This is a genomic window from Herbiconiux flava (assembly GCF_013409865.1).
Lineage (GTDB): Bacteria > Actinomycetota > Actinomycetes > Actinomycetales > Microbacteriaceae > Herbiconiux > Herbiconiux flava.
The window spans coordinates 57,672-111,785 of sequence record NZ_JACCBM010000001.1; the positions used below are offsets into that span (position 1 = coordinate 57,672).

The 54,114-nt window shown below is 67.3% G+C and carries 62 protein-coding genes (2 of these 62 running past the window's edge); 28 read left to right on the forward strand and 34 right to left on the reverse strand.

Translation table 11 applies throughout. The annotated features are described in order from the left end of the window. Together BJ984_RS00270 and BJ984_RS00275 are read left to right on the forward strand one after the other, a co-directional pair. On the forward strand, positions 1 to 554 hold the 3' end of the coding sequence (locus BJ984_RS00270) for a phytoene desaturase family protein (RefSeq protein WP_179546329.1). Its footprint begins 889 nt before the window's first position; the window shows 554 of its 1,443 coding nt (coding positions 890–1,443); the start codon falls outside the window, past its left edge; the stop codon is at positions 552 to 554. A gap of 90 nt (positions 555 to 644) precedes the next feature. After that, positions 645 to 2,654 (forward strand): right-handed parallel beta-helix repeat-containing protein, encoded by a 2,010-nt coding sequence (locus BJ984_RS00275; RefSeq protein ID WP_179546330.1) that lies wholly within the window; start codon positions 645 to 647, stop codon positions 2,652 to 2,654. A gap of 6 nt (positions 2,655 to 2,660) precedes the next feature. On the opposite strand, the gene BJ984_RS00280 is transcribed toward BJ984_RS00275, so the two are convergent. The 9 genes from BJ984_RS00280 to BJ984_RS00320 form a co-directional block, all read right to left on the reverse strand. Next, complete coding sequence (locus tag BJ984_RS00280) at positions 2,661 to 3,557, reverse strand: glycosyltransferase family 2 protein (protein ID WP_179546331.1); 897 nt, start codon at positions 3,555 to 3,557, stop codon at positions 2,661 to 2,663. Beyond that, positions 3,554 to 4,519, reverse strand: a complete 966-nt coding sequence (locus tag BJ984_RS00285; RefSeq protein ID WP_179546332.1) for a glycosyltransferase family protein — start codon at positions 4,517 to 4,519, stop codon at positions 3,554 to 3,556. Before BJ984_RS00285 ends, BJ984_RS00280 begins: the two co-directional genes overlap by 4 nt. A gap of 23 nt (positions 4,520 to 4,542) precedes the next feature. Next, positions 4,543 to 5,883 carry a nucleotide sugar dehydrogenase gene (locus BJ984_RS00290; protein WP_179546333.1) on the reverse strand — a complete coding sequence of 447 codons (1,341 nt, stop codon included), beginning with the start codon at positions 5,881 to 5,883 and terminating at the stop codon, positions 4,543 to 4,545. A 90-nt stretch (positions 5,884 to 5,973) separates the two neighbouring features. Then, the gene (locus BJ984_RS00295) at positions 5,974 to 7,398 is read right to left on the reverse strand and encodes a hypothetical protein (protein ID WP_179546334.1); all 1,425 of its coding nucleotides are present in this window, start codon (positions 7,396 to 7,398) and stop codon (positions 5,974 to 5,976) included. Between the two features lie 51 nt (positions 7,399 to 7,449). After that, positions 7,450 to 8,877 (reverse strand): hypothetical protein, encoded by a 1,428-nt coding sequence (locus tag BJ984_RS00300; RefSeq protein WP_179546335.1) that lies wholly within the window; start codon positions 8,875 to 8,877, stop codon positions 7,450 to 7,452. A 76-nt stretch (positions 8,878 to 8,953) separates the two neighbouring features. Beyond that, positions 8,954 to 10,051 carry an HTTM domain-containing protein gene (locus BJ984_RS00305; RefSeq protein WP_179546336.1) on the reverse strand — a complete coding sequence of 366 codons (1,098 nt, stop codon included), beginning with the start codon at positions 10,049 to 10,051 and terminating at the stop codon, positions 8,954 to 8,956. After that, positions 10,048 to 10,572: a hypothetical protein gene (locus tag BJ984_RS00310; RefSeq protein ID WP_179546337.1), complete on the reverse strand. Its 525-nt coding sequence runs from the start codon at positions 10,570 to 10,572 to the stop codon at positions 10,048 to 10,050. Before BJ984_RS00310 ends, BJ984_RS00305 begins: the two co-directional genes overlap by 4 nt. A 76-nt stretch (positions 10,573 to 10,648) precedes the next feature. Continuing rightward, entirely contained in the window at positions 10,649 to 12,700 is a 2,052-nt protein-coding gene (locus tag BJ984_RS00315) for an acyltransferase family protein (RefSeq protein WP_179546338.1), read from the reverse strand. A 24-nt stretch (positions 12,701 to 12,724) separates the two neighbouring features. Next, positions 12,725 to 13,861 carry a polysaccharide pyruvyl transferase family protein gene (locus BJ984_RS00320; protein ID WP_179546339.1) on the reverse strand — a complete coding sequence of 379 codons (1,137 nt, stop codon included), beginning with the start codon at positions 13,859 to 13,861 and terminating at the stop codon, positions 12,725 to 12,727. A 252-nt stretch (positions 13,862 to 14,113) separates the two neighbouring features. On the opposite strand from BJ984_RS00320, the gene BJ984_RS00325 reads away from it, so the two are divergent. From BJ984_RS00325 to BJ984_RS00335, 3 genes are read left to right on the forward strand one after another with little or no spacing between them, the layout of a single operon-like run. After that, on the forward strand, positions 14,114 to 15,430 hold the full coding sequence (locus tag BJ984_RS00325; RefSeq protein ID WP_179546340.1) for a flippase: 1,317 nt from the start codon (positions 14,114 to 14,116) through the stop codon (positions 15,428 to 15,430). A 22-nt stretch (positions 15,431 to 15,452) separates the two neighbouring features. Continuing rightward, complete coding sequence (locus BJ984_RS19005; protein ID WP_179546341.1) at positions 15,453 to 16,505, forward strand: nitroreductase family protein; 1,053 nt, start codon at positions 15,453 to 15,455, stop codon at positions 16,503 to 16,505. Then, positions 16,502 to 17,401: a glycosyltransferase family 2 protein gene (locus BJ984_RS00335; protein WP_179546342.1), complete on the forward strand. Its 900-nt coding sequence runs from the start codon at positions 16,502 to 16,504 to the stop codon at positions 17,399 to 17,401. The genes BJ984_RS19005 and BJ984_RS00335 overlap by 4 nt, the downstream gene beginning before the upstream one ends. Position 17,402: 1 nt before the next feature. On the opposite strand, the gene BJ984_RS00340 is transcribed toward BJ984_RS00335, so the two are convergent. The 3 genes from BJ984_RS00340 to BJ984_RS00350 form a co-directional block, all read right to left on the reverse strand. Continuing rightward, complete coding sequence (locus BJ984_RS00340) at positions 17,403 to 18,881, reverse strand: sugar transferase (protein WP_179546343.1); 1,479 nt, start codon at positions 18,879 to 18,881, stop codon at positions 17,403 to 17,405. Between the two features lie 82 nt (positions 18,882 to 18,963). Then, on the reverse strand, positions 18,964 to 19,962 hold the full coding sequence (locus BJ984_RS00345; protein ID WP_179546344.1) for a hypothetical protein: 999 nt from the start codon (positions 19,960 to 19,962) through the stop codon (positions 18,964 to 18,966). After that, the gene (locus tag BJ984_RS00350) at positions 19,959 to 21,413 is read right to left on the reverse strand and encodes a tyrosine-protein kinase domain-containing protein (RefSeq protein WP_179546345.1); all 1,455 of its coding nucleotides are present in this window, start codon (positions 21,411 to 21,413) and stop codon (positions 19,959 to 19,961) included. Before BJ984_RS00350 ends, BJ984_RS00345 begins: the two co-directional genes overlap by 4 nt. A gap of 123 nt (positions 21,414 to 21,536) precedes the next feature. Between BJ984_RS00350 and BJ984_RS00355 the strand changes: the two genes are divergently transcribed. Continuing rightward, entirely contained in the window at positions 21,537 to 22,646 is a 1,110-nt protein-coding gene (locus BJ984_RS00355) for a hypothetical protein (RefSeq protein WP_179546346.1), read from the forward strand. Positions 22,647 to 22,691: 45 nt separating this feature from the next. On the opposite strand, the gene BJ984_RS00360 is transcribed toward BJ984_RS00355, so the two are convergent. Then, positions 22,692 to 23,246 carry a hypothetical protein gene (locus tag BJ984_RS00360; RefSeq protein ID WP_179546347.1) on the reverse strand — a complete coding sequence of 185 codons (555 nt, stop codon included), beginning with the start codon at positions 23,244 to 23,246 and terminating at the stop codon, positions 22,692 to 22,694. Between the two features lie 188 nt (positions 23,247 to 23,434). On the opposite strand from BJ984_RS00360, the gene lepB reads away from it, so the two are divergent. From lepB to tatC, 3 genes are all read left to right on the forward strand, one after another. Then, positions 23,435 to 24,160, forward strand: a complete 726-nt coding sequence (lepB, locus tag BJ984_RS00365) for a signal peptidase I (RefSeq protein ID WP_271206330.1) — start codon at positions 23,435 to 23,437, stop codon at positions 24,158 to 24,160. 44 nt (positions 24,161 to 24,204) lie between these two features. After that, complete coding sequence (tatA, locus tag BJ984_RS00370) at positions 24,205 to 24,525, forward strand: twin-arginine translocase TatA/TatE family subunit (protein WP_179546348.1); 321 nt, start codon at positions 24,205 to 24,207, stop codon at positions 24,523 to 24,525. Positions 24,526 to 24,623: 98 nt separating this feature from the next. Continuing rightward, positions 24,624 to 25,385, forward strand: coding sequence for a twin-arginine translocase subunit TatC (gene tatC / locus BJ984_RS00375; RefSeq protein ID WP_179546349.1), 762 nt, complete (start codon positions 24,624 to 24,626; stop codon positions 25,383 to 25,385). A gap of 15 nt (positions 25,386 to 25,400) precedes the next feature. Here the strand turns inward: tatC and BJ984_RS00380 are convergent, their stop codons facing one another. Beyond that, positions 25,401 to 25,943 (reverse strand): hypothetical protein, encoded by a 543-nt coding sequence (locus BJ984_RS00380; RefSeq protein ID WP_179546350.1) that lies wholly within the window; start codon positions 25,941 to 25,943, stop codon positions 25,401 to 25,403. A gap of 465 nt (positions 25,944 to 26,408) precedes the next feature. Between BJ984_RS00380 and BJ984_RS00385 the strand changes: the two genes are divergently transcribed. The 3 genes from BJ984_RS00385 to BJ984_RS00395 all read left to right on the forward strand — a co-directional run bounded on the left by BJ984_RS00385 (position 26,409) and on the right by BJ984_RS00395 (position 28,837). Continuing rightward, the gene (locus BJ984_RS00385) at positions 26,409 to 26,858 is read left to right on the forward strand and encodes an Ig-like domain-containing protein (RefSeq protein WP_179546351.1); all 450 of its coding nucleotides are present in this window, start codon (positions 26,409 to 26,411) and stop codon (positions 26,856 to 26,858) included. Between the two features lie 75 nt (positions 26,859 to 26,933). After that, on the forward strand, positions 26,934 to 27,431 hold the full coding sequence (locus BJ984_RS00390) for a hypothetical protein (RefSeq protein ID WP_179546352.1): 498 nt from the start codon (positions 26,934 to 26,936) through the stop codon (positions 27,429 to 27,431). A gap of 8 nt (positions 27,432 to 27,439) precedes the next feature. Beyond that, positions 27,440 to 28,837 carry a cell wall-binding repeat-containing protein gene (locus BJ984_RS00395; RefSeq protein WP_179546353.1) on the forward strand — a complete coding sequence of 466 codons (1,398 nt, stop codon included), beginning with the start codon at positions 27,440 to 27,442 and terminating at the stop codon, positions 28,835 to 28,837. A 36-nt stretch (positions 28,838 to 28,873) separates the two neighbouring features. Here BJ984_RS00395 and BJ984_RS00400 read toward each other — a convergent pair whose 3' ends face one another. Then, positions 28,874 to 29,428, reverse strand: a complete 555-nt coding sequence (locus BJ984_RS00400; RefSeq protein WP_179546354.1) for a hypothetical protein — start codon at positions 29,426 to 29,428, stop codon at positions 28,874 to 28,876. A gap of 180 nt (positions 29,429 to 29,608) precedes the next feature. Next, on the reverse strand, positions 29,609 to 29,995 hold the full coding sequence (locus BJ984_RS00405; protein WP_179546355.1) for a hypothetical protein: 387 nt from the start codon (positions 29,993 to 29,995) through the stop codon (positions 29,609 to 29,611). Positions 29,996 to 30,201: 206 nt separating this feature from the next. Here BJ984_RS00405 and BJ984_RS00410 point away from each other — a divergent pair, with 206 nt between their 5' ends. Beyond that, positions 30,202 to 30,384, forward strand: a complete 183-nt coding sequence (locus tag BJ984_RS00410; protein ID WP_179546356.1) for a helix-turn-helix domain-containing protein — start codon at positions 30,202 to 30,204, stop codon at positions 30,382 to 30,384. A gap of 486 nt (positions 30,385 to 30,870) precedes the next feature. On the opposite strand, the gene BJ984_RS00415 is transcribed toward BJ984_RS00410, so the two are convergent. Together BJ984_RS00415 and BJ984_RS00420 are read right to left on the reverse strand one after the other, a co-directional pair. Beyond that, positions 30,871 to 31,068 (reverse strand): hypothetical protein, encoded by a 198-nt coding sequence (locus BJ984_RS00415; RefSeq protein ID WP_179546357.1) that lies wholly within the window; start codon positions 31,066 to 31,068, stop codon positions 30,871 to 30,873. Between the two features lie 999 nt (positions 31,069 to 32,067). Further along, positions 32,068 to 32,232 (reverse strand): hypothetical protein, encoded by a 165-nt coding sequence (locus tag BJ984_RS00420; RefSeq protein WP_179546358.1) that lies wholly within the window; start codon positions 32,230 to 32,232, stop codon positions 32,068 to 32,070. A gap of 515 nt (positions 32,233 to 32,747) precedes the next feature. Between BJ984_RS00420 and BJ984_RS00425 the strand changes: the two genes are divergently transcribed. Genes BJ984_RS00425 through BJ984_RS00435 form a run of 3 tightly spaced genes read left to right on the forward strand, consistent with a single transcriptional unit; the run spans position 32,748 to position 33,470 of the window. Beyond that, positions 32,748 to 32,960 (forward strand): hypothetical protein, encoded by a 213-nt coding sequence (locus tag BJ984_RS00425; RefSeq protein ID WP_179546359.1) that lies wholly within the window; start codon positions 32,748 to 32,750, stop codon positions 32,958 to 32,960. A 40-nt stretch (positions 32,961 to 33,000) separates the two neighbouring features. Then, a complete protein-coding gene (locus tag BJ984_RS00430; RefSeq protein ID WP_179546360.1) occupies positions 33,001 to 33,231 on the forward strand; it encodes a hypothetical protein in 231 nt (76 codons plus the stop codon). Then, positions 33,228 to 33,470, forward strand: a complete 243-nt coding sequence (locus tag BJ984_RS00435; protein WP_179546361.1) for a hypothetical protein — start codon at positions 33,228 to 33,230, stop codon at positions 33,468 to 33,470. Before BJ984_RS00430 ends, BJ984_RS00435 begins: the two co-directional genes overlap by 4 nt. Before the next feature lie 1,237 nt (positions 33,471 to 34,707). Here BJ984_RS00435 and BJ984_RS00440 read toward each other — a convergent pair. The 3 genes from BJ984_RS00440 to BJ984_RS00450 all read right to left on the reverse strand — a co-directional run bounded on the left by BJ984_RS00440 (position 34,708) and on the right by BJ984_RS00450 (position 38,261). After that, positions 34,708 to 36,018 (reverse strand): HNH endonuclease signature motif containing protein, encoded by a 1,311-nt coding sequence (locus BJ984_RS00440; RefSeq protein ID WP_179546362.1) that lies wholly within the window; start codon positions 36,016 to 36,018, stop codon positions 34,708 to 34,710. A 255-nt stretch (positions 36,019 to 36,273) separates the two neighbouring features. Beyond that, entirely contained in the window at positions 36,274 to 37,479 is a 1,206-nt protein-coding gene (locus BJ984_RS00445; RefSeq protein WP_179546363.1) for an LCP family protein, read from the reverse strand. 29 nt (positions 37,480 to 37,508) lie between these two features. Further along, entirely contained in the window at positions 37,509 to 38,261 is a 753-nt protein-coding gene (locus BJ984_RS00450) for a hypothetical protein (RefSeq protein WP_179546364.1), read from the reverse strand. Between the two features lie 435 nt (positions 38,262 to 38,696). On the opposite strand from BJ984_RS00450, the gene BJ984_RS00455 reads away from it, so the two are divergent. From BJ984_RS00455 to BJ984_RS00465, 3 genes are all read left to right on the forward strand, one after another. After that, positions 38,697 to 38,885, forward strand: coding sequence for a hypothetical protein (locus BJ984_RS00455; RefSeq protein WP_179546365.1), 189 nt, complete (start codon positions 38,697 to 38,699; stop codon positions 38,883 to 38,885). Between the two features lie 143 nt (positions 38,886 to 39,028). After that, on the forward strand, positions 39,029 to 39,412 hold the full coding sequence (locus BJ984_RS00460; RefSeq protein ID WP_179546366.1) for a hypothetical protein: 384 nt from the start codon (positions 39,029 to 39,031) through the stop codon (positions 39,410 to 39,412). Continuing rightward, the gene (locus BJ984_RS00465) at positions 39,409 to 39,828 is read left to right on the forward strand and encodes a hypothetical protein (protein WP_179546367.1); all 420 of its coding nucleotides are present in this window, start codon (positions 39,409 to 39,411) and stop codon (positions 39,826 to 39,828) included. The genes BJ984_RS00460 and BJ984_RS00465 overlap by 4 nt, the downstream gene beginning before the upstream one ends. Before the next feature lie 9 nt (positions 39,829 to 39,837). Here the strand turns inward: BJ984_RS00465 and BJ984_RS00470 are convergent, their stop codons facing one another. From BJ984_RS00470 to BJ984_RS00480, 3 genes are all read right to left on the reverse strand, one after another. Next, positions 39,838 to 40,557 (reverse strand): HAD-IA family hydrolase, encoded by a 720-nt coding sequence (locus BJ984_RS00470; RefSeq protein WP_179546368.1) that lies wholly within the window; start codon positions 40,555 to 40,557, stop codon positions 39,838 to 39,840. A 62-nt stretch (positions 40,558 to 40,619) separates the two neighbouring features. Continuing rightward, a complete protein-coding gene (locus BJ984_RS00475; RefSeq protein ID WP_179546369.1) occupies positions 40,620 to 42,254 on the reverse strand; it encodes a RecQ family ATP-dependent DNA helicase in 1,635 nt (544 codons plus the stop codon). A gap of 332 nt (positions 42,255 to 42,586) precedes the next feature. Continuing rightward, the gene (locus BJ984_RS00480) at positions 42,587 to 43,108 is read right to left on the reverse strand and encodes a hypothetical protein (RefSeq protein ID WP_179546370.1); all 522 of its coding nucleotides are present in this window, start codon (positions 43,106 to 43,108) and stop codon (positions 42,587 to 42,589) included. A gap of 185 nt (positions 43,109 to 43,293) precedes the next feature. Between BJ984_RS00480 and BJ984_RS00485 the strand changes: the two genes are divergently transcribed. Continuing rightward, on the forward strand, positions 43,294 to 43,617 hold the full coding sequence (locus BJ984_RS00485; RefSeq protein WP_179546371.1) for a hypothetical protein: 324 nt from the start codon (positions 43,294 to 43,296) through the stop codon (positions 43,615 to 43,617). Further along, a complete protein-coding gene (locus tag BJ984_RS00490; protein WP_179546372.1) occupies positions 43,614 to 43,913 on the forward strand; it encodes a PqqD family protein in 300 nt (99 codons plus the stop codon). The genes BJ984_RS00485 and BJ984_RS00490 overlap by 4 nt, the downstream gene beginning before the upstream one ends. On the opposite strand, the gene BJ984_RS00495 is transcribed toward BJ984_RS00490, so the two are convergent. The 3 genes from BJ984_RS00495 to BJ984_RS00505 all read right to left on the reverse strand — a co-directional run bounded on the left by BJ984_RS00495 (position 43,885) and on the right by BJ984_RS00505 (position 46,459). Then, positions 43,885 to 44,763 (reverse strand): helix-turn-helix domain-containing protein, encoded by an 879-nt coding sequence (locus tag BJ984_RS00495; protein WP_179546373.1) that lies wholly within the window; start codon positions 44,761 to 44,763, stop codon positions 43,885 to 43,887. The two genes, BJ984_RS00490 and BJ984_RS00495, sit on opposite strands and share 29 nt — an antisense overlap. 87 nt (positions 44,764 to 44,850) lie before the next feature. Further along, on the reverse strand, positions 44,851 to 45,843 hold the full coding sequence (locus BJ984_RS00500; protein WP_179546374.1) for a TlpA family protein disulfide reductase: 993 nt from the start codon (positions 45,841 to 45,843) through the stop codon (positions 44,851 to 44,853). 100 nt (positions 45,844 to 45,943) lie between these two features. Next, positions 45,944 to 46,459 carry a hypothetical protein gene (locus tag BJ984_RS00505; protein WP_179546276.1) on the reverse strand — a complete coding sequence of 172 codons (516 nt, stop codon included), beginning with the start codon at positions 46,457 to 46,459 and terminating at the stop codon, positions 45,944 to 45,946. A gap of 189 nt (positions 46,460 to 46,648) precedes the next feature. Between BJ984_RS00505 and BJ984_RS00510 the strand changes: the two genes are divergently transcribed. After that, a complete protein-coding gene (locus tag BJ984_RS00510) occupies positions 46,649 to 46,834 on the forward strand; it encodes a hypothetical protein (RefSeq protein ID WP_179546375.1) in 186 nt (61 codons plus the stop codon). Between the two features lie 55 nt (positions 46,835 to 46,889). Here the strand turns inward: BJ984_RS00510 and BJ984_RS00515 are convergent, their stop codons facing one another. Then, positions 46,890 to 47,267 carry a hypothetical protein gene (locus tag BJ984_RS00515; protein WP_179546376.1) on the reverse strand — a complete coding sequence of 126 codons (378 nt, stop codon included), beginning with the start codon at positions 47,265 to 47,267 and terminating at the stop codon, positions 46,890 to 46,892. A 57-nt stretch (positions 47,268 to 47,324) separates the two neighbouring features. Here BJ984_RS00515 and BJ984_RS00520 point away from each other — a divergent pair, with 57 nt between their 5' ends. Next, complete coding sequence (locus BJ984_RS00520; RefSeq protein ID WP_179546377.1) at positions 47,325 to 47,630, forward strand: DUF7882 family protein; 306 nt, start codon at positions 47,325 to 47,327, stop codon at positions 47,628 to 47,630. Between the two features lie 62 nt (positions 47,631 to 47,692). Here BJ984_RS00520 and BJ984_RS00525 read toward each other — a convergent pair whose 3' ends face one another. The 3 genes from BJ984_RS00525 to BJ984_RS00535 are packed head-to-tail and all read right to left on the reverse strand — an operon-like array spanning position 47,693 to position 48,428. Next, a complete protein-coding gene (locus tag BJ984_RS00525; RefSeq protein ID WP_173182696.1) occupies positions 47,693 to 47,962 on the reverse strand; it encodes a GlsB/YeaQ/YmgE family stress response membrane protein in 270 nt (89 codons plus the stop codon). Beyond that, positions 47,959 to 48,138 (reverse strand): hypothetical protein, encoded by a 180-nt coding sequence (locus BJ984_RS00530; protein ID WP_173182695.1) that lies wholly within the window; start codon positions 48,136 to 48,138, stop codon positions 47,959 to 47,961. The genes BJ984_RS00525 and BJ984_RS00530 overlap by 4 nt, the downstream gene beginning before the upstream one ends. Further along, positions 48,138 to 48,428, reverse strand: coding sequence for a hypothetical protein (locus BJ984_RS00535; protein ID WP_179546378.1), 291 nt, complete (start codon positions 48,426 to 48,428; stop codon positions 48,138 to 48,140). Before BJ984_RS00535 ends, BJ984_RS00530 begins: the two co-directional genes overlap by 1 nt. 127 nt (positions 48,429 to 48,555) lie before the next feature. Here BJ984_RS00535 and BJ984_RS00540 point away from each other — a divergent pair, with 127 nt between their 5' ends. Next, positions 48,556 to 49,392 carry an alpha/beta fold hydrolase gene (locus BJ984_RS00540; RefSeq protein WP_179546379.1) on the forward strand — a complete coding sequence of 279 codons (837 nt, stop codon included), beginning with the start codon at positions 48,556 to 48,558 and terminating at the stop codon, positions 49,390 to 49,392. Positions 49,393 to 49,560: 168 nt separating this feature from the next. Next, on the forward strand, positions 49,561 to 50,595 hold the full coding sequence (locus BJ984_RS00545; protein WP_179546380.1) for an NAD-dependent epimerase/dehydratase family protein: 1,035 nt from the start codon (positions 49,561 to 49,563) through the stop codon (positions 50,593 to 50,595). A gap of 16 nt (positions 50,596 to 50,611) precedes the next feature. On the opposite strand, the gene BJ984_RS00550 is transcribed toward BJ984_RS00545, so the two are convergent. The 3 genes from BJ984_RS00550 to glgX all read right to left on the reverse strand — a co-directional run bounded on the left by BJ984_RS00550 (position 50,612) and on the right by glgX (position 53,256). Next, a complete protein-coding gene (locus BJ984_RS00550; protein WP_179546381.1) occupies positions 50,612 to 50,800 on the reverse strand; it encodes a hypothetical protein in 189 nt (62 codons plus the stop codon). 62 nt (positions 50,801 to 50,862) lie between these two features. After that, entirely contained in the window at positions 50,863 to 51,132 is a 270-nt protein-coding gene (locus BJ984_RS00555; protein WP_179546382.1) for a DUF3072 domain-containing protein, read from the reverse strand. 36 nt (positions 51,133 to 51,168) lie between these two features. Beyond that, positions 51,169 to 53,256 (reverse strand): glycogen debranching protein GlgX, encoded by a 2,088-nt coding sequence (gene glgX, locus BJ984_RS00560; protein ID WP_179546383.1) that lies wholly within the window; start codon positions 53,254 to 53,256, stop codon positions 51,169 to 51,171. 100 nt (positions 53,257 to 53,356) lie between these two features. On the opposite strand from glgX, the gene BJ984_RS00565 reads away from it, so the two are divergent. The 3 genes in view from BJ984_RS00565 to BJ984_RS18845 are tightly spaced (at most 36 nt apart) and all read left to right on the forward strand, a layout consistent with a single transcriptional unit that may run on beyond the window. After that, positions 53,357 to 53,839, forward strand: coding sequence for a pyridoxamine 5'-phosphate oxidase family protein (locus BJ984_RS00565; protein ID WP_179546384.1), 483 nt, complete (start codon positions 53,357 to 53,359; stop codon positions 53,837 to 53,839). A 36-nt stretch (positions 53,840 to 53,875) separates the two neighbouring features. Further along, positions 53,876 to 54,043 (forward strand): hypothetical protein, encoded by a 168-nt coding sequence (locus BJ984_RS00570; RefSeq protein ID WP_179546277.1) that lies wholly within the window; start codon positions 53,876 to 53,878, stop codon positions 54,041 to 54,043. Then, a protein-coding gene (locus BJ984_RS18845) for a hypothetical protein (protein ID WP_271206331.1) crosses the window boundary here: on the forward strand, positions 54,040 to 54,114 show its 5' portion. 48 nt of this gene lie beyond the right edge of the window; the window shows 75 of its 123 coding nt (coding positions 1–75); its start codon is at positions 54,040 to 54,042; its stop codon lies off the right edge, out of view. The genes BJ984_RS00570 and BJ984_RS18845 overlap by 4 nt, the downstream gene beginning before the upstream one ends.

A 54,114-nucleotide genomic window follows, 5' to 3' on the forward strand; every position in this document is an offset into this window, starting at 1 on the left:
CTTGGGCTAACCCTGAAGCGCGTCGGACGGGGACACTCCATCTGGGCGGCACTCGAGCGGAACTCGCCCGCGCCGAGGCCGCGGTGGCGCGCGGAGAGCACGCGACGGCCCCCTACGTCCTGGTCTCCCAGCCAACAGTTCTCGACCCGAGCCGCGCACCGGCCGGCAAGCACGTGCTCTGGGCCTATATCCACGTGCCCCGCGGGTCGACCCTCGACCCGACCGCGGTGGTCACCGACGCCGTGGAGCGGTACGCCCCGGGTTTCCGGGACGTCATCGAGGCTTCGTCCGCCATGTCGGCGGCGGAGGTGGAACGCTACGATCCGAACTTCGTGGGAGGGGACATCTCGTCGGGGGCCCTGTCCATCCGGCAGATGCTGGCCCGCCCGGTGGTCTCGGCCCGACCATGGCGGACTCCCGCGCGGGGCGTCTACCTCGCCTCGTCGTCGACGCCCCCTGCTACCGGAGTCCACGGTCTCTGCGGCTATTACGCGGCCCGCACCGCCCTTCGAGACATGTTCTCTCTGCCTGTGCCGTCGCTGAGGATCGACTGACCCGCCAAACCGAATAATTCTCGACCATCGCAGTGTCGGGCAGGCTATGTTGGTAGGCATCATGAGGCTCTGGGTGCCTCACTGGAGACTTTGGGGGTCTCGACCATGCCGAATTTCTCGCGACGCATATTTCTCGGTGCAACTGGGATTGGGGCGTTCAGTCTCGTCGCCGGGGTGCCCATCGAGAAGGCGATGGCCGCCGGAGGCCCGCAGACACCCGCTTTGGCCGCGCTGTCAGGGACGACGGCCGATGCCTCCCCGGCGATCATCGAATACCTCCGATCCGCATCCGGGGCCATCGTCCTATCCGGTGACTACTTCTTGGACTCGGTCATCGAGGTGCCACCAGCGGTCACTCAACTGGAGGTGACAGCCGGCAGCCGACTGAAGGTCAGGGGCGATCATCCGGCCCTGTCTCGAACCGGCACCATCGTCTACCGGGAACAGACCCCGGCCACCATGGCCAAGGGCAAGACCGCGATCACGGTGAAGGACGCTGCGAAGTACAAGGCCAACGAGTACCTGCTCGTAGCGGGCGACGACGGACTCTCGGGCACTGGCGACCGCTACGGCTATCTTCGGCGCGTGACGAGTGCCTCCGGCACGACCGTGCAACTCGACAAAGCACTCCCCCGCGCCATCTCCATCAAACCGCGCACCGCCCTGGTCAGCCTGGCACCGAGTCTGACCATCACCGGGGCCGGCGAGATCCTGCATTCCTCGCCTCTCAGCAGCACATCACCGCTCGTGCGTTTCTTCGCCACGGACAACCCCCGTTTGATCGGCGTCGACCTCCACGACAATGGAGCCACGGGGGTGCTCGTGGCGAACTGCCGGAACGGACTCATCGACTGCACCATCCGCGACCTGGCCGACGACGAAGCGAACGGCCGCTTCGGCTACGGCGTCAACGTCGCCGGCGCCACGCGGGGCCTGACCGTCCGCGGCACCATCAGCCGGGCGCGGCACGCCGTCACCACGAACGTCGGTCCTTTCGTGAGCGTCATGGGCGCGGCCGGCGAGCCGGAGGACTGCCGCTTCGAACCGGTGGCCATCGACTGCTCCGACAAGTCCGTCGACACCCACCGGCTCGGTTGGAACACGACCATCGTTCCGCACATCACCGGGGGACGCGGTGGTGTCCAGGTGCGCGCCGACAGCACGCGGGTGATCGGCGGCACGATCACGGGCAGTGCCGGACCCGGCATCTCGGTCAATCCGCTCGTCGCCGTGGCTCCGGTCATCGACGGCACCGTCATCAGCTACCTGAAGCCGTCCGGCGTGGCTCTTCTGGCCGATGCGCCGGTGATCGCGTCCAACCTCGACATCCGCGACTGCTACGGCGTCAACATCGTACTGGCGTCAGGGTCCACCGTGACCGGTGGGTCGATCGTCGCGGGAGGGGCCACCGGTGTGCGATTCCGCGGGAGCGGGAACTCCGTCACGGGCATCCGGCTGGGCAGCAACGTCACCACTCCGTTCACGGAGGATCCTGGTGCCTCCGGCAACACATTCACGGCCTCCACGGAGGCACCGGGCGCCCTGCCCGCCCCGAAGAACACGGCGCTGCCCAAGGTGGGCGGCACCGCCCAGGTCGGACAGCGACTGACGATCGATGACGGCACCTGGGACGTGGGGCCCCTCACGTTCGCCTTCACGTGGCTTCGTAACGGGACTCCTATCTCGGGCGCGACGAACCGCACCTACCGCACGTACGACGTGGTCAGTGCCGATGCGGGCGCCGCGTTGAGCGTGCTCGTCTCTGCGAAACGCGCCGGCTACCAGGATGCCTCGGCGACCTCGGAACCGACCGCTCCGGTCGCACAGGGCGCAGCACTCGTGCCCTCGGTCGCACCGGTGGTGTCCGGCACGGCGAAGCCCGCCGGCACCTTGACCGTGACACGCGGCACCTGGACGCCGGCAGCTCAATCGACCAGCTGCGCCTGGTTCACGAACGGGGTGGCCAACGGGACGACCGGAACGAGCTACAAGGTGCGGTCGTCCGATGTCGGCAAGAAGATCACGGTGACGGTCACTGCGAAGCGCACTGGGTGGCAGACGGGCACCTACACGCCTGCGGCCACCACCATCACCGCGTGAAGCGGGTCACGCCCTGCCGTCAGGGTCGAAGCCCGCGACGATCCAGAAGTCTTTGGTCGAGCGCCCGCGCACGCTGTCGAGGATCGTCTTGGGCGATGAGTAGAACGCTCCGAGCGCCAGCTGTCTGACCTTCGCTCCCCGCGACTGCGCGGCGTGATAGCGGATGCGCGCAGCGGACAGGCGGATGAAACGCCGGTCCGCGAGGGTCAGGTGTCGCCGGTGCTTGGCGAGGTAGGCCTCGAGGCCGGCTGCCCTGAACTCGGTGCGGCCGGTCAGCTGTCCGGAGGAGTGCTTGCGCTGCAGCACCGCGGCGCGAGGATTCACCACGTAGTCGAATCCTTCGAGCAGGAAGCGGAAGAAGAAGTCGCCGTCGTTCTTCACGGGAAGCAGCTCATCGAATCCGCCGAGTCGAGCGAACGCCCCCGCCGTCACGATGAAGTTACTGCCCGTGACGCCAGGATTGTTCGAGGCGGCGGCGGCCGCGGCCAGCCCAGGGCTGACATGCAGCCCGGGCGCCGTCGCCTGGTCTCGGAACATCTCGAGCCAGGTCGCCACTCCGTCGGCGCTGGAGTTCTCGAGGAGCCGGACGGCCGTCTCGAGGTAGTCGGGCTTCCACTTGTCATCGTCATCGAGGAAGGCGAGCAGCTGCCCACTCGCTTCGGCAGCGCCCAGATTGCGAGAGCTCGACGCCCCTGACAGGCCCTCGTTGTGCACCAGCGTCACGGCCACCGGCGATGATCGGGCGATCTCGGCACACAGAGCGTCCGTCGCATCATCCTCGACATCCGTCACGACGATGATCTCGCTCGGGAGCCGGATCTGGGCGAGGACGGATTCCACGGCTTCCCGGAGGAAGTCGGTGCGCGCGTGGGTGGGGATGATGCAGCTGACGCTCTCGGTCATGACGCGATCCAGGACGTGATGGCCTTCATCGCGGCGTCCTGCTCAGCAACCTTGTGTTCGAAGAGCGATGCCATGCCGAGGCGACGCTCATCGTTTTCCGCGAGGGCGGCGAGCATCGCCGCTGAGATCCCCTCAGCGGTCGGCTCCGCGTAGACGGCGACGTCGCCGAAGTACTCCTTGAGCACGACCATGGGACTCGTGACCAGAGGTGTGTGCGCCTCGAGCGCCTCGTATCCCGCTCGCTGCATCGTGTCCTCCGCCGTCGTGATGGCGCCGATCACCGACGCGCGATGCCGAAGGATCTGGTAGTCGGAGCGGGATGCGAAACCGGAGAAGACGACGTTCGGGCTGGCGGCGTCCCGAGCGGACTGGGGAGCCTTCCCTGTGAGCACCCACTCGACGTCGGGCGTGCGGCGAGCGGCCTCGAGAATCTCCTCGATGGGCTCGTCGTACCCCCACCCCAGAGGCAGCAGCACGAAGCGACCGCGACTCGCCCCGTCCAGCGCCGGGTCGTCGAATCGTTCCGACGCAGGGGGCTCGAACTTCTTGAGGTACCCGTGCGTGATGAGCACGGTGGCGCCCGCGGCTTCAGCACGAGCCGCCAGAGCACTGTTCGTCACGATCACCCTGTTGCCGCGTCGACGTGCGATCCGGAGGATCCAGGGCGTGGCCCAGGACCACTGCGGGTCCTGGAAGGCCCCGGTGTGCATGTCGGCGGCCAACTTCGCCCCCGAGCCCAGGCTGTAGATCCACGACCGCAGCAACGAGAAGAACGGGGGCTGCATGACGATCACGGTGGCCGGCCGCTTCGCGCGGAGCATCGATCCCGTCTGCTTCCACTGCCGCCAGTAGCGCACCGGCAAGGAGATGCCGTCACCGCCGTAGATGTACACCGGCTCGATACCCAAGCCCTCGGCCATACCGGCGCTTCGACCGTTGTAGGCGACCCAGCTGAGGTACACGGCCGGCCCCTTCGCCGTGTTCCTCACCATGCAGCACCGGTGTACGCACGGGTTCCGGGACGGACGTCGCGGCTGCGGAGGAGGTTCTCCACCCTGACAGGCAGCATTCCGGACAGGTCGACCACAGCCACGGCCTCGTGGGCCAGTACTTCCTCACACACCTCCGCGTTGTTCGTTCCGAGGAGGATCACTTCCGCTCCCTCGAGGCAGTCGGTGACGGAGTCAGTGAGCATCTCCGAGAGGTGAGGCAGCGTGGCCTCGACGAAGGCGGCATTGGCACCCATCAGACGATCGACGTCGACGATCGGGTCATAGGCCTTCACGGCGATACCTTCGGCCTCCAAGGCTGCGGCCAGCTTCACGTACGGGCTCTCGCGGAGATCATCCGTCGACGGCTTGAACGACAAGCCGATCTGCGCTACGGACGTTACGCCGAACCCCTTCACCACGTCCACGATCCGCATGATGTGGCGGTCGTTGGAGTCGTTGAGGCTCTGCAGAAGGGGAACGGTCTCGGCGAGTTCGTCCGCGTGGTGCTGCAAGGCCTTCACGTCTTTCGGCAGGCAAGACCCTCCGAAAGCGAAACCCGGGCGAAGGTACTTGGCGCTGACATTGAGGTCGCGGTCCTGTACAAAGAGGCTCATCACCTCACGGCCGTCGATGTCCGATGCCTGGCAGATCCGCGCGATCTCGTTCGCGAACGTCACCTTCACCGCGTGATAGGCGTTCGACGCGTACTTGAGCCCCTCCGCGACACCGGTAGAGACGACCTGAACGGGAACCCCCAGTGATGAGAACAACTCCGCGGGGAGTTCGGCGGAGGCGGGATGCTCGGCTCCGATCACGCTGAGCGGAGGGTTCTGGAAGTCGATGATCGCCGAGGACTCACGGAGGAACTCGGGGGTGAACGTGACGAAGAAGTCCGTGCCCTCGGTCAGCCCTGAACTCGATTCCATCAGAGGGATGAACTCGTTGCGAGTGGTGCCCGGGAGCACGGTGCTCCGCAGCACCACGGTCAGCGGCTTGCTCCGACCCTGCAGTCTTGTGCCGAGGTGGGTGGCGACAGCCCGCACGTAGGTCAGGTCCAGAGCGCCCGTCTCTGCCGAGGGCGTCCCGACGCAGACGAAGACGACGTCGACGTCGTCGATGCGCGCGAAGTCAGTGCTCGCACTGAGGCGCCCGGCGGCATGGTTGGCAGCCACCATCTCGTCGAGCCCCGGCTCCACGATGGGCGTGTGCCCGGCGTTCACCGCCTCGACCTTCATCGCGACGGAGTCGATTCCGACGACCGTGTTCCCTGCGTCGGCCAGGCATGCCGCCGTGACGCATCCGACATATCCGAGCCCGATGACTGCGACCTGCAAGCGTGTTCCCCTCGTTGATGACCCTCGACCGCGGGCTGGGCCCGCCACATCACCCTACAGGCGAAAATCCACGCTTCTGAGCGCCCAGGTTCAGGTCAGGGTCGGGATGTTCGTGCGGAGTCCGGCCCCGTCGCGGGGATGCGCCACCACGTCCGTCTTGCCTCGAGCAACCACCCCGGCGATGACTTCCCGCGCCGAGGACTGCGTGAGCGCGGCTCCGGCGAGGATCCACAGCGGGCCGGCAGCATCGAGACCGCCGGCGGTCTCCGAGAACAGAGTGATCAGAACCGCGGCCGTCAATGCCACTCCGGGGATGGTGCGGCCGGCGCCCACGCCCTTCACAAGCAGCCAAGCCAGAATGATCAGACCGAGCCACCCGATCGCGGTGAGGAAGATGGCCGCGAGGCTCTCGGCAGCGCCGGAGGCGGCACCCTCGAGTTCTAGGCTGGCCACGGAGTTGCCCACCAGCCCGAAACCGCCACCGAGCGGATGCGTCAGAGCATAGGTCAACCCGAAGAGGAAGCCCTCGGCATGCCTACCGCTCTGCCCCTGAGTAGAGATCTCGGAATACGCGACGAAACCCATCACCAAGCCGACGACAGCGAAGGCGAGTCGTCCGGAGTATCGCGAGATCAGCGGCTGGACCAAGGCGAGCCCGAGCACCACGAAGCCACCCCGGCCGAGCGATGCGATCGTCATTCCGCAGAACAGGACCGCGAGCGCGTAGAACGCGACGCCCCGCTTCATTGAGGAGAAGCGGAGCCAGAGGAGTCCGCTCGCCGCGAGAATTCCGAACGAGGGCGGATTCAGCACCAACCCCCCGACCCGGGAGAGCACGACGCCGTCCGACAGGAAGTATCGGTAGGCTGCGGGCAGACCGTTCTCACGGATGCTCGACGTGGAGAAGGCGTTGAGCCCGGTTGCGGTGGCCGGGTCGATCAGGCGCAGACCGCCCAGCTCGAGAACGCCGTACAGTGCCCCGACCGCGATGAAACCGACCACGACCGGCGATGCGCGTCTGAGCGCTTCGCGGTCCACCATCATCCCGAAGAGCAAGAGGATGGCCGGAACGCCCACCTGCCGGAGTTGGTAGAAGCCGACGGACAGTTCGGTGGACCGAAGCAGCGCCACACCGAGGAACGATACGAAGACGACAAGGGTCAGCACCAGGGAGAACTTGCCCTGCAATCGGCTGGACAACCTGATGACGATGTAGACGACGAACCCGATCAGCACCGCGTCGTCGAGCCAGAGAGCCAGCGAACTGCCGGTCAGTGCGCTGAGGGCCCGCTGGCAAGCCGACGCAGCGACGAGCAGCCCGATGAGCAGCACCGGCTTGTTCGACAGTGCGGCTACGACCGAGGCGAGCGCGATCGCCACGACCAGCACAGTGACCACGCCATTGGGGCCGCCGGAGACGGCGCCGAAGGTGACGAGAGGAACTGCGATGACACCGGCGAGTAGAAATCCGGCGTCTCTCGACGTCGAGTTGTCGCGTGGATTCGATTTGGACATCAGGCCTCCCCTCACGTCAGCTTACTGAAGTCGCGACGGGAGTCGCGTCGGTCACTCGGCGGAGCCGTCGACGAGCACGTTCCTGACCGAGTTGTCCGAGCCGAGGATCCGGATGCGCACGTCGCCACCGTTCCGGATGTCGAGACCGTCGATCGACGATCCGTCGTTCATCTCGACCGCCACTCCAGGAGTGTCCATGATCACGCAGTCCTGGATGTCCGCCGGACCGCGGCAACGGATGCCTATCCCGTCCTGGACGTTCTGGATCATCACTCCGCTGACCCTCGCCGGCACGGAGACGACCTCGGCGATCGTGACGCCCGACACGCTGACGTCGCGGACGCGGCCGCCTTTCACTGTTGTGTTGTCGGCTCGGACCTGCACTCCGCCGTTGCCTCCCGAGACGTCGGGGATCATGACGATGCCCCACCCGAGGCGGTGTGTGTCGATGGCTTTGTTCGAGCAGTCCTCGGCCCGCGGCGCGAACGTGCAGTCCTCGGGCTCGCCGGCATGGCCGACCTGATCGATCAAGCCGCCGGCGTTCGTCGTCACCGCATGGCGCACACGGGTCATGAAGCCACCGACCATCACATCACGGGACGAACCCGATACGTTCACGCCGTATCCGAAGTAGTCCACGCCGTCGTCGAGCAGGTCGCGTACAGTGCAGTCGATCGTTCCCCCGTGGCAGTGGGCGACTGTGACACCGATCCCCCCATTCGAATGGACCTCGATCCCGGACACCTCGGGCTTCTCCACCGCCTTGAGGGTGACCAACGAGCTTTTTCCCTTGCGCGGATCGAGATTGTAGATCTCGCCCTCGCCATCGATACGGATCGTCGGAGCGAGCTGCACCGACGAGGTGCGCGGGTCTTTGTCGATGACCCGAGGGAGAGGCCGGTCGATGTAGACACGGTCGCCGTCGACTGACGTCACCCGCCTCAGGTAGCCGTAGCGATCACCGGAGTTCTTCACCTTGTTCGCACCCGACAGCAGCAAATACTCGTTCTTGGAATAGCGAGCAGGAGAATCGGTCACGAAGTGCTCGGCACCCTCTCGCATGGTGTGCCCGGTCCGCTCTCGGAACACGATCGAGCCCATGCGACGGATTCCGTTGTGGTCCCCGCGCACCTTGAGTGCGCTACCGGCAGCGAGCGTGACCCGCTGCACGTGGTGTGGAACGTCGATCGGAGAATCGATCGTGAACCGCCCACTCAATACGACCGCCGGCCCGGCCGAAGCCAGGAAACGCTTCAGCGCCGTCGATGCGTCGCGATCGGAGTCCGACAATGCCGTGAGCTCAGCGCTGTCGGCGGTGTCCGTGAGTTCGGCGGACAGCATCCGTCCGTTCGTGAGGGCGGAGAGGCTCAGACCGCCGATGACTCCCAACCCGACCGTCGCCAAACCGCTCGTCGCGACCAGCAGAAATGCCCTGCGGGTCGGACGGGGTGTCTCACTGGCGTTGGATTCCTCGTTCACGAACTCCTCTCCACTGCCATTCAACACAGGCAATGTTTCAGGGCGACTACCCGCGGGCTGGGAATATGGCCTGGGTCTAGTTCGACGACGAAGCCTCGATGGGCGACCGGGCTCGGCGACCCTGCAGCCACCTCACGAGCCGGATCGCTTCGAGTACCAGGAAGGCACCTCCGACGATTCCCCCGATGATGATGATGGCGAACTTGATCCCGTCCTCGACCTCGATCGGCAGCAGCACCGAGGCCGCCCACGCGGCTACTGCGAGCAATGGTGCAGCGATCCACGCCGCCCTCCGCTTGAACCGCGCACTCCAACCTGGTCCACGCAGGCCCCGTGCGCCCAGCCAAGCTGCAACGGCGCCCCAGGGCAGAAAGGCGGCGTAGGCGATGACGTTGGTGGTGAAGAGGATGTTCATCATGATGAGCACGCCGAGGTGGAACACTGCGGCGAAAGCGATCATGATCCGGAACGACCGCCAGCTGATGGCCGCGATGATGAGTCCGCCCTCGAGTGCGATGGTCAGCCAATCGAGCGGTTCCCAGAAGATCGGACTGGTGATGTGACCGAACAGCGGTGCGAAGCCGACCGTTCTCTCGTCGATCAGGAGTTCATACCAGTAGTGGCCCTCGGTCGCCTGCGTGCCCGGTCGCAACCATCCACCGAGGAACTTCGGGACGGCCGCCGTGGCGAATCCCACTCCGATCAGGACGGCGAGCAGCCGGAGGGGCCACTGCGCCACGGGCCGATCCGGCACGCGGGACGACAGAGCGTCCACCGAGTGCCGGGCCCCCCAGCCCGTCCACACCACTAGGAGCGCGATCAACGGGAGGAAGATCGTGTGGTCGATCTTGCCGAAGCTGTAGGTCAGCCCGAATACCGAGACCATGAGCAACCCTGCGGCGACCGAGGCCACGCGCGTGTGGATGCCGAAGACGACGAGTGCGAGTGCGAGTGCGAGTGCGAGCTCGAGCGCGACGAGCACCGGGAACGGCGGGAGTTCCGACAGGAGCTGGAAAGGCCCCGGCGGCGGGTCGAAGAAGGATGTCGGGTACGAACTGAGGAACTGCGCGTTCGGCAGGAGCAGCAGAGCCGCCACGGCGAAGACGATGCGGTAGATGCTCACGTCCTCTGCGGTGAATGGCCCGCGGAGCACCCATCGGTCGAAGATCTTCATTCGGCGGCTCCCCTCAGCTGGACGACGACCGTGCTCGTCACCGTGCCCGGTCGCACATCGGGGTCACGGACGTCGATCTTCTGCTGCGTCCAGTCCACGACCATCGTGGTCGGATCGGCTTCCGGGAACCTGCGGCCGAGGAGCTCGCGGAGGTACTCGACGGTGGCGGGCTCGTTGGCGTGCGCCTCGTCGAAGAACGCGGACTTGAACACCGACGTGCTCAGGAGCTTGGCGTCGGGCAGGATCTCCTCGAACGGCACCTCCTGCTCGGTGCCGTCGGCGAACGTGACGTGGACGATCGGAACCCGGGCGGTGAGCGTGTCGCCGACGAGCGGGGTCGCGGCGAAGCTGGGCTGGTAGACACCCGGATACGGCTGGCCGACGACACGCTGCACGACCAGCTCGAGCGGCAGCAGGAGTATCGCGACCGCGAAGACCACGCGAAGCGAGACGGTGCGCGCCCCGTTGACCTCCCGGGGCACCGACTGCTCACCTTTGCGGATCGATCTTCTGTCTCGCACGCGTCATTCCCCGACTGCTCGGCTTCGTCCCCCGCGGATACGGAGCATCCAGCGGACAAAGCCTAACGGGTGCCGGTCAGAGTCGCGATTCGATGGCGTCGGCGAACACACCCGCCAGCCCCGTGGTGAACGGCACCGTCAGGTGGTGCCCGTCGCGGTAGACCAGGACGTTTCCGATGATCGGCGGGCACAGGTCGGCGTCGCAGATGTACGGGTTCAGATCGAGGAGTTGAGCCCCCGTGGCTTCGGCCGCCTGACGCTCCGCGTTCAGCGCACCGTCATCGATCGCCTCCTCCGGAGCGAGACCGCAGTAGTCCGCGTCATCGAGGTGAGCCGAAAGGCAGATGGAGGGAGTGATCCCCATCACGGGCGTCTCGCCCAGAATGATGACATCCGTCGATGCCGGGAGTGAGCGGACGACGTCGACGATCCCCTCCTCCCAGTAGCTGTCGAAGTCTTCCGACCCGTGGTCCACGTCCGTCGACCGCGCGAAATTCGCGAGGATGACGACGTCTGGCGGGTCGGCCGCGAAGCGATCGATCACGTTCTGCCGCCACTGATCGCATTCCGGATACGGTTCGTTGTTCAGAGTGCTGACGACCGTGACGGAATTGCAGGAACTCTTGGTGTTGGAGTCCAGGTGGATGCGCCCCTGGTCGGCCAATTCCGCGAGCGGTGGGAACCAGTGGGCGGCATGCGAGTCGCCGAACAGCGCCACGTCCGGCGCATCATCTGGGCCGAACTGGCACCCCGTCGCATCGGTCTCGGCGAAGTCGAGGTGGCAGCCGTTGTCCGAGATGATCGGGTTGGCATCGCTGGCTTCGCGGAGTTCCGGCCGGAGATTCTCCGGCACGAAGTCGGTGCCGGATGGGTTCGCCGCCGCCGTGTAGGCCGGGGCGGACCGCTGCGAGTGCAGCGGGATCGTGCCGACCGCCACTATTCCGGCACCGCACAGCGCCGCGATGACGACCGAAGCGCTCCCGGCGATGAGAAGGCTCCGGCGCGGCCTGGCGTTCGTCAGCGCGCGTGGGTTGCGCGCCGGCGTCTCGATGAACCGGAACAGCAGCCAAGCGAGCGGGACGCACAGCACAGCGAGTCCGGCAGTGGCCCAGACGGGCAGCGGATCGCGCACACCTACCGCAGCCTGGACGATGAGCAGAACGGGCCAATGCACGAGATAGAGCGAGTAGGAGATCGCGCCGATGAAGAGGAGCGGCCGGATCGACAGGATGCGCTGCGGCAACCCTGCTCGACCTGCTCCGCCGATGATGAGCAGCGCCGTGGCCAGCACGGGGAGTGCGGCGCTGAAGCCCGGGAAGGACGTCCCGTCCGTGAACAGGAACCCAGCGGCTGCCAGTCCTGCAAGACCCGCCCAGCTGAGCAGCGGCGAGCTGACCGCCGCCCATCGCTTCGGCGCACGGGACGTCGACGCGCCCTGACCGCTCCTCGAGCCGAGCAGGAACGCGACGAGACCACCGACTCCGAGTTCCCACGCGCGAGTCGGAAGGGAGAAGAATGCCCAGGGCTGGTCGGCGGTGGTCATCAGCACGCAAGCGATGAATGAGCATCCCGTCAACACAGCGACGAAGGCGAAGAGAGCACCGCGAGAGCGACGGAACACGACGAACCCCAGCGCGAGCACCGCGGGCCAGAACAGGTAGAACTGCTCTTCGATGCCGAGCGACCAGTAGTGCTGGAACAGGGACGGCGTCTCTTCCCCGAGGTAGTCGGTGCCGATGAGAGCGAAGTAGTAGTTCGGGACGTAGAACGCCGTGGCGATCGCACCCTGGAGCATGGCCTTCAACTGCAGCGGGGGCACCCAGATGACGGACGCCACAACAGTCAGAACGAGGACTGTCAGGGCCGCCGGGAGGATGCGCCTGGCCCGCCTGGCGTAGAAGTCGGCGAAGTGGACGCGGCCCTCGACCGCCAACGATCGCAGCAGGTGACTCGTGATCAGGAAGCCGGAGATGACGAAGAACACGTCGACACCGACGTACCCGCCGGGAAGGAACGGCACACCGGCGTGGTAGATGAGAACGAACCCGACGGCAATCGCCCTCAACCCTTGGACGTCACCCCGGAAGCCCGACTGCTTCGTCGCGATCTCGGGTCTGCTCGTCGTCACGACGACACCGAAATCATCGTCGCCTCATCTCTGGCCGCGCTGCGACGCGAGATCCGACTCGATCGACGCCCACATCTCCTCCACGCGGGAGCGCACCTCTGCCCCTGCGATCCGGATGCGCTCCCCGAGCTCGGCGTTGTCGAGGATGTACTCGATCATGTCGGTGGACAGCGACGCGTCGCCGAGGGGGTCGCACAGGAGCTCCGGCACGCCGAAGTCGTCGGCGACATGGCTGTACTTGTGGCTCCAGCCATGGATGATGGTCGGGACTCCCTGCGACAGCGCGCTCACGACCGCGTGGTACCGGCCGGAGACCAGCAGCGGAGCGGTCCCGATCAGCCCCTTCAGCTCGATCCCGTTCAGCCCTTCCACGATCTCGAGGTCGATGTTCGACGTCTTCGAGACGATCGAGGCGACCCGCCGGAGCACGTCGAGGTCGCTGCGACCTTCGTGGGCGAGGCCATAGGGCTTCAGTCCGCGCTCGTGGAGATCGACGGCGATGGCTGCGAGATTCTCGATGTAGCGCTGCTTCGCCTCCGGGCCGGCGGCTCTGGCGTAGATGTTGACATTCGGCACGATGGGCGTGCCGCCGCGATGCGACTCGTGCTGGGAGGGGAACCGCCCGGCGAGCCCGGCAGTGAAGTCGGGGAACAGGCGCACCGTTCCCGAGCCGGTCGCGAAGATGCTCTCGACGTGGGCGAGCGACTCGGGGTCTCGCGCGATGATCTGCCGTGATGCTCGCAGGGCGGTCAGGGTGGGCTCTGCCGTCTTGTCGAACGGGCCGAAAGCCTGGGGCAGCATGTACACCGGAACACCTCTGGCCTTCCACGCGGCCAGCTTCCCGGCGCTCACATCCAGGCGCTGGTGCGCCCACTCGTCGCCGTATCGGAAGCCCGAGCCGTCGAACACCGCCGCGATCTCGGTGGGGAGCACCCAGGGGAATCGCTTCCACACCCGCGAGAGAGCATTGATCTTGGTCAAGCGGGTGAAAAGGCCGTAGAACCGCTGCGGGACGATCGGATAGACGCCGGCAAGCCTCTTCTTCAGGTCGGGGCCGTTCTGGAACTCAACGACGGGCACCATGCCGAACTGCTCGCGAATGCGCTCCGCGGCGGCGCGCAGCATGAGATACGCGCCCTGGTTATTGAACTCCACGCCCACGAGAAGGATGTATTTCTTGGCCAACGAGTGCACTCCCGGAATGGTCTGGCGTGATCGACGCACGCCAGCCAAGCCTACGAGACAATTGCATACGCCCGATCCAAGCGCGGGCCGACCACGAGGGCCCGGCCCGGCCGATGGTACTGTTTAGCGTCGCGAGGATGCGCCATGACGCGAGCGACTCGCACCCGGGCCGTCGCGCAATTCGCTCGGTCGAGTTCGACGGGCGCACTTCGCCCGAAGAGGAGACAGGTGGCAAGGATCACGGGCGACGCCCGCCGTTCACTCGGGAATGGCTTCTGGAACGCTGGGCAGCAGGGGCTGTCACTCGCCCTGAACGCCGTCATCGGCATTCTGCTCGTTGTCGCCGTTCCGGTCTCTGAATACGGCGTCTACAGCTACGCGGTCGCTCTATCCTCCATCGGCGTGGCCGTCATGTCGGCCGGGCTCTCGGGTCTCGCCGTGCGGGAGCTCGTCAACGAACGGGAGTCCAACGCGGCGATCGTCGCATCGTTGACGGTCATCCGGGAGTTCTTCGCCCTGGTCGGATTCGTCATCATCGGTGGCATCAGCCTGACGAGCGGTGACGAACTCGCGATCGCGGCGACGCTCCTCGCCTCATCGGCCCTGTTCGGGCGCGCTCTCAATGCACCGGAGCTATGGTTCCTCTCGCACCTCCGGAGCAAGAAGACTGCGATAACGCGCATCTCCGTCACGGCTGGGTTGTTCGGCGTGCGCCTGGCCCTTCTGGCGCTGTGGCCCAACATCTGGGTCATGCTGGTGCTGTACTCGCTCGAAGGACTCATCTCCAGCCTGATCATCATCGGCATGTACCTGAAGGACAAGGACAGCCCGGGCTTCTCGCGTCCGGGATTCGCCTCGATGTTCAAGCTCCTGCGCCGATCCTGGCCCCTCATGCTGTCGAGCCTCGCCGACCAGGCCAACCTCAAGGCGAGCATCATCGTCATCCAAGCGCTGCTCGGGTCGAAGGCTGTCGCCGTCTACGCGGCCGCCTCACGACTGAGCGAGATCTCGTTCTTCCTCCCCGTCGTCTTCATGAACTCCACCTTCCCGGTCCTGCTCAAGGTCCGGAAGGAGAAGGGCAACGACAGCCCGGAGTACCGCCGGATGCTCCAGCGGTCCTACGATCAGGCGTTCTGGATCGGCGTCGTCGTCGCGCTCGCCGTGGTCGTGCTCGGAACCGTGATCATCGACGTCATCTTCGGGCCCGACTACGAAGACGCGAAGACCGTGCTGTACATCCAGGCCGCGGCGTGTCCCTTCGTCTTCATGGGTGCGGTTTACTCGAAGTGGATCATCGCCGAGAGCTACCTGTGGTCGTCGCTCGTCCGGCATTCGTTCGGCGCAGCCGTCAACATCGGCTTGAACTTCGCTCTCATCCCCACCACCGGAGTGACGGGTGCAGCGATCGCCACCCTGGTCTCGTACATCTGCTCGTCGTTCTTCGCCAGCTTCCTCGGCGCCAAGTCGAGGGTGGCCGGCCGCCAGATGGCCACCGCCGTCATCTGGCCGGTCCGTCTGCTCCGAAACCGCCTCGCGGCTCGCTAGCCCCCACTCGAAAAGGATTGCTGTGAAGAGAAGTATCGCCGCCCGGGCCGTCTCGAAAGCTCGTAAGGAATTCGGGAAGTGGAGCCTCTCCGGAGGCGCTGTCCGCCGGAAGATCTACTACCGCCTGGTCAGCGAGGCCTTCGGCCGCGAGGAGTCGGCGGTCGACGCCGGCATCACCGCGTACCACCGCACCCTCGGGTCGGGTCGCGAGATCTACACCCTCCGGCGCAACGTCCACATGCTGGAGAAGGGCCTCACGATGAGGCCCCGCCGTGCGGAGTTCGCACTGGGCTACATCGGCACCACCGTGGGAGCCTTCGCCAATGTGCACGAGGCGCCGTACCCGCCCCTGGGCGTCGAGGAATCCCGGTGGATGCACGCCGTGCTCACGGAGTACTTCGAGGCCACGTCCGCTTCGGAGAACCCGAAGATCGTACGGCTGCGGGCCGACTTCGCCAGGCTGACACCTTTGCGTGCCACAGCGGTGTCGATCGCGTCCGGACCGCACCCCCCTCAGGCGATGCCGTCCCCGATATCGATCGAAGATCTGCAGACCCTCGCGACGAACAGGCGATCCGTGCGCTGGTTCACCGAGGAGAAGGTGGACCGGGATCTGGTCGACGCCGCCATGCTGATCGCCGCAGAATCCCCCACCGCCTGCAATCGCCAGCCCTACCGATTCCTGGTCTTCGACGACCCGGAGAGCGTGGCCCGCGTCGCCGAGATCCCCATGGGCACGGCCGGCTACGGCGAGCAGCTCACCGGGATGATCGTCATAGTCGGAGACCTCTCCGCCTTCTTCGACGAGCGGGATCGCCATCTGATCTACATCGACAGCTGCCTTGCGGCGATGGGCCTCGTTTACGGACTCGAGAGCCAGGGTGTGGCCAGCTGCTGCATCAACTGGCCCGATCTCCCTGACCGCGACCGCGCGATGGCGCAGCTTCTCGGGCTGGCGGCCCACGAGCGCGTCGTGATGCTGATCGCGTACGGTTACGCGGACCCGTCCGGCCTCGTCCCCTACTCCGCCAAGCGCCCGCTCGAGGCGGTCCGCGAGTTCAGGACCCTCTCATGATCGCTGCGGAGCACGGGTTCAGCTGCGTCATCCCGACACACCGTCGAGCGGACTTCCTAGTCGAGGCCGTCGAGTCGGTCCTGAGGCAGTCTTTGCTTCCGATCGAAGTCATCGTGGTCAGCGACACGGTGGACGGCGAGACGGAGGAGGCGTGCCGTCGACTTTCTGAGTCGTCAGCCGTGCCGGTCCAGCTGCTCGTCTACGCCGACACCCCAGGTGGGGCTTCGGAATCCCGCAACCGGGGAGCACGAGCGGCATCCGGCGAATACCTGGCGTTCCTCGACGACGATGACACCTGGGGCCCTGACTACCTTCAAGACGCGGCTGCAGCCTTCGAGTCCCGGCAAGCCGACGTCGTAGTCACGTGGATCTCCATGTTCCGCGGAGAACAGCTCAAGGACGGTCCTGCGATCCGTGATGGCCTCTCTCCACGCGACGTCGTGGCGGTGAACGCCGGCACGATCGGGAGCAACATGGTCGTCCGGCGCTCGGCCTTCGAGGCAGTCGGCGGCTTCGACCCCGCACTGCGGATGAAGAATGACACCGACTTCTTCTATCGGTTCCTCAAAGCCGGACACCGGTATGCCGTCGTGCAGAAGCGTTCGGTCTTCCAGCGCAAACACGAGTCCGGTCAGCTGACCGGCCACTCCGGGGCGCGCGCCGATCATACGGAACGCTACCTCGAGAAGCACCGGGCCGACCTGACCGCGGCCGACCGACGGCAGCTGCGCTTCGTGATCCATCGCATCCGGCGCAACTCCTCCTCGAGCCGTCCCGCCCGGGCATACCACCTCGCGATGTCGCTTCTCCACTACTCGCCGCAGCAGTACCTCAAAGACAAGGCCAACCGGAACGACCGGGACTTCTTCACGGTGCCCTCGATCGAACGCGACTGAGTCAGTAGGCGCCTTCGCTCGCCACGACTGCCTTGGCGGTGCGCCAGAGGATGACCAGGTCGCCGGTGAGTGACCAGTTCTCGACATAGAACAGATCGAGACGAACGGTGTCCTCCCACGAAAGGTTGGAACGCCCGCTCACCTGCCAGAGACCGGTGATACCGGGCTTCACCATGAATCGTCGATGGACGTGCTTCTCGTACTGATCCACTTCGCGCTCGAGGGGAGGCCGGGGACCGACGAGCGACATGGAGCCACCGAACACGTTGAAAAGCTGTGGAAGTTCGTCGATGCTGAAACGGCGCATGACCCGTCCGACCGACGTGACACGCGGATCGTCACGCATCTTGAACATGACGGCGTTGCCCTCTGCTCGACTCTCCTTCTGCAGCTCGAGCAGCCGCTCCTCCGCATCGATGACCATCGACCGGAATTTGAGCATGTGGAACTTCGTCCCGTTGTAACCGACCCGCTCCTGCCGGAAGAGCACCGGGCCAGGGCTGGTCACCTTCACCAGCAGCGCGCAGGCCAGGAGGAACGGGGATGCCAGAGCGATGAAGATGAGCGACATGCAGATGTCGAACGTGCGCTTGGCGAATCGCTTGCTCCCCTCGTAACGCGGGGTCTCGACGTGGATCAGCGGGAGCCCGGCGACCGGACGCGTGTGGATACGCGGGCCACCGATGTCGACGAGGCTCGGTGCAACGACGAGATGCTGCTTACCCGGGACGAGCGCCCAACTCAGGTCGCGCACACGCTCAGGGGGAAGTTCGTCCGCACTCGTGATCACGACGGTGTCGGCGCCGCTGACCTCCATCGCTCGGGTGATCCGTTCGAAGTTCCCGAAGACCGGGATCGAGGTGCCCGGCAGACTGTCCCCCACGAGCGAGGTCGGGACGCAGGCGCCGATCACCAGATATCCCGCATCCGGCCGACGACTGAGCTCGCGTGCTATGTAGGTGACCGACGCTGCAGAGCCCACAAGGAGGACCTTCGCAGCGTATTCGCCCTGCGCCCGCTTCGCAGCGAGCCACTTCCGCCAGATCCAGCGTGTGAACAGCAGACCGATCAGACCGACCGGGAAGGCCAGCAGAATATAGCCTCGGGCGAAATCGATCTGGAAGAGGAAGGCGATGATCGCGACCAGCCCGAACAGACGTACAGTCGCATCCGCGATCAGCTTGTATTCCTGCGTGCCGGTGCCCACTACTCTGCGCCCACGCGTGCCGTAGACGCTCAAGACCAGGAGCCAGGCAACGAAGATCGCCACCGAGATGAAGGTGTAGCTGACCACGCCCGACGCCTGACCCACCGCCAGGTTCGCGGAGTTGAACCCGAACCAGATGATCTGGACTGCCGCTACCACGACAGCCAGCACGGCTACGTCCGTCAGGAATATCCTGCGGCTGAAGTCATCGGACCAGGACTGCTTCTGGAGCGGCTTCTGCGCAGACGTGCGCCGCTCCTCCGTCTTACTCAACGTTCTTCGTCTTCCGCATGACTACTGCCGGCTTCCCCATACCTAGATCACTGCAGAACAGCGCGATTCGCGACGTGGTCGTTCAGGAAGTGATCCATGTCGCACCACCATCAGCACTTCGCGCCACAACTGTTCCGTCCCAGACCCAGACGGCCTCGTCGTCAGCTCCAACTGCCACGTTCGTCGCCGACCCGTTCACCGGAGCGCACCCGCGTACCTCTCCGCCAAATGTACTGCCGTCAAGAGCGAATCGCGACACCGTAGCGCCAGAACAGCCTTCCCGCCCGGCCTGCGCGCCGACGAGATAGGACGCATCATCGCCCTGATTGAACGTCAAGCCACTGAGACCGAGCGTCGTGACCGGTTGCCAGACCCCGAGAGACTGGAAGAGGAACGCCCCGTCGGCACAGCGGACGACCAGGCCCTGGTCTGCGGATGCAGCACCGAGAGCAGAGCCGCAGGGAGCTCCGACACGATCGCCGTCGACGACCACCGTGCTGAGACTTGCGGGGCTGGCGTAGGACGCAGTACCCAGCCGGTCTGGATAGTCCTGCCAGAACTGGCCGGCCGTGTAGCTGGTCAGCACCGTCGGCTCGCAGTCGTCTCCCGCCAGCACCACGAGGTCGACCTGCTCCGCCGACACCACGTCGAGCGAGACGATCTGAGCGACCTCGTCGTCTACGGGCAACGCCGTCGGCACCCAGGTCGCACCGTCGTCGACGGACAGTTCGACGACCGGGGCCGCGCCGCCGCACGCGCCGGCCGTTGCGCGTACGCCGATCGATGAGCCGTCGACATCGAGGAACCGAACAGTCTCCGTCGGCTCGGTCGCCGAGGCACCGGGCGCTGCAGTCGGAGTTCCTGTTGCAGGGGTGCTGGTCGAGGGGACCGGAGTCGGTATGGGACTCGGAACCGAAGTGGCATCTGGGACCGACACCGGCGAATCGGGCAGCTCCCCCGCATTGGGCACCGGAGGTGTCCGCAGAGCGAAGAAGACTGCGACGAACGCCCCTGCCGCCAGCACCAGCACGGCGACGACGATGAGGATGTCGCGACGCGACTTCGGGCTGAGACCCGTCATCGACCGACCGGTGCCTTGCTGCGCTTGGACCGCTTGCGAGGGGTGTCGTCGTCGGTGTCGACGACCACGGGTGCCGGCTCGTCGATACCGTAGCCGTAGCCGTAGCCGTAGCCGTAGCGGCCGTAGCCGTAGGAGTCCGGACCCTTCGTGGGCAGCATGGTCATGACTACGCCGGCGACCTTCGCTCCGACGTTGGCCAGGGTGCTGATCGCCCCGCGCACCTGGTTCTTGTGCGCCCGGCCCGCTGCGACCATGAGGAGTGCGCCGCCCGTCTTGGTGGCGAGGATGGCAGCATCGGTGACCGGCAGCAGGGGGGGTGCGTCGAAGAGAGCGATGTCGAAGGACTTCTCGAGCGATTCGATCAACTCGACCATCGCCGCCGAGCCCAGCAGCTCGCTGGGGTTCGGAGGAATGCGGCCAGCAGGGAGCACGTAGAGGTTGGTGTCACCCCACCGGACGATGACATCGCTGGGGTCGGCACGCCCGACCAGGACGTCGGTGAGTCCCACGGCCCCCTCGACGCCGAGGTAGTCGGCGAGACGCGGCTTCCTCATGTCGGCATCGACGATGACGACTCGCTGGCCTGAGAGCGCCATGGCGATCGCGAGGTTCGCCGACGTCGTGCTCTTGCCCTCACCGGGCACCGACGACGTCAGCACGAAGCTGTGCGACTCGTTCCCCACGCCGACGAACTGCAGATTCGTCCGAAGGGTACGGAAGGATTCCGCTCGCGGGCTGCGCGGGTCGTCACGCAGAACCAGCGGGTTCTGGGGCGTCCGCGCGTCGAAAGCGATTCCGCCCACGATCGGGGCGTCGGTGATGGCCTCGACATCGTGCTCGTTGCGGATCCTCGTGTCGAAGATGTATCGCGAGATCGCGAGGCCGAGACCAATGACCAGTCCGACCAGGGTTCCGACGGCAACGAAGAGCGGGACGTTCGGAGACGACGGGAGCGCGGGCACCGACGCGGCCTGCAGCACGGTGATCTTGACCGGCGTGACACCTTCGGCATTCGGCGGAACGAGGTTGCCCACCGCCGACTCGAAGCTGGAAGCCACGGCATTCGCGATGCGAGCAGCGTCCTCCGGATTCGGGTTCGCCGCGGTGATCTCGACGATGACGGTGTCGGACGGAGAGGTGGCGACGATGGTCGACGACAGATCGGACACCGACATGTCCAGCCCGAGGGTGTCGATCACCGGCTGGAGCACCAGCGGCGTGTTCACGACATCGGCGTACGACTGCACCTGGTTCTGGAGGAAGCTGTTGCCCTGCGTCAGGTCACTGATCGACCCCATGGACTGGACGGAGACGAACACCTTGGAGGTCGACTGGTACTCCGGTGTGCGCACGATCGACAGCACGGCCGCCGTCGCCACTCCCAGCAGTGTGAAGATGACGATGAAGATCCAACCCTTGCGGATTGCCCGAATATAGTCGTGAAACTCCACGCAGTGCCCTTTCCCCGAGGAGCTCTGCGAGCCCCATTCCAATTCATGTTCTCACATGCGAGCCCTACACCTCTGCATCCGGGCCTCGGTCGCTACGATGAAGAGGTGACAGGATCCCGGCTCGTGCTCGATGCGATCGGCGTATCCGTAGGTGTCACTCTCGATAGCTCGCTGACGTCTCGCGAACATCAGGCGCTCTGCGAGATCTGGAGCGGAGCGGTTCGTGAGGGGTCGGCTGACGTCGAGATATCGGCCGGGGTCGTCAGAGAGTCCGGCGGTGCAGGCCCGCTTCCTGACGTCTTCGCGAGTGATTTCCGAGACCTGGCCTCGAAGCTGTCCAGCCGCGTGACGCTCGCCGCGATCGAATCGCAGCGAGGCCGACTGCTGATGTTGCACGCCTGCGGCGTCGCATCCCCCGACGGCGCCGTGGTCGCCTTCGTCGGCCCGTCGGGACGCGGAAAGACAACGCTTGCCTCTTCAGTCGCCCGGGCCTGGTCCTACATCTCTGACGAGACGGTCGGGATAGCCGCAGCGGGTGTCGTGCATCCATATCGCAAGCCGCTCTCGGTCATCGTCGCCGACAGCGACACCAAGTCGCAGGTGTCCCCCGACGACCTCGGCCTGCTGCCGCTGCCGGACGCGATGCTCGAGATCGGTGCGATCGTCCTGCTGAATCGACAGCCTGACGGTCCTGATGAGCCACGGCTCTCGCCGGTGCGATTGGTGGATGCTCTCGTCGAGCTGATCCCGGAGATGAGCTACCTCCCGCTCCTGGAACGTCCCCTGCAGACGATTGCGACGATCGTCGATCGTGTCGGTGGCGTACAGCGGTTGAACTACCGGGAGGCGGGGACCGTCCCGCCACTCCTGGCGTCTTTGATCGTGGAGGACCACGCCGACGAGTCCGCATCCGACTGGGCGGTGATTCCGTTTCACAGCTTGGAGCAGCCCGATGATCGGCGCGGTGCGGTCGGCGCCGTCTATCGGCGGCGGGTTCCGCTGGATGCAATAGCCTCCGACGGCGCATACGTGCTGTTGCACGACAACCAGGTCAGGGTCATCGACGGCATCGGTCCGTTCATCTGGGACGCGCTCGCCACCGGTCGTTCGCTCCCCTCGCTCGTCGACTACGTGGTCGAGCACGTCGGGAGCCCCGCCAGCGGGGACGCCACCGAACTGGTGAGCGCCGCCGTGGGGCAGCTCCTCGAGGCCGAGGTCCTCCTCAAGGAGTGAGGCCCGGTGCCGGTCCGGATAGTCGGACAGCACCGGGCCGTCGAATCAGCTGAAAGTCAGGCCGAGCGCCGAGACGTCATCACTGTCGGAGGAGATCGAGATGGCGATGATCGGCTTAGCGCTGCCAACGGGGGCGCTCCACGTGACGCCAGGCATGGAGACGCTCTGACCGTTGCTGATCGGAGCATGGCTGAACCCGAAGACCGTGCCGTCGGGAGAAGCTGAGACGAGCGTCCAACCAGCCGCCTGATAGACGGCCGGAATGTCCGTCGACGTTGTCCAGCCGGCCCGTGTGCTGCTGACGACCAGGGTGAGGTTGCCGGAGTCCACGCCTGAAACGCCGGCGCTGTCGAAGTTCAACGAACCGCCGGAGTACGTAGCGGTTCGTGCAGTGGAACTCGTGCCGGTCGCGTTGATAGCTCCCGAGACGTAAGCGGTGGGGCTCTCGACGGGATCACTGGCCGCGGCGAGTGGAGTGGCGACCGCTAGCGCGATGACCGGTGCGGCCCAGGCCGCCGCGGTCGTGACCTGACGGCGGGTCAGGCCACGGTGGTCACCGGTGAACGTGGTGTCGGAATCGTGCGGAGGTGTGACGGTCATAAAGGTCCCCAAGATCGAAGTTCGTCGAAGCGCGCGTGCAGGGGAGCCCACACGCGCGTGTCGAAGCTAACGACGGCGACGAGTTCGATCAGCTGAGCGCCACAATATTCACCCGCCGATTCACCCTTCGGCGCACGGAAGCGGAAGAACGCGCTGGAAGAGCCGTCGGTTCTATTAGCGTGAGCACTGTGACCGAGCAGACGGACCCTCTCTCTGTATCTCGCGGACGATCATCCCTGTCGCGCCGACTTGCGCGGAATCCGCTGGTGAATCTGGTGGCGGCGTTCGTGGTGCTCGCTCTCGTGCAGACATTCCTGGTGCGCCTGTACTCGGTGCCGTCGGGTTCGATGGAATCGACGCTGGACATCGGAGACCGCATCCTGGTCAATCGGCTCGCCTACCTAGGGGATGGTCCCGCAGACGGCGACGTCATCGTGTTCAACGCCTCGACCGCCTGGGAACCTGCGCCAGCGGCGGAGACGAACCCTCTGAAGGTCGCAGCCAAGTGGGTCGGCGGGCTAGTGGGCATCGGGCCGACCAATGACCATGTGCTAGTGAAGCGGGTGATCGCCGGGCCCGGCGAAACGGTGTCCTGCTGCGACGCGGAGGGACGCATCACCGTCGACGGCACGATGGTCGACGAGCCGTACATTCTCGAGGACCTGCCGTTCGAGACCGGAATACTGGACTGCTCGACTGTTCCCGCGTCCCTGCGCTGCTTCACCCCGTTCACCGTGCCGGACGATCAGTACTTCGTGCTGGGCGATCACCGCTCGGCGTCGAGCGACTCGATAGCGCAGTGCCGGGGAGCGCCGACGACGACGACCTGCGTCCGTCTCGTCGATCGATCCGGCGTCGTCGGTCACGTCTTCAGCATCGTCTTTCCGTTCACGCGGCTCGGAGCGGTCTCATGACCGGGCCGGTTACACTCGAGCAAAACCACTAGGGGGCTTCACTCATGCTCGGAAATCTCAACGGCTGGCACCTGATCATCGTTCTCGTGGTCGTCCTGCTGCTGTTCGGCGCGACCCGGCTGCCCGCACTCTCGAAGGGGCTGGCCCAGTCGCTGCGCATCTTCAAGCAGGAGACCAAGGGCCTTCGCGACGATGGCAAGCCGGTCGATGCAGTCGACACCGCGCCGCCTGCAACCACCGCGCCGCCCGCAGCCACCGCGCCTGCCACCACGACGACGGATGTCGCGCCCCCGCTGGAGACGCCGCGCGTGACGCCGGTTCACTCCGACGCTGTGCGCAGCGAGCCAGACTCCGGCAAGAACTGACGATGGTCGCCATCGGAGCGCGGAGCTCGCGCTCGGGCGATGAGCGCGCACCGCGGACGCCTCGCACCCCACGGTCGAAGCGGCCCGCAGACGGGCGCATGTCGCTCGGCGCCCACCTGATCGAGCTGCGCAAGCGGCTCTTCCTCGCGGCGCTCGGCATCGTGGTCGGCATGGTCGTCGGCTGGATTCTGTCCGATGCCGTGCTGCAGGCGCTCACCGTCCCGATCCAGGAGCTCTCCGATGCCCAGGGGCGCACGGCGTCGCTGAACTTCACCGACATCTCGTCGGCCTTCGATCTGCGCATCCAGATCGCGTTCACCGTGGGCGTCGTCATCTCCTCGCCCGTCTGGCTCTACCAGATCTGGGCCTTCGCGGTTCCCGGTATGAAGCGCCGAGAGAAGCAGTACGCGGTCGGCTTCGTGCTCTCAGCCGTCCCGCTGTTCCTGGCTGGCTGTGCTGCCGGCTGGTTCGTGATGCCGCACATGGTCGTGCTGCTCACCGGCTTCGCGCCGCAGGACACCACGGCTCTCATCTCGGCCCGCACGTACTACGACTTCGTGCTGAAGCTGGTTCTCGCCATCGGCATCGCGTTCGTTCTCCCGGTCTTCCTGGTTTTGCTGAACTTCGCTGGGGTCCTCACGGCCAAGGCGATCCTGAAGTCGTGGCGCGTCGCGATTCTCGTCATCACTCTCTTCACCGCGATCGCTACGCCGGCGGCCGACGTCATGTCGATGTTCCTGCTCGCCATCCCGATGGTGCTGCTGTACTTCGGGGCGGCCGGGATCGCCTTCATCCACGACCGTCGGGTCGCGAAGAGGCAACGTACCATCGACGCAGAGTTCGGTCTCGACGTCATCTGACGTGCCGCCGGCCGGCTACACGGCGTAGAAGAAGCTCTCCCCACCCGTTACGTGAACTTCGATGCTGGTCGGAGCGTCGTCGCCGATGTCCGCGACGTGCGCCGTGACAGCCACCGTCTCCATCGGGGCAAGGTCCGCTGGTGAGTCCAGCTGAGCCACATGGCTCGTCGAGCCCGAGTCCTGCACGACGACCCGGATGTCCCGAGAAGGCGTCCCCGCATCGGTGCCGAGATAGGTGACGCCCCCGTTGATGCTGGCCGAATGGTCAGCTTCGGTCACAGCGACCGATCCGAGCGAGATCGCCCAGGCATCTCCATCTGCCGATGAGCAGAGAACGGTGACCCCGGGCACGTAGGGATTGGCCTCCGTCCCCGCTGGACCGTTGTCGGTCGTGCCCGTCCGGGGGTCGTTGACGTACGACTCCGGGGTGACCGGAGAGCACTCGGCCTCGATTCCGGTGATGGACAGCGCCGACGAAGCACCGATCAGGGCTCCAGCACCCAGCGCGAGCGCCGCGCACCCGGCCATGAGCACGCGGGTTCTTCGGTTCAAAGGCATGACGAGTTCTCCGGGTCTGGCCGTCGGCGACGGTGATGCGTGGGTAGCGCATAAGGCACTAGGTCAACCGGTCGGCTGGGAAGGGGGGCTTCTCCAGGTAAGGACGTGTTCCGCCTGGCAACCGCTCTCGACAACCTACGGCGGATCCACAATCGAAGGGCTGCCGTGGCGTAACAGCCAGGAAGCGCCCAGGTAGGCGATCTCGATGAGACCGTTCGCTGTGCTCTCAGCCCGAAAACGCATTTCGGAGCCGCGCGGAGATCGGTTTGGGTGAATCTCGCGTACCCCCTGGGGCCGGCTCGACCCGCCTGTCAGGTCACCCTCAACACCACCTCCCAGGGCGCTACCGCGGGCGAAGACACCCGCATAGGTTGAGGCTTTCCGCCCGCGCCGGTGACTCGAGGCCGATTCCCTACGGCCGTGCCGTGCGCCAATAGGGGCGGTCGATCCGAAAGCAGAATGCCAATGAGCAAGAACGTCAGCGCGCCCGGAATCTCCCGCCGTCAGGTCCTGGCCGGGTCCGCCTGGGCCGTCCCGGTCATCGCCGTCGCAGTCGCGACGCCCCTCGCTGCGGCCAGCGAGACACCCATCCCCAAGTACACGTTCGCCGGTATCTCGGCGACCGGCAACCCCGGCGAGACCCTGGTCGACGACGCACGGCCGGGTGCACGGGTGAGGACCGACCCCGAGGGCAACCCGGTCGCCGGGCAGGTCGTGTCGTTCGTCTACGTGTCCGGCCCGTTCACGATGAACCAGGACACCGCCACCACGGACGGGGAGGGTGCGGCACGAGTCGGCGTCACCTTCGCAGCCGACGCGCAGCCGGGCATCCTAGGTGCCATTCAGGCGTTCTGGACCGGGCCCGACGGCGTGAAGTACGACGACACCGTGGACGTGTCGGTCAACGCGGCATAGTCCGTTCGCTGCAGCGGGCCGGTTCGACAGTGGATCGGCCCGCTTCCCGCTTCCTCGGTTCGCTACGCTTCCCCCATGACGAGCGTGGATCTCGAGGGGTGGCACGACTTCGCGGCGGCGACCGTGGGGGCCGCCGGAGCGCTCGCGGGGCTGATCATCGTCGCCGTCTCGGTGAACGTGAAGCAGATCATCGCCGGGTCGGCACTGCCCGCGCGGGCCGGGGCCACGATCGCGTCGATCGCGGTCATCCTGGTGTCGTCGATGGCGATGCTCATCCCGTCGCAGAGCGCGGAGGTGCTCGGGATCGAGCTAGTGGCGTTCGCGGCGGCCGCACTGGCGTTCCAGGTGGATGCGGCGGTGCGGATGCTCCGGAGCCACGACGGGCCGCGGCTCGCCCTCAAGATTCCGACGATCGTGCTCGGGATCGGTCAGCTCTCGGGCGTGCTCGTCGGGGGCATCCTGCTCATCGCCGGCAACCCGGACGGGCTGTTCCATGTGGCGGCCGGGTTCATCGTAATCTTCATCGTGTCGATCGTGAACGCGTGGGTGCTGATGGTCGAGATCCTGCGATAGTGGCTGCCATGGAGAAGACTTCGTCAGGTCGAGCTCGGAGGTGGTTCGCCGCGGCACTGGGCATGGCGGTGATGACTCCGGCCGTGGCACTCGTCGGCGCCTCACCGGCCCTCGCATCAGAAGTGGAGTCGTTGCCGACACAAGCGGCGGCGGTGGACACGGCGGCGGTGAGTGGCCGCCTGCTCTCCCCCGAGTTCCCCAGTCGGCCGGCAGCCGGCACTCACTACGTGCAGCTGTTGACACCCGGCAATTGGCAGGGTCCCACCTATTCCGGGTACGCGGATTCGACCGGCGCCTTCTCGGTCACCGGAATCCCACCCGGGCCTTACACGATGAGAATCGGCGCCAACACGGAGTCATTCAACGTCGATGCTTCGGGCGACATCACGTACTACCCGACGACCGTCACGCTCGCCGCCGGTGACAACCTCGTGATCAATCCGCAGGTGCCCTACGAGAGCAACCCGATCCAGCCCACCATCGAACGCCTCGAGGGCTCGGACCGTTTCGAGACCGCGGTGCGCATCTCGCAGAGCGCCTATGACGGCGGGGTCCCCGTGGTCTATCTGGTGAGTGGGTCCGATTTCGCGGATGCACTGACCGCCGCTCCGGCGGCGGCGACCGATCGCGGCCCGCTGCTGCTCACCACCTCCGACTCGCTGCCCGTCACCACCCGCGACGAACTGGCTCGCCTGGCGCCGCAGAAGGTCGTGATCGTGGGAGGCCGCGCAGCGGTCGGGAACTCCGTCGAACAGCAGGTCAAGGCAGTGCTTCCCTCGACGCCCATCGATCGCCTGGCGGGCACCGACAGGTTCGCCACGTCGATGGCGATCGCGGAACGGCGCCCGGGCTTGAACTGCTCCACCGCGGCGATCGCCAGTGGCGCGTCGTTTCCGGATGCACTGTCGGTGAGTCCGCTCGTCGGGAGCTTCCACGGGCCCCTACTGCTCGTGCCTGGATCGGCAACAGCACTCCAGCCGGAAGCCGTGTCTCTTCTTCAGCGCCTCGGATGCCAGTCGGTGCTGATCGCAGGCGGCACCAACGCCGTCTCCGGCGGTATCGAACAGTCGGTGCGCTCTGTCGTCGGAGCGGGGAGCGTGACACGGTTCGCCGGCTCCACGCGCTACGACACGTCTCGACTCATCAATGAGTGGTCGGGGCCGAGCGGCCACGCGTACTTCACGTCCGGCGAGAACTTCCCGGATGCCCTTGCCGCTGCCGCCGTGGTCGGTGCCGGACGGGCGTCGATGTACATCACGCTGCGGTCGTGCATCCCTGATCCCCTTCGCGGACTGGTGAACGCGCGCAACCCCGCTCTGATCACGCTGGTAGGGGGAACCAACGTCATCGACGACACCGTCGCCTACTCGAAATACAACCCCGGCTGCGCGGCCCTGAGCGGCTGATACTCCTGGGCGGCCAGTTCAACCGAGGTTCACCACCTAGGAGTTGTCGGCAGAAAGAACGCTGACGGCTCTCTGATAGACGGTCGCTAGCTGAGCTCGTTTGAGGACGACCGTCCCCCCGAATGCCCCGCCGTGGACTCCGGCGAAGAGAGACGGAGTTCCGTCGCGGAAGGTGAGAAGCAAACCGTCGATCGTTCGACCGGATTCAGATCTTCGGGCCATCTCGATCGACTCGATCGAGTGAACTGGTTTAGAGAAGATTCTTCTATATGCACGCCACCCGCACCAGAAGTCGATTCCTTGGTTCGAGATGACTGCGGTGTAGTAGACCGGACGGATTTGTTCCGCCGGTAGGCCATCGAGTCGCTTTTGCGCCTCGAAGAAGGCCTTGGGGTGAGGGCGTGCCGCGAATCCGAAGACCACTGCCGAAGGGAACTCGGCAGAGAGTTGCTTGTCTCGCTGGCTGGCCATGATGAGAGGCGGGGCCGAGAATGCGACACACACCGCCACGATGATCAGAGATACGCCCCCGACTCCGAGCGCGTTTTGGAGAGGCAGCGGCCAGCTGGCCTGGCGGGCGGCCTGGCTCACGACCAAGACCCCGCCCAGGGCGGACGACACTGCGGTGACGTAGGTGAGGACCCATGCTCGAAGAGCTCTCGGTCTTGCGCGGAACCTGGCCACGTCTTAATAGTGACGCATGGCGTCACGGGCTCAGTCCAAGCGGCGGGCCACATGACAAAGCACGCACGCCGGACCACGTTCGGCGCCCTACAGGAAGAGGCGGGGGCCGCTGCGCATCTCGCTCGCGGTGAAGGCGTAGGCCGGGCGCGACTCGGAACCGACGTGGATGCCGTAGCGGTCGAAGCCCACGGGCACGTCGTCGATCACGATCGGGAACCCGCATCCGTTGACGTTGTTGGCGGACATCACGTCGGATTGCCAATCGCCGACCTGAACGGTGCCCGTAGCCAGGACACCGTCGGGCCCGAGAACCTGCACCTCACCACCGGCCGCGATGTCCTCGAAGCCGTCGGGTGCCACACAGCTGGAATCTCCGGAGTCGTTGACCCGGTTCCTCCGCTCCGCGACCTTCTCCGCCGTCATCCCCAGGTCGGTGATGAGGACGAAGCCGTAGACCGTGGTCGTCTTCGCCACACTTGGTGTCGGCGTCGGTGCGCTCCCTCGGTCTCCCGGGAGGAGGTCGCCCGCGCATCCGGACAAGCCCCCCAGCAGCACGGCGCTCAGCAGGCCGCAGACAGACAACTTCCTCATCGATCTCATCATCATCCCCTCGAACTCGTACAGCTTAGGGGCGCTCGCGTGGGCCGTCAGTCGGTACGATGCCGACATGACGGAGGTGGGTGTCGGGGCTGAAGCGCGAGGAACTCGCCGCAGTCGCCGGCATCAGTCGCGAGTACTACGTGCGGCTTGAACAGGGGCGCGGGCACAAGATTTCAAGTCAAGTGATCGAGAGTCTCGCACGGGCGCTTAGGCTCGGTGACGACGAGCGGGCCTACTTCCACCGGCTCGCTCGCCTCCTCTAGCGGCGGCCTCCTCCTCCTCCTCCCCCGGATGGGACTGAATGCCCGGACCAGCGTTCGAAAAGTTGTGACCCGTGAGTTCTACTAATTTGACTTAGCCGCCATCGGACGCGACTGCCGAGCCGGAAGCCGTGTTATTCACTCCCAGATGGGAAATTCGACAGCTTCCATGAGTTGAACGGGGTCCTCGGCCAAAACCCCTGCCATAGCATCAAAGGCGGTCGCACCAGACATAGCGACCTGCACGACGGCCTCTGCAGGGTCAATCCCCGTTTCCAGCCACGACCTCACCATCAGCACTAGATTCGCCGCCAAAAGCTCCCACTCTTCGGACGAGCGCCTAGCGATAACGACCTGAAGGGCGTCAGCGAGTGCGACTTGAGCGTACTCCCGCGTTCGTTCCGGCAGAGGGAATGGGTCGTCCATATGCTCAGATTAGCCATAGAAAACGGACCGCCCCGCCAGCCGCTCTCACGAGCGTCCAGAGGCTCAGCTGGTCTGCTGCTCCAACCAAGCGGCCGCGATGCTGATGAAGACGATCAAAATCACGATGGACACCGAGAGATTGATGATCTTGAAGCGTTTCGATCCCTGATATCGAGGACGACGGGCGAGGCTCTGCATCACGATCGTCGCGGCGCACAACCCGAGGATCAACAGGGTGAAGGCGGATGCGGTTCCGCTCATCAGATGGTTGGTCCGATGTCGGTCAGGCCGTGATTGCTGTCGGCGGTCACATGAAGTCGTATGCGTTGAAGAGCCGCCACACGAGGATCCCAAGTACGAACACTCCGAACCAAATGCTGGCGACGCCCGTTCTTCTGACTGCCCGTCGATTCATGGTCGCGTCTCGCAGACGCTTTGGATACATGGTCATGGTGTCGGACAGGGCCTTGTAATCGCGGTATCACCAGTCCGGCCGCTTCCAATGGCCAGTCCCTAGCGCGACGAAAGCGAGGCCGACGACGAGCATCGCGATATTGGTACCCACGGTCACATACTAGGGACGCCAGTGAAGGTACACCCCCCCTCTCATGTGGGGCTCTTGTCTTTTGCCCGTTCGAGCAATGCGACGGGCCGAAGCTAGCAGTACGTTCGGAGGGCGCGGTTGCCACCGCAGGATTCGGGGGGACTGAGATGGATACTGGACGTCGGACGCTACTGGGTGGATTGGTCGCAGCCCCGCTCGTAGCGCTTCTGGGGGCGGCGGCTCCATTGTCTGCAGGCCGCTCAGATTTGACTACTTGGGCGGGGGGTGCTCGCGAGAAGGCCGATTTTCAACGAGAATCACTTCCTGTCTTCGTCGTAGGCGGAGGCCGGACGCTTCACTTTGCGGCGACTGTGAGGAACGCGGGGCCGCTGACGGTGCGGGGAGCGCAGCTCGAGGTTTGGCCGAACGGGCACAACGTCACGGATCAGAACGGCCCGGGCATCCCGACTTTCCAAACCAACTTCCCTGGCGGGAAGTGGGGGACCGCCGTTTTTGCGACCGAGATTCGCAGCGGGTACCCCGGCCGGCGAATGGTGCTCAATGACTACCTTAAACCCGGCGAAGTCACGAAACTAGTGTTTCCTGTTCGCGTTCCGGCACTGCCGAAGAAAAACATGTACTACAAGATCGCTTTCACGAGTCATGTCATGGGCGGCGACCAAGTGGAAAGCACCTCGAGGAACAATTCAGCCGTCTCACCAGCGCTGTGGCTGATTTCTAATTGAGGCACGTCGGTGGTGCTGTTGCTTGCCCGCGAAATCAAGGACGATGACTTCTGGGTCGTGGATGAGATCGCCGGCATGCTGATCGAAACCGCTTGGCGGCCCGAGCACGAAGACGACGGGTACCACCTCGGTCATGCCAACAACGCTGATTGGTCCGAATTCGGATACCAGGTGGGTCCGTTCGCGTCCCTCATTCTGCACTCACGACGCTGCAGGCGACCGTATCGGGCTCGAGTAGTTGATCTAATGACAGTGGCCGCATGAGCAGCGTCCGTAGGTCCAAAGGCGCACTTCGCAACATTGCCTCGGTCCTCATGGCGTTGGGAGCAGGATGTCTCCTGTTGAGCTTTCGGTCGCTGCTGAGGGACCAAGGAGGAGAACTCACCTTCCTGATTGCCGGGCTCTTCCTTCTATCCGTAGGAGCCGCCCTGTTCCTTTTCGCCCCCTATAAGCAGGAAGAAGCTTCAACGCAGGACTCGTCGGCGAAGTGTGACCCCGGCCGCTTGAACACAAGGCACGAAGGTCACGACCAAGTAGGGGACCCGTCGTGACCTTCGCAGTTTCGAGCCTAACCGCCATGCAGACAGTGCCGATGACCTTGAGGGGTCAGTAGCGGTCTAGCTTCCTTTTGTCGTGGGAGGCTGGCGTGCATGGAGACGCTGAACGCACTGCGCTGGGTCGGCCTTGCCGTCTGCCTTGCGTTGACCTTCTACACGGTGTCGTGGACGACCAAGCATCCGCGAGCCAACGGCGAGCCGCTCGGTCGTCGCCGCATCCTGCTCTCTGCTCTGTGCTTCGTCTCAGCAGCGTTCGTTCTGATCAATCTCGTTGTCTCGTTCATCATCGACACCTCCCGAGGCTGACGCCGGTCGCCGCGGCTCGCCGGAACCATATGGTGACACGATGAAGCAGCTCAGCCGGTCCAAACCGTTCCTATGGTTCGCGCTCGCGTTCGGCGCACTATGCGTCGTTCTGGGTGCGATGACCTTCGTCACCCCGATGGGACAGGAGACGATGACGCGGGGCCTCTCCGGAGCCCTTCACCTGAAGGTGTGGATGGGCGGCGTCATCGCAGTTCTGCTCGGCGGTTGGTTCATCTGGCGCAGCGTCCGCCTGATGAAGCAGGCCCCATGACCCGGTTCGCCAACTCACGCGCCTTCGGATGGGCCCTCATCGGCTTCGGTGCGCTGGTGTTCGCCGCCCAGCTCGTCATCCTGATCCTGGGCCCGCAACACCCCGCCGGCCCCATCCTCAGCATGATCGCGATGGCTGCCCTCGTGACCAGCGGCATCCTGAACTTGCGTCGGATCGGCAAGGGACGAACGAAGGTCGAAGGCGACAGTGTCGACGGATTTCAGAGCAATCGCCGCTGAGTCCAAGAAACGACGGGCGGTCACCCTACTGGCACGACCGTCAGCGGAGCCTCCAAGATAAGTAGGGCCAATTTGCCCTGGTTCCCACCGTGCGCACTTAACGGCGCGCTCGGGGTGTAGCGTCACTGACGGCCGGTTTCAATGACGTCGCAGGTCGAGACGGTCGTTCTATTCAGCGAGACCCCTAGCTTTCTGAACACGGTTCGTCTGCTCCCCGCCTCGGAATGCCCCAAACATTCGCAAGGCGGGGAGCCATCTCCACACCATGACGGGCTAGCCGAAACTGATCCGCCGGGTGCCGATCAGCATAGGCCTGCGGAGCTCGAAGGCATCCCCCCAAGACAGGGGGCAACTCAGTCCCGATTCACCGTCGATCATTGCCCGAGATTCTCGCGCAAAACCGGGGCAAGGAGTGAGCGTCAGGCGTGTATCGAGGAGCGACGAGGAGTTCGACGCACAGCGCGAGCCGCGCGCTCCGTAAGAGGAGCATCGTGCCCACCTGTCATCTCGTCGACACCGTCCTGCCGCTCGCCTGGCTCCTCCCCGCCCTGAGACCGGGATCCCCATCGCGTAGACGAGTTGTGCGACACTCAGCACGCAGCCTGAACTAGCATCGAACCGATCTGCACAGATCACTGAGCCCCCACACTCGGACCTCCCCTGGTCGAGTGAGGGGGCTCTTTTGCGTTCGGGATTCTTAGCGACGGGTCTCGGACGGGATCTTCCTCTCAATCTTGCTTGCGCAACCGACCGGGGGCGTATCGCGTCGAACGATGCTTGCCAATTCAGCGTGGGGCGTCGCTGTCCTTGCGTTGGCTGCGGCTACTCCCGCGGCTTCTGCCAGCGAACTGAAATTGCTGGGTACTGGGTGGACCATCAATTCGCTGTACCCGCGGTTTTCGGATGATCCAGACGACGATCTCGTGCCACCTCGAAGGTCGACTACCCGAACCACTACACCTGATGGCGGAACGACCAGCCGTGGTGGTGCCATCGTTTTCGTGCTCGCACCACCGAGAAGACGAGTACGCGGCCGTGCTCTAGAGCAACTCTCATCCGGCTCTTCATCGATGTCGGCCGTCGTTCGTCGTCAACGGATGAGCTCGCGAGCCACGTACCTTGCGGAGCGATGCGAGACGCGCAAGCCCCACCGCCTCCGCACTCGATGTGCCCCGGCCGGAAAATGCCCGGTCCGGCGTGGAAGCGGGCACAAGAAATCGTGGCCGCTACTTGTGCCTCAGAAAGGGGGATGTTCGGGGAGCGGGTGCGGTGCGGGTCGCGTGACGGGGTGCGGGGCGGGGGCGCGGTCGGGGGGTTCGGTGGTGTGGCGGGCGCCGGAGGGTGAGGTCCAGTGGAGGGCGCGGGCGGGTGCCGCCGTGACCGTCCAGTCGGTGTGGTGCTTCAGGGTGTGGTGGCGGCGGCAGAGGGCGGCCAGGTTCGCGAGGCTCGATTCGCCGCCTTTGGCCCAGTCGAGGACGTGGTCGAGGTCGCAGCGGTCGGCGTTGCGGGTGCAACCGGGGAAGCGGCAGGTCTCGTCGTCGAGGATGACCGCGGCGCGCAGGTCGGCCGGCACCTTGTAGCGGTCGCGGCCCACCGAGAGGCGCTGGCCGGTGACGGGGTCGGTGAGGATGCGCAGGAGCGACGGGGCTCCGGCGGTGAGAGTGCGGGCGGTCTCGAGATCGATGGGGCCGTAGCCGTGCAGTTCGGCCGGGTCGGCGGAGTGGCCGAGAAGAGACAGTACCGGCACGGTGACCGCGATGTTCGCCGTGATGCCTCGCGCGCGGGTGACCGTGTTGCTGTTGCCATCGCGGTGCAGGAGGAGCTCGACGAAGGAGTCGGCTCGGAGCTGGGCGTGGGTGCGCGACTCCTCGGGCGAGCGGAGGGCGCGGCCGAGCTGGTCGAGGGTGTCGTCGATGGCCGTCGCCGCGACCGCCGGGAGGTGGCAGACCAGGGTGGCCATGCCGTCGCGCTCCTTCTCGAGCCAGACGGCTCGTTCTTCGCGGGCCTCACGGTGGCGGGTGTCGATGGATTCGGGGTGCATCCGCTCTCGCACCAGGCGCGCGTGCGACGAGAGCTGCGTCGACGTCTGGCGGTGGACGTTCGCCAGGGCGACGACCTCGAACTCGCCGCGCGCGGCCTCGGGGAGCGATCGGGCCTGCCGCACGACGGCTTGCGCGTGGCGATACGTCAGGTCGCCGCGGGTCAGTGCGTCGAGGGTGACGGGGAGGAAGTCGCAGAGCATCTCGGCGTCGTCGATGCGCTGGGCGGCCGTCGACTCCGGAAAACGCAGGGTCGTGGCGATCTCGGCGACCAGCGACCGCCGCGCATGCTCGAGCGACCCGCCGGGAAGGCTTGCCAACCAGTTCGACTTGCGGGCCGCCGCGGCCAGATGCTGCACGGCCCGCGCGTCGAGAGCGGCCTGCTCTCTCTGGATGACGGCCACCGCATCCGCATCGGCACCGATGCCCCGGAGGAGCGCTTCGCGCGTCTCGACGGCCGACGGAGTGGTGTCGGCGGGGGTGGGCGAGAAAGCTACTGAACCGTTCATGAGCGTGCCTCAATTATAGCTGGGCGCGCTGTCCGGGTCAATCAAATCAGCCGATCAGTGATTGTTTTCCACCGACCCAGCCATGATCATCCGTCGGCAAGCGCGAAGCGCGCGGCAGCATCCCGGGTGCGGGCGCTTGACCGCCTGAACCCGACGGGGCTGCCGCGCGCTCCGCGCTTGCCGACGATGGTGTGGCTGGGTCGTCGAGGTGAATGTCGTCGGCGAAACGGGTCTAGGAGAGCATCCGTCTCGAGGTCAGTTGGGGACCGCGCAGGTCTCTTCTGCCGCGTTCTGGCCGGAGAGGCCCTCGATGACTTCGGGGGTGGCGGCGGAGTCGGTGGGGGCGGCGTCGGCGGGGGGTGCGGCGTCGGTGGGAGCGGGGTCGGGGGCGGCTTCGCCCTCGTCGGCCGAGCCGGTGGGGGCCGAGTCGGGGCTGAGGGTGAAGGGCTGGTCGGCGAGGATCTTGGTGAACAGCTGGTCGGCCAGTTCGGGGACGGGCTGCACCTTGTTGATGTCGTTCACGTACTCGGCCACCGGGTAGGAGACGAAGACGACCTTGGCGAGGTCGATGTCCTTCAGGGTCAGCGCCAGCGAGACCATCGAGTCGGGGCTCTGCAGCGAGGTCGACGGCTTGATGTTCTGGGCGGCGGCCTGGGCGAGTCCGTAGACCTTGGTGATGTCCGAGAGGGTGCTCTCGCTCTTGATCTTGCGCAGCAGTGAGGAGAGGTACTGCTGCTGCGAGCCGATTCGGGACAGGTCACTGCCGTCGCCGACACCCTTGCGGTTGCGGAGGAAGGCGAGAGCATCCTGACCCTGGATGACCGTACGGCCGGCGGACAGGTAGAGACCCGAATCGGTGTCGGCGATGTCACCGGTGAGGCAGACCTCGACTCCCCCGACCGCGTTGGTGAGCTCGATGACGCCGTCGAACGAGGTGGCGGCGGCGTACTGGATGTCGACGCCCGTGAAGCCCGAGATCGTCGCCGCGGTGCAGGCGAGGCCTCCCCGGCCCCAGGCGTCGTTGAGCGCCTCGGCGTCGCTCGCCTCGTTCACGGTGCCGGTCGCGGGGTCGGTGCACTCGGGCTGCGGGATGACCAGGTCGCGCGGGAAGCTGACGACGACGGCGTTCTGGTGGTCGGCCGACACGTGCAGCAGGATGTTCACGTCGTTCAGGGTGGCGTCGCGCTCACCGAAGCTCACGCCCTGATTGGGGTCGTTGTCGGTGCCGACGACCAGCAGGTTGAAGCCGCCCTCGTAGGCGCCGAGGAAGGGCGGCGGGGCGGGCGGGGCGGCGGTCGGGTTGCCGATGTCGACCGCGTTCGAGCTGAACTGCTGGGTGACGCTGGTGACGGCGTAGGCGGTGATCGAGACGACGCTGATCAGGGCGACCGCGGCGGCGATGGCCACCCACTTCAGGACGAAGGCGACGGGCGACGGTGTCGGTCGTCTGGCGTGGTGCATCTGCATATCGTCTCCCCGGTCGATCCGGGTCATCCTGCCACATGGCCATGGTCGGTGGCTGAACCGGGGGTGGGTGGGGTGCGGCGGGCGAAGGCGAGGGTGACGTGCGGGAGGTCGGCTCGGGGGACGACTGCCGTGAGGGTGGAGGTGGGAGTGAGGGGGACGGCCAGGGCGTAGATCAAGGGGTCGGTGTCGATCTCAAGAGCCGGGCGAAGTTCGCCGTCGACGTCGACCGGTGGGCGGGGGCGGACGGCGCGTTCGGTGAGGAGATCGGCCGAGTGGGCGGGGTGGGTGGGGCGCTGGTCGGTGAGGGCAGGGGCGAGGCCCAGCTCCGCGCGGAAACGGTTCGCGAGGATGTGGTGCGCGTGGGCCACAAGGAGGGTCGGCGGGGCCGAGAACTCGGTCGGGGTTCGGTGCCAGGTGGTGCGGACGGCTTCCCAGAGGAGGGGGTAGTGCATCCGCTCGATCGTCTCGAGGAGCCAGGCCGGTCGCGAGTGCGGGGAGGGCTGCTCGAGGGAGCGGAGGGCTTCGGCGTCGAGGTCGGCGAGGTTGACCGGGTCGGAGCGGTCGGCCGGGTTGCGCCAGAGCGTGTAGCTGATGCCGACGGTCATGCTGCCGCCGCCGGTCTCGATGTTCTCGAGGTGGACGTCGTCGAGAGAGGGTTGAGGGGTGAATCCCAGGACCGGGACCGGGAGGGTGCGGGCCTGGGCCGCCTGGGCGATGCGGGGGTCGGGAGCGTCTTTGGGGAGGTAGCCGGTGACGTGCATCGGGGCTGAGGCCATGATCGATTCTGACAAGCGGGGGTCTTCACGGCCACTCACATCATGAATGACCCTGCGCCAAGTCTCGATTGCTCCGAACGCCAGATGACTTTGCGCGCCATCCAGCCGTTCGCAAAGGGTCCTGGCGCGTCGCCGTGGGTAGTCACCTGCCTCCTTCTCTACGACCGTAGGATTCTCGTGTGAACAACGACATCCCTCCGATGCCTCCACAAGACGCAGCCCCCCCACCAGCCTCAGCCGCAACATCACCAGCCGGCATATCACCAGCCGAGCTATCAGCAGCCAGCCGCACAATACCCGCCCTTGCCGTACCCGCCCCAGCAAGGTCAGCCCGTCTATGTGCAGCCCGTGTATCTTTCAGCATCTCCCCGCCTTCCGCTCCCGGGCAGCGCAATAGCGACCCTTGTGCTGGGAATCATTTCGTCGGCTCTGCTCATGACCATCCTGCTCAGCCCTGTTGGTGCCTCGATCGGAGTGATCGGTCTTATCTTCGGCTTCGTAGCGATTGATAGCGTGCGACGTCCAGGCAATCGAGGCGTAGCTCACGCGGTATGGGGGCTCGTCCTCAATGGAATTCCAGTTGGACTTTTCGCGCTCGGCTGGCTCGTCAACGCTTTCTCCTGACGTGCCCTACTGATCCCCGGCCGCATAGGCGACCTGCACTTGCCGTTCGCAACACTGCTGCTCGACGTCCGCTCCTCGTGGTGCCAGCACCTCTGGCACCGGAGCTCAGGCGACGAGTGTCGACTTGGGGATAGGGTGCGGGGATGAGGCGCGCGTGGTGGGCGGTCGCGGTGGGGTTCGTGGCGCTGATGGTGGGGTGCCTCGTGTGGGTCGGCGCGGTGTGCGTGACGCTGCACGACGGCGGGGCCACGGTGAACTGCGCGAGCGAGGGGCCCGAGTCGCCGTTGCCCCTCAACGACGTCTCCGAGGGCTCGGTGACCGGGGAGCTGACCGTTCTCCCGCTCGGGCGCTCGTGCACCTGGACCGACGGGATCGGGGGCGTCGCGACGGTGAGTGGCGGGAGTTGGCCGGTGACGATCGTCGCCTACGGACTCGGGTTCGGCGGGCTCGCGCTGCTGGTCGCGGGGGCCCTGCGGCTCGAGGATGCTCGGCCCGCTGCGGAGCGGCTCGACGGGGTGCGGGCGTGAGCCCGCGGGCGGCCGGGTGGGTGGCGGTGGGCGCGGCCGTCGGCGGGGCCGTGCTCGGAGGGTGGCTGCTCGCGATGCCGCCGTGGAGCATCCCGGGGGCGCTCGTGCTGGTGGGGGCGAGCATCCTGCTGTCGGTCGGCACGGTGTGGCTGCACCGGCGGTCGTGGGACGAGCCGTGGCCACCGGACGTCACACCATCCGTGCAGAAGCGGCTGCGGAGAGCGCGGGTGATGCAGGTCGTCGGCAGCGCGCTGATCGCGGGGATGGTCGGGATCGCGGTCTTCGCACTCGTGCGGGAGGACTGGGGACAGCTGGTCTATGCGGTCGTGCTGCTGGTCATGGGCGCGGGCAACGTCGAGCTGAACCGGCGGGTCATGCGGCAGCTGCGCGACAGCGAGGAGCGGACGCGCGGCTGAGGCCGCCGGTCAGGCGAGGAGGGTCGCGAGGGCCGTGAGGTCGGGGGCCTCCACGTCGAAGCGGTCGGTGGGGGTCGGGCGCTCGGCGCCCGGGCGGGCGAGGTAGGCGGTGCGGAAGCCGTGGCGGGCGGCGGCGCGGAGGTCCCATGGGTGGGCCGCGACGAAGAGGGTGCGGGCCGGGTCGAGGGCGAGTTCGTCGATGGCGTAGTGGTAGGCGTCCGGGTCGGGCTTGAAGGTGCGGACGGCGGACGTGGAGAGGGCGACGTCCCAGCTGATCGCGTTCGCGTTCGCGAGGCGGGCCAGGGAGTCGAGGTCGCCGTTGCTGACGCCGGCGACCAGGCGGCTGCAGCGGAGGGCCGCGGTCGCTTCGGCGACCTCGGGCCAGGCGCGGTACTCGCGGTCGACGCCCTCGGCCAGCGCGATGGTGGCGGCGTTGGCTGTGCCGCCCAGTGACGAGATCGCTGCGGAGGCGGCCTCGGCGACGAGCCGTCGGTGGGGCTGCCACGGGGCTGTGCCCGCGATCACGGCGTCCATGCGGTCGTTCAGGGCATCGGCCCAGCGGTCGGCGAGCCCGGCCGACCCGGAGACACCGGCCGACTCGGAGAGACCGGCGGCAGAGGCCAGCCGGGCGGCGGCGGCCTGCCACGCCGGCTCCTCGTCGACGAGGGTGCCGATCACGTCGAACACGATGGCGTCGATGCGGTGCGGATCGAACGGGGGCTGCTCCATGTACCGAGTCAACCGCGGCCCCGCCTCACAGAGAACGCCTCAGAGAAAAGAGGGGCGGCCCGTCAAGCCGGGACGAGCAGGCCGTGCTCCGCGATCGCCGAGAGGGAGAGCACGCGGTAGCCCTTCGTCACGAAGAACGCCGTGACGCGGTCGGGCTCGACGCTGACGATCTCGCCCGGCCCCCAGAGGCTGTGCCGCACGCGCTGCGACTTCGCGAACACGGGCAGGCCGGGCGACGCCGGTACGGGCGGGCGGTACGCACTGCCGCTGTCGCAGGTGTCGCAGTTGCCGCAGGGCTCGGCGAGGGTGTCGCCGAAGTAGGCCAGCAGCAGCTGGCGGCGGCAGCGGGTCGTCTCGGCGTACGAGCGGATCATCGCCAGCCGCGACTCCTCGATGTCCAGCCGCTGGTCGGCGAGACGCTCCACCGCGGCCACCGCGTCCGCCGGCTCGATCGGGCGAGCGAGGGCGATGCCCGCGGTGTCCTCGGTCGCCACTCCCGACTCGACGAGCAGGTTCACCAGGGTGCCGGCGGCGCGGGGCGAGAGGTTGCTGCGGGCGGCGACGGCGGCGAGCATCCGCGGGTCGTCGACGGCGAGAGAGCGGATGACCGCCTCGACGTCGGAGGGTGCGGGTCGGCCGCCCGCGAAGAAGCGGCGCAGGCCCAGGTCCTCCTCGCGATAGTGCAGGGTGGCCCGGGCGGGGGCGCCGTCGCGGCCGCTGCGGCCGACCTCCTGGTAGTAGGAGTCGAGCGAGTCCGTGATGTCGGCGTGCACCACGAAGCGCACGTTCGGCTTGTCGATGCCCATGCCGAAGGCCGAGGTGGCGACGACCGCGTCGACGCCGTCACCCTGGAACAGCTCGTGCACCGCGCGACGCCCGGTCGCGCCGAGACCGCCGTGGTACGCGGCCGAGCGGATGCCCGCCTGCGCCAGCTCGGCCGCCGTCGTCGTGGTGTCCGCCCGGGTGGCCACGTAGACCAGGCCCGGCTTCGGGGCCGCCACCACCTCGGCGAGCACGGCCCGCGCCTTCTCGTGCTCGCTCTCGTGGCGTTCGACCGCGAGGTGCACGTTCGGGCGGTCGAAGCCGCGCACGAAGAGCACCGGGTCGCGCATCCGGAGCCGCTGCACGATCTCCTCGCGCACGGGGGCCGAACCCGTCGCGGTGAGGGCGAGCACCGGAGGCCGGCCGAGGCGGTCGATCATGCCGCCGAGACGAAGGTAGTCGGGGCGGAAGTCGTGGCCCCAGGCCGAGACGCAGTGCGCCTCGTCGACCACCACGAGCCCGACTCCGAGGGTGCCGAGCTCGTCGATCACCGCGTCGCGGGCGAGCTGCTCGGGGGCGAGGAAGAGGAATTCGGCCTCCCCCGAGGAGACGGCGCTCCAGGCGGCGTGGTTCGAGCGCTTGGACTGCGAGGAGTTGACGGCGACGGCGTCGTTCGTGCCGGTGCGCTCGTCGATGTGCCGCACCTGGTCGAGCTGCAGCGAGATCAGCGGCGAGACGACGACCGTCGGGCCCTCGAGCAGGTGCCCGGCGATCTGGTAGATGGCCGACTTGCCGTACCCGGTCGACATCACGGCGAGCACGTCGGATCCGCCCGCGACGGAGGTGATCGCTTCGGTCTGACCGGGGCGCAGCTCGGTGAAGCCGAACACACGGCGGGCGACGTCGGCGATCCTCGCGGCCAGCTCGCTCTGCACGCCCTCACCCTAGCTTTCCGCCCGCGCCGCCCACCAGAGCGGGGTTCGATCGCGTCCCCCGAACAGGGGCGGGTGAGCCAAGGGTGATACTGCGGGTGATATCAGCGACACGGGGTTGGTGCACGGCGCGACACGCCTAGTGTGGAGGAGTCGGACCCGATGACGTCTGAGGATTCGACGGCGTCTCGCACCAGCGGTCACCCAATCGCTGCGAGCACGTAGAGGCCCCTTGCCGGTGAACCCCAAACGATCCGGTGAGGGGCCTTCCTCATGCCCGGGGTCGCCCGTCAGCTCGGGCGCGCGACCGGCAGCTCAGGCGCGCGACCAGGAGCTCAGGCGCGCGACCAGCCGCGGATCGTGAAGTCGCGGCAGTAGTCCGACGTACCCGAGACGCGCGCGGTGATCTCGTCGAGGCCGTCGGGGGCTCCCGCCTTCACGAGCGTGAGCGCGGGCACGGCGACCGCCGGTTCGCCCCGGCCGAGCGAGGGATGCTCGAGGTCGGCGCGGCCCGCGGCGACGGCCGAGACCGTCCAGCCGTCGATCTCGCGCCCCGGCTCGAGCCCGGCCACCTGGAAGCCCTCCGACCAGCGCACGCTGATCGTCACGACGCCCGAGGCGTCGGCGGCCCAGGGCGCGACGCCCACGGAGCCGTTCGCCATCGACACGCTGACGGCATCGGACTGGCTGTTGGCGGCGAAGTCGACGACGAACTCCAGCGGCGCGACGATGCCGGGCACCGGGTCGGCAGCACTGCGCGAGCGCGCGACGACTCCGGAGACCCAGGACGCGGTCTCGGCGACGGCCTGGTCGTGGGGAGAGCGATCGTTGGGATCGCCCGGGGCACTCGGGGTCATGATTCTCCATCGAGGATGCGCCGGAGCAGAGCAGGAGTCGGGTCTCCCGCAGGGACTACTGACGCACTACGGAACTTACACTGGCATCGATGTCATGCGGATACGCGCCACTACTGAGATCGATAGGGTTGACCCCCTGCCTCAGCGCAGGTTAATACGCTCAACCGAGACTGTGGGGGTCCAGGATGATCGAGAACGGAATGCCGACCGACGGGGCCAGAGCCGCGCGGCTCCTGCTCGACGCAGTGGTGTCGCAGAGCGGCGACGCCACGACCGACGAGAACACGCGAGCCATGACGACGGCTCTCGGCGAGCTGATCGGCGGTGCCTCGGCGCCGGATGCCGGTGACGTGGTGGGAGCATCCGTCGTCTGCCTGTCGTGGCTGGCCGGGCACCTGGCGCTCGCCACCCGGCGCTCTCCCGAGGAGGTCGTCGCCGACCTGCGGGAGTTCATCGACGCCTCGACCGCCCGGGAGGGCGTGACGGGCGTCGATAGAGTGGAGGAGTGACGAGCTACCGCATCGGGCCCGACGTCGCGTGGCATCGTTCCGACGACGACGTGGCCGAGCGCATTGCGGTGCTCGATCTGGCCGAGATCGGCGCGGTGCCGTTCGTGCTCGAGGGGTCGGCCGCAGCGATCTGGATCGCGGTCGACGAGCACGGCTCCGACGGGGCCGACGGCGTGCTGACGGCGGTGGCCGAGCGCTTCGGGCTCGAGGCGGCCGAGGTGCGCGACGACGTGCGGGCGTTCCTCGCCGAACTGGTCGAGCGGCGCCTCATCGAGTCGTCGGCAGGCCCGCTCTGAGCTCGCGCGGCGACGGGTAGCCGAAGGCGACCAGCGCCCGGCGCAGCTCGGCCGCGTCGCTGAAGCCGCTGTGGTGCGCGATCTGGGTGACGTTCAGCACGCCGAACGACTCGCTGCGCAGCATCGACACCGCCAGCTCGGCCCGCTGCCGCCGGATCTCCCGCGACGGCGTCGACCCCGTCGCCGAGAACACCCGCTGCAGCTGGCGCATCGAGACGTTCAGCGACCGCGCCACCGCCTCGGGGGTGAGCGAGCGGTCGGTGCGGTAGGCCGCGATCTGGGCCATCGCGCGGTCGAGGATGCCCGTGTTGGGCGCCTCGGCGGCACCGACGCCCTTGCCCTCGAGGTAGACCGAGGCGACCATCTCCCAGATCAGCTTCTCGGCGAAGTAGCTGGAGAGCCGGTCGAGCTCGTCGCCGCCGTCCAGCAGCGTGCCGAGGAAGGAGGTGGCCGGCTGGAGCACGGCCGAGTTCTGCACGAGCACCGGCGAGGTGCTGGAGCGGTCGATGTACTCGTCGACGGCCGAGAACGGCAGGCCGAGGGTGACGGCGCTGGCGCCCCGGAGGGCGTAGGCGGCGTAGCGGCGGCAGCCGATCAGGTAGAGCGCCTCCCCGGCGCGCACCGCCCGCTCGTCGCGGCTCTCGGGGCGCACCATGATCGTGCCACCGAGGGGCACGACCACCTCGACCGCCATCTCGTCGGGGCGGCAGATCTTGCGCACCGGAGTGCCGCCCGAGGGCACCCGCAGCACGGAGAGCTCGGTCTGCCCGAAGCGGGCGCCCCGCTCGCTGGCGGCGCGCTGCCGGCGCATCGACTCCATCGTCGAGCTGGTGCGTGCGTTCTGTGACATCTTCGCTCCCCAGTGCTTCTACACCCGTTGATCGCTAAGCCGCTCAATCAGTGAATAGGCCGCACGCCACCGGCACATCAGCAATCACTACCGAGATGTCACGGGTGGGGCGGCGGCCAGAACGTCGGCGATGGTCGCCGCCAGCGCCTCGACCTCCACGGATCCGACGGCCGGCCCCCCGGCCACCGTGCCGTCGGTGCCGACGAGCAGCGCCGACGGGTAGCCCGGGATGCCGGCCACGGTCATCAGGGCGCGGGCTCCCCGGTGCACGGGCACGTCGAGAAGCGGATGCGCGGCCGCCAGCGCCGAGGCGTCGTTCGAGCTGAGCGCGGCCACCTCGACCGCCCCGCCGAACCGCTCCCGCCAGCCGGCGAGCTGGGGCGCGACGCGCTCGCAGGCGTGGCACTCGGCCGAGAGCAGGACGACCAGCAGCGGCTTGGCGCGGGCGAGGTCGGCGAGGGGGACGAGCTCGCCGCCGGCCAGCACCTCGACGTCGGGGACGGGCCACGCGGAGCCGTCGCGCACGACCCGCGCGGCGGTCAGGTCGACGGCGGACGGCGCCCGGCGGGCGGCCGCGAGCAGCAGCGCCGTCACGGCCAGGACGGCCGTAGTGGTGGCGTAGAAGGCGGTCCAGCCGTCCGGGGCCAGGGAGGGCAGGGTGAGCACCGCCCCCTGGTGGGTGGTGACCGCGGTCACGGAGGCGGCGAGCAGCAGGGCGATGTTGCGGGCGGCGGTGACGGGCGTGACGGGTGAGCGGAGCATCCCGAAGCAGGAGCAGTCGACCCGGTCGCCGCGACGGAGCACGCCGGCCACCACGATCGTGAAGGCGAGGGTGAGCAGCACCGTCGCGGCGGCGGCGAGGGTGAACAGCGGCGCGGGGGCGAAGAGCAGGGCCAGCCCGAGCAGGAGCTCGGCCGCGGGGAGGGCCGCAGCGAACCAGGGGTGCCGGAGGGTCCGGGGAACGCCGAGGGCGGCCAGTTCGTCGACGGTGAACCGGCCGTGCGGCAGGAGCTTGAGGGTGCCGCTGACGAGCAGCACGGCGGCGAGGGTCAGGGCGAGCGCGGCGGCGGCACCGGTCATCGTGGTGACTCCCTCGGGTGCGGGCGGCGGCGGCCGCGGAGACGGCGGAGCGCCCGGCGGCGACCCGAGTGGGCCGCCGCCGGGCGCCGGGCGGGGTCGATCAGTTGGCCGAGCAGAGGATCAGCGTGCTGCTGACGTTGCCCGCGGTCTTCGCGCCCGAGCCGGAGTAGCCGGTGGGCAGCGTGGCGACCGCGTTCAGCTGGAACGCGACGCTGATCGACAGCGTGGTGCGGAACGCGATGGTGGCGCCGGCCGGGAGGGCGGCGGTCAGCGTGATCTGACGGCTCGTGTTCGAGAGCACGTTCACCGCGGCGGTGCCGCCCGAGACCGAGAACACGCCGATGTTGGTGACGCCTGAGCCGGTGATGGTGACGGTGGTGCCGACGGGCAGCGGGGTGGTGGGGCCGGCCTGCAGCGTGAAGCCGGGGCCGAGCACGCCGAGGGTGCCGCAGGAGCCACGGAGCGCGAAGGCGCCGACGTCGACGATGGAGGCGGCGTGCGCCGGGGTGGCGACGGCCAGGGCGATGACGGGAACCGACCAGGCGGCACCCTTCATGACGGTGCGGCGGTCGAGCCCCTTCTCGGCGTCGATCGGCGTGTTCTTGTTCTGCAGCATGAGTCCCCCTCGAGACGTTCTCCGGATCGCGGCGACGCTCTTCGGCGACCGCTGGATCAGCATTTCGAGGGGGTGGAGCGGGATGAAGCGGGAGGGGCCGTTCTGTCGTTCCGGTGACCTCCTTTGTCGCGCAGGTCACTTCGCGAACTGTTTACCCGCCTGAAACCGGGGTGTGTCTATCGTTGCTGCATGGGGACCATCGAATTCGAGAACGAGAAGAGCGCGCTCGTGCACACGGGTGACGTCACGCAGCCGATCGCGCGGCTCTACCGCATGAACGACGGCTGGCACGCCAAGCTGGCGCATCTGCACACGGCGAAGGCCTGGTTCGGGCCGTACGAGTCGCCCGAGGACGCACTGACCGAGATCGCGTAGCGCGCGGCGCGAGCCGGCGCCCGACCGGCGCCCGACAGCGCCGCCCGGGCGGCGCTCACAGCGGCTTGAGGCCGCCCATGTCACCCAGGTCGAGGTCGAACTCGTTGAACGACGTACCCGGCTCGGCGCTCTCGACCGGAACGGCCTTGGAGCGGTTCGGCGTGACCGATCCGATGTGGTCGCGCAGCGTCTTGGCCTCGGCCGAGAAGTCGGGCTCCTCGCCCTCCTGGTCGTCGGGTACGGCGAGCACGTCGTTGCCCATGCCGACGACGAGCTCGGCCGAGCGGTCGAGGCGGCCGGACGCCGTCACGATGGGGATCACGACCGCTTCCGCGAGCCCCCGCTTGGCGAGCGCCGCGGTCAGCTCTACGAGCGCGGTGGCGACCTCGTCCGAGGTCAGGACCGTCTCGCCGGCATAGGTGATTCGCTTCATGGCCCCAGCTTGCCCCGATCGTTCGGCGGGCGCTCGTCGAGCGCGCATAATGGGGCCGTGGGCACACTCATCTACGGCGGCGACTTCGAGATCGAGATCGACGACCGGATGCTCGCGCATCTCAAGATCGTCATCATCGGTAAACTCCGACGGGCCGAGTCCTGCGCGCTCAGCTGGACCGTGGCGAAGGCGCAGGGCAGCGGGCGCGAGACGATCTGGATCAACCCGAGCACCGCGCTCCGCTTCCGCTTCGACACCGCCGACCGGCACCCGATCAACCCGGAGTGGGTCGCGGCGATCGCCGAGACGGCCAACCGCGGCGACATCCAGCTGGTGTCGGAACCGGCGAAGGCGGCCGGCTGAGCCAGTCAGCCGGCCGCCTTCGCGGTCGTTCAGCGGGTCGCGGGCGCGACCTCAGGGGATGATCAGGCGCGGCGGCCCTTGCGGCCGAAGATGAGGCCGTAGATCAGCAGCACGATGATCGAGCCGACGATCGCGACGACCCAGGTCTGGATCGACCAGAACTCCTGCAGGTCCGCACCGAACAGCAGGCCGCCGAGCCAGCCGCCGAGCAGGGCACCGACGACGCCGAGCAGCAGGGTGACGAACCAGCCGCCGCCCTGGCGACCCGGGAGGATCAGCTTGGCGATGGCGCCGGCGATGAGGCCGAGGATGAGGAAGGCGATGAAGCTCATGATGTGATTCCTTTGTGTTCGGGGATGGTCGGGTACTCGTCCCCGGCAATGCTGTCTGCCGGTTCCGTCTGAGGGGTGACGTCGTCGACGGTCAGCAGACCGTCGGGATCCTTCGGATCACGTTCACCGGTGATGCGCTCGCCGATCGAGGACTTGTCCTCGTCGCGGGGCGACATCAGCTCGTGCGGTGCGGGATGTTGATCTCCGCACCCTCGATGTCGATCTCGCCGACGTCGTCGGGGCCGCCCGTGCCGGGCAGCGACGTCACGCGGGAGGCATCGATGTCAGGGTCGTCGAGAGCGGCGGACTCGCCGGCCTCCTGCTGCAGCTCCTCCGTCTCACGACCGCTTGAGGGGCTGTAGGTCATGTCTTTGCGGGTCAGGTCCTCGTCGCCGAGGTCGCCCTTCTGAACATCCACATCGGGCAGCGTGTCTGCTCCGAGCGCGTCGGAATCGTTGTCGCTCATGCTTCCTGCCTACTCCTGTGCGCACTCCCAGCAAAGGGGCAGGATCGCTCCCGAACCGTTCGCGGCCACTCTCCGAACACCCCACGAGGCGCACACCGGCGCCCGCCTCTCCCCGAAAGGAATCCCGATGACCGAGATCGTCGCCCATCACGGACTGCTCAAAGACATCGCCCTGCACGTCGACGACACCGGGGGCCCGGGGCGCCCCGTCGTGCTGATCCACGGCTGGCCGCTCTCGGGCGAGTCCTGGTCGGAGCAGGTGCCGGCGTTCCAGGCCGCGGGATTCCGGGTCGTCACGTACGACCGACGTGGATTCGGCCGCAGCGACAAGCCGCTCACCGGATACGGCTACGACACCCTCGCCGACGACCTGCACGCCGTGCTGACCGAGCTCGAGCTCACCGACGTGACCCTCGTCGGCTTCTCGATGGGCGGCGGCGAGGTCGCGCGCTACCTCACGAAGCACGGCCCCGAGCGCGTGCGCAGCGTGGTCTTCGCCTCGGCGGTCACCCCGTACATGCTGACCACCGGCGACAACCCGGAGGGACCGCTCTCGCCGGCCGAGGCCGCGAAGATGACCGCGGGTCTCACCGCGAACCAGGAGACGTTCTACGACGGCTTCACCCGCGACTTCTTCTCGGTCGACGGTGAACTGAAGGTCACGGAAGAGCAGCGACAGGATGCCCTCGCCCTCGCCCTGCAGTCGAGCAAGGTCGCGGCGCTGGCCTGCATGACCTCGTTCGGCACCACGGACTTCCGCGACGACCTGCCCACCGTCACCGTGCCCGCCCTGGTGATCCACGGAGACGGCGACGCCACCGTGCCGCTCGCCGGCTCCGGTGCCCGCACCCACGCGGCCCTCCCGGGCAGCGAGTACCACGTCGTCGCCGGCGCGCCGCACGGGGTGAACGTCAGCCACGCCGAGGAGTGGAACCGGGTGGTCCTGGAGTTCCTCGCGCGCTGACGCAGGAGGAACGGTGGGGCGCGGCGCCGACAGTACCCGAAACGGTCGGCGCCGCCGCCCGACCTGCGTCGAGGTTAGCGAGAATCCGATGAGACTCGTACTCCCATAATCGGACAACCGGACGATGCTGGTTCGCACAGCCCTGAATCCGCTCCGGAAGGACCACTCGTGAAGATCGTCGTCATCGGCGCGACCGGCAATCTCGGCACCGCCCTGCTCCGCCGTCTCGCCGACGCGCCCGCCGCCACCGAGGTCGTGGGCGTCGCCCGCCGCATCCCCGAGGAGGCGGAGCCCTACGCCGGGCTGCGCTGGCACGCGGTCGACGTGGGTGAGGACACCGCCCGGCGGCGGCTGGCGAGCATCCTGACCGGCGCCGACGCCGTCGTGCACCTGGCCTGGGCCCTGCAGCCCAACCATCTCGAGCACCTGCTCTGGCGCACCAACGTGCGCGGCACGGCGGCCGTGCTCGGTGCCGCGGCCGACGCGGGCGTGCCGCACGTGCTCGTGGCGTCGTCGGTCGGGGCCTACAGCCCGGGGCCGAAGTACCGCCGGGTCGACGAGGAGTGGCCGACGGGCGGTCTGCCGAGCTCGCACTACTCCCGGCACAAGGCGATCAACGAGCGCGCCCTCGACGCGTTCGAGCGGGCGAACCCGTCGACCGTCGTCACCCGGCTGCGGCCCGGTCTCGTCTTCCAGGCCGACGCGTCCTCGGAGATCGCGCGGCTGTTCGCCGGCCCCTTCGTGCCGCGGCGGCTGCTCGGGCGGCTGCGGCTGCCCGTGGTGACGCTGCCCTCGCAGCTGATCTCGCAGGTCGTGCACGCCGACGACGTGGCCGACGCCTTCTGGCGGGCGATCGAGCGGCAGGCGGGCGGGGCGTTCAACATCGCCACCGAGCCCGTGGTGTCGCCCGACGTGCTGGCGGCGGCGCTCGGCGGGCGGGCGGTGCCCGTCCGTGCGGCCGTCGTCCGGGCGCTGATGTGGGCGACGTGGAAGGCCCGTGTGCAGCCGTCGGACCCGGGCTGGCTCGACATCGCCACCACGGTGCCGCTGATGTCGACCGAGCGGGCCCGCACCGTGCTCGGCTGGGCCCCGACGGTGTCGGCTCCGGATGCACTGCAGGAGCTCCTCGGCGGGCTGGCTGGTGCACGCGGCAACGCCGGGTCGCCGCCACTCGGAGAGGGCGGCGCCCGGCGCGCGTTCTAGCAGGGAGCGGGAGGCTCTAGTCGAGCTTCTTCGCGGCCTTCTTGATCTTCTTGGCGGTGCGCTTGCGCGTCTTCTTCACCGCCGGGTCGTTCCACACGGCGAGGGCGGCCTCCTTGGCGAGGCGGCCCTTGTCGAGGCTCGACTTGCGGGTCAGCAGCCAGACGGCGGTTCCACCGACGGCGGCCCAGATGAGGACTCTCTTCATTCTCGGTTCCTTCTCTCGTGCTCAGCAGTCGTCGTGCCGAGCGCTGCGGATGCGCGGCGAGGTCACTGACCGCGGCCGGTGCTCTGCTGCAACCGGTCGATGTGCTCGGAGGCCTGCGCCTTGGTCAGGTCGGCGGGCAGCTCCTCCCCCGCCTCGCGGGCGAGGGTGTCGAGGTAGCTCTTCTGCGGGCCGGTCATCGGCTCGTCGCCGGTGACCCAGTCGCTCGGGTCCTTGCTCGCACTGTTGTCGGGGTCGGGGTGGGTGCCGCCCAGGGTCTCGCCCTCGGGCGCCGCCCCTGCCACGGATTCGTCGATGTCGTTCTGGTCGCTCATGGCCGTCACCGTACGCCTGCCCCGCCCACCCGGCACTCAATTCACGGTTGTACGGGAGCGAAGGAGCGTGAAGGAGCCGCCCGAGGCGATCAGGGTGGTGACAGGGGCGACCACCTGCTGCTCGGTGTCGCTCGAGAGGGCGAGCTCCCATTCGGCGCCGGGCGCATCCGGAACCTGGAACTCGACGCCGTTCTCGGCCGCGTTCAGCAGGAGCGCGAACGAGTCGTCGCCCTCGTGCTCGAACACCAGCGTGATCGTGCGGGCGTTCGGGTTGTCCCAGTCGTGGTCGGCGAACTCCTTGCCGTCGCTGCGCTCGAGCACGACGGTGTCGCCCGCGATCTCCTCGGGCACGTCGGCGTCGGGGGCGTGCCGGAACCACTCGGGACGGAGCGCCGGGCTCTCGCGCCGCAGCTGGAGCAGCGCCCTGGTGAACTCGAACAGCTCAAGGTCGACGGCGGCCCAGTCGTACCAGGACACCTCGTTGTCCTGGCAGTAGGCGTTGTTGTTGCCGCCCTGGGTTCGACCGAGCTCGTCGCCGCCGAGGATCATCGGCACGCCGGCCGAGAGCAGCAGCGTGGCCATGAGGTTGCGGCGCTTGCGGTCGCGGCGCGCGTTCACGGCCTCGTCGTCGGTCGGCCCCTCGGCGCCGCCGTTCGAGGACTTGTTGTCGCTCTCGCCGTCCTTGTTGTCCTCGCCGTTCTCCGCGTTGTGCTTCGAGGCGTACGAGGTGAGGTCGTGCAGCGTGAAGCCGTCGTGCGCCGTGACGAAGTTGACGCTCGACAGGGGCGAGCGGCGCGAGGCCTCGTAGACATCGGGTGAGCCCAGGATGCGCTGCGAGACGGTGCCGAGCACGGTGTCGGTGCCGTTCCAGAAGTCGCGCACGTCGTCGCGGAACTTGCCGTTCCACTCCGACCAGCCGGCCGGGAAGCCGCCGACCTGGTAGCCGGCGGTGTCCCACGGCTCGGCGATCATCTTCACGGGGGCGAGCACCGGGTCCTGCTGGATCAGGGTGAGGAACGCGCTGTGCAGCTCGGCGTCGCCGCCCTGGCGGGTGAGGGTGGTGGCGAGGTCGAAGCGGAAGCCGTCGATGTGCATCTCGGTCACCCAGTAGCGCAGCGAGTCCATGATCAGCTGCAGGGCCGCCGGGTGGCTGACGTTGAGGCTGTTGCCGGTGCCCGTGGTGTCGAAGTAGTGCTGCTCGTCACCCTCGACCAGACGGTAGTAGGCGGCGTTGTCGATGCCCTTGAAGCTGAGCGTCGGGCCGAGGTCGTTGCCCTCGGCGGTGTGGTTGTAGACCACGTCGAGGATGACCTCGAGGCCGGCGGCGTGGAATGCCTTGACCATCGCCTTGAACTCGTCGACCTGGTGACCGCCGGCGGCGTCGGCCCCGCCCGTGGCGTACTCGTTGTGCGGCGCGAAGAAGCCGATCGAGTTGTAGCCCCAGTAGTTGCGCAGGCCCTTCTCCTCGAGGTGGCTGTCCTGCACGAACTGGTGCACGGGCAGCAGCTCGACCGAGGTGACCCCGAGGTCGGTGAAATGCTTCAGGGCGGCCGGATGCGCGAGACCGGCGTAGGTGCCGCGCACGTCCTCGGGGATCTCGGGGTGCAGCATCGTGAAGCCCTTGACGTGGGTCTCGTACACGACGGTCTCACTCAGCGGGATGCGCGGCGCGCGGTCGCCGGCCCAGTCGAAGTCGGGCCCGTCGGGGCCGGTGGTGACCACGCAGCGCGGGCTCGCCGGAGCCGAGTCGAGCTCGTTCAGCGTCTCGGGGTCGTCGAGCTTGTGGCCGAACAGCGTCTCGTTCCTCGAGTAGTCGTAGCCGCCCTCGATCGCGGTGGCGTGCGGGTCGAGCAGCAGCTTGTGCACGTTGTGACGCAGGCCCGCCTCGGGGTTCCACGGGCCGTCGACGCGCAGGCCGTAACGGGTGCCGACGCCCATGCCGGGGACGAGACCGTGGAAGACGTGGCCCGTGCGCTGCTCGAGCATCGTTCGGGTCTCGGTGCCGTCTTCGTCGAAGGTGCAGACGTAGACCGCGTCGGCGGTCTCGCTGTAGACGGCGGCGTTCGCCTGGCCGTCGACGAAGCTGATGCCGAGCGGATAGGGCAGGGAGCGGGAGTCGGGCATGAGTTCCTTGTTCTCTTCGGAGGGCGGGGCTCGCGATGCGAGGCGCACTCCCAGTGAGACACGCGAGCAGAAAACCGCCAACAGCAGTACCGTCGCCAACATGACAGAGAAAAGCGACATCGAGACCCTCGCGGGCCTCGTGAAGGATTTCCGGTTCGCGATGCTGACCACGGTCGACGACCAGGGTCGCCTGGTCGCGCATCCGCTCACCGTGCAGGAGGCCGAGTTCGACGGCGACCTCTGGTTCATCGTGGGCGCCCACGCCTCGGCGCTGCAGAACCTCCAGGTGAACCCGACGGCCGGCGTCACGCTGAGCTCGAACGACAGCTGGGTGTCGCTCACCGGCACCGCAGCCGAGGTCGCCGACCAGGCCAAGGTGAAGGAGCTGTGGAGCTCCACCCTCGAGGCCTGGTTCCCCGACGGCCCCGACGACCCCGAGGTGCGGCTGCTCAAGTTCACGGCCGACGGCGCCGAGTACTGGGACAGCCCCGGCGGCCGCGTCGCCACGCTGTTCAGCTTCGTGAAGTCGAAGGTGACCGGCGAGCCCTACGAGGGCGGCGACAACGCCAAGCTCGACCTCTGATCCGAAACCCCACCACCGAACAGTAAGGAGACGACGATGACCGCGAAAGACGGATCCACCGACGTGAGCGATTCCGAGAAGGAACGCGCAGAAGACCTGCCCGACGGCTCCAGCTCCGACGGCAGCACCTCCGAGCCCGGCGAGGACACGGTCTCGGGCGGCGGCGCCCAGGACAGCGGAGACCAGGACGGAGACACGGAATGAGCGACCAGAAGCCCGGCACCGAGCCCGACATCGACACCGACGTCCCCGACCCCTCGACGGTCGACCCCGAC

Excerpts from the sequence above, each read along its gene's own strand:
- BJ984_RS00505 (WP_179546276.1), bottom strand. The coding sequence starts at position 46,459 with ATGCTGCAGAACAAGAACACGCCGATCGACGCCGAGAAGGGGCTCGAC.
- tatA (WP_179546348.1), top strand. The coding sequence starts at position 24,205 with ATGCTCGGAAATCTCAACGGCTGGCACCTGATCATCGTTCTCGTGGTC.
- BJ984_RS00295 (WP_179546334.1), bottom strand. The coding sequence starts at position 7,398 with ATGTCCAAATCGAATCCACGCGACAACTCGACGTCGAGAGACGCCGGA.
- BJ984_RS00425 (WP_179546359.1), top strand. The coding sequence starts at position 32,748 with ATGGAGACGCTGAACGCACTGCGCTGGGTCGGCCTTGCCGTCTGCCTT.
- BJ984_RS00415 (WP_179546357.1), bottom strand. The coding sequence starts at position 31,068 with ATGAGCGGAACCGCATCCGCCTTCACCCTGTTGATCCTCGGGTTGTGC.
- BJ984_RS00535 (WP_179546378.1), bottom strand. The coding sequence starts at position 48,428 with ATGAGCGACAACGATTCCGACGCGCTCGGAGCAGACACGCTGCCCGAT.
- glgX (WP_179546383.1), bottom strand. The coding sequence starts at position 53,256 with ATGCCCGACTCCCGCTCCCTGCCCTATCCGCTCGGCATCAGCTTCGTC.
- BJ984_RS00395 (WP_179546353.1), top strand. The coding sequence starts at position 27,440 with ATGGAGAAGACTTCGTCAGGTCGAGCTCGGAGGTGGTTCGCCGCGGCA.
- BJ984_RS00480 (WP_179546370.1), bottom strand. The coding sequence starts at position 43,108 with ATGACCCCGAGTGCCCCGGGCGATCCCAACGATCGCTCTCCCCACGAC.
- BJ984_RS00540 (WP_179546379.1), top strand. The coding sequence starts at position 48,556 with ATGACCGAGATCGTCGCCCATCACGGACTGCTCAAAGACATCGCCCTG.
- BJ984_RS00280 (WP_179546331.1), bottom strand. The coding sequence starts at position 3,557 with ATGACCGAGAGCGTCAGCTGCATCATCCCCACCCACGCGCGCACCGAC.
- BJ984_RS00550 (WP_179546381.1), bottom strand. The coding sequence starts at position 50,800 with ATGAAGAGAGTCCTCATCTGGGCCGCCGTCGGTGGAACCGCCGTCTGG.
- BJ984_RS00345 (WP_179546344.1), bottom strand. The coding sequence starts at position 19,962 with ATGACGGGTCTCAGCCCGAAGTCGCGTCGCGACATCCTCATCGTCGTC.
- BJ984_RS00570 (WP_179546277.1), top strand. The coding sequence starts at position 53,876 with ATGACCGCGAAAGACGGATCCACCGACGTGAGCGATTCCGAGAAGGAA.
- BJ984_RS00515 (WP_179546376.1), bottom strand. The coding sequence starts at position 47,267 with ATGAAGCGAATCACCTATGCCGGCGAGACGGTCCTGACCTCGGACGAG.
- BJ984_RS00305 (WP_179546336.1), bottom strand. The coding sequence starts at position 10,051 with ATGAAGATCTTCGACCGATGGGTGCTCCGCGGGCCATTCACCGCAGAG.
- BJ984_RS00390 (WP_179546352.1), top strand. The coding sequence starts at position 26,934 with ATGACGAGCGTGGATCTCGAGGGGTGGCACGACTTCGCGGCGGCGACC.
- BJ984_RS00530 (WP_173182695.1), bottom strand. The coding sequence starts at position 48,138 with ATGTCGCCCCGCGACGAGGACAAGTCCTCGATCGGCGAGCGCATCACC.
- BJ984_RS00555 (WP_179546382.1), bottom strand. The coding sequence starts at position 51,132 with ATGAGCGACCAGAACGACATCGACGAATCCGTGGCAGGGGCGGCGCCC.
- BJ984_RS00440 (WP_179546362.1), bottom strand. The coding sequence starts at position 36,018 with ATGAACGGTTCAGTAGCTTTCTCGCCCACCCCCGCCGACACCACTCCG.
- BJ984_RS00485 (WP_179546371.1), top strand. The coding sequence starts at position 43,294 with ATGATCGAGAACGGAATGCCGACCGACGGGGCCAGAGCCGCGCGGCTC.
- BJ984_RS00360 (WP_179546347.1), bottom strand. The coding sequence starts at position 23,246 with ATGACCGTCACACCTCCGCACGATTCCGACACCACGTTCACCGGTGAC.
- BJ984_RS00335 (WP_179546342.1), top strand. The coding sequence starts at position 16,502 with ATGATCGCTGCGGAGCACGGGTTCAGCTGCGTCATCCCGACACACCGT.
- BJ984_RS00525 (WP_173182696.1), bottom strand. The coding sequence starts at position 47,962 with ATGAGCTTCATCGCCTTCCTCATCCTCGGCCTCATCGCCGGCGCCATC.
- BJ984_RS00495 (WP_179546373.1), bottom strand. The coding sequence starts at position 44,763 with ATGTCACAGAACGCACGCACCAGCTCGACGATGGAGTCGATGCGCCGG.
- BJ984_RS00510 (WP_179546375.1), top strand. The coding sequence starts at position 46,649 with ATGGGGACCATCGAATTCGAGAACGAGAAGAGCGCGCTCGTGCACACG.
- BJ984_RS00450 (WP_179546364.1), bottom strand. The coding sequence starts at position 38,261 with ATGGCCTCAGCCCCGATGCACGTCACCGGCTACCTCCCCAAAGACGCT.
- BJ984_RS00435 (WP_179546361.1), top strand. The coding sequence starts at position 33,228 with ATGACCCGGTTCGCCAACTCACGCGCCTTCGGATGGGCCCTCATCGGC.
- tatC (WP_179546349.1), top strand. The coding sequence starts at position 24,624 with ATGTCGCTCGGCGCCCACCTGATCGAGCTGCGCAAGCGGCTCTTCCTC.
- BJ984_RS00430 (WP_179546360.1), top strand. The coding sequence starts at position 33,001 with ATGAAGCAGCTCAGCCGGTCCAAACCGTTCCTATGGTTCGCGCTCGCG.
- BJ984_RS00380 (WP_179546350.1), bottom strand. The coding sequence starts at position 25,943 with ATGCCTTTGAACCGAAGAACCCGCGTGCTCATGGCCGGGTGCGCGGCG.
- BJ984_RS00420 (WP_179546358.1), bottom strand. The coding sequence starts at position 32,232 with ATGACCGAGGTGGTACCCGTCGTCTTCGTGCTCGGGCCGCCAAGCGGT.
- BJ984_RS00445 (WP_179546363.1), bottom strand. The coding sequence starts at position 37,479 with ATGCACCACGCCAGACGACCGACACCGTCGCCCGTCGCCTTCGTCCTG.
- BJ984_RS00470 (WP_179546368.1), bottom strand. The coding sequence starts at position 40,557 with ATGGAGCAGCCCCCGTTCGATCCGCACCGCATCGACGCCATCGTGTTC.
- BJ984_RS00565 (WP_179546384.1), top strand. The coding sequence starts at position 53,357 with ATGACAGAGAAAAGCGACATCGAGACCCTCGCGGGCCTCGTGAAGGAT.
- BJ984_RS00500 (WP_179546374.1), bottom strand. The coding sequence starts at position 45,843 with ATGACCGGTGCCGCCGCCGCGCTCGCCCTGACCCTCGCCGCCGTGCTG.
- BJ984_RS00455 (WP_179546365.1), top strand. The coding sequence starts at position 38,697 with ATGACCATCCTGCTCAGCCCTGTTGGTGCCTCGATCGGAGTGATCGGT.
- BJ984_RS00385 (WP_179546351.1), top strand. The coding sequence starts at position 26,409 with ATGAGCAAGAACGTCAGCGCGCCCGGAATCTCCCGCCGTCAGGTCCTG.
- BJ984_RS00460 (WP_179546366.1), top strand. The coding sequence starts at position 39,029 with ATGAGGCGCGCGTGGTGGGCGGTCGCGGTGGGGTTCGTGGCGCTGATG.